Source organism: Ancylobacter sp. (assembly GCF_965279025.1).
Taxonomy (GTDB): Bacteria; Pseudomonadota; Alphaproteobacteria; order Rhizobiales; family Xanthobacteraceae; genus Ancylobacter.
Window position 1 is genome coordinate 4648212 of sequence record NZ_OZ257132.1, and the last position, 56500, is coordinate 4704711.

General features: G+C 68.7%; 53 protein-coding genes (2 of these 53 only partly in view). 37 read left to right on the plus strand and 16 right to left on the minus strand.

Annotated elements, in window-relative coordinates; translation table 11 throughout:
- The 5 genes from pth to ACQY76_RS21680 form a co-directional block, all read left to right on the plus strand.
- Positions 1 to 173, plus strand: partial view of an aminoacyl-tRNA hydrolase gene (gene pth / locus ACQY76_RS21660; protein ID WP_428030744.1) — the 3' portion only. Its footprint begins 442 nt before the window's first position; 173 of the gene's 615 nt are visible here — the last part of the coding sequence; its start codon lies off the left edge, out of view; its stop codon occupies positions 171 to 173.
- Between the two features lie 88 nt (positions 174 to 261).
- Positions 262 to 1359, plus strand: coding sequence for a redox-regulated ATPase YchF (gene ychF, locus ACQY76_RS21665; RefSeq protein ID WP_428030745.1), 1098 nt, complete (start codon positions 262 to 264; stop codon positions 1357 to 1359).
- Positions 1360 to 1591: 232 nt separating this feature from the next.
- Positions 1592 to 2095 carry an N-acetyltransferase family protein gene (locus tag ACQY76_RS21670; protein WP_428030746.1) on the plus strand — a complete coding sequence of 168 codons (504 nt, stop codon included), beginning with the start codon at positions 1592 to 1594 and terminating at the stop codon, positions 2093 to 2095.
- A gap of 125 nt (positions 2096 to 2220) precedes the next feature.
- Entirely contained in the window at positions 2221 to 2679 is a 459-nt protein-coding gene (locus ACQY76_RS21675; RefSeq protein WP_428030747.1) for a MaoC family dehydratase, read from the plus strand.
- Between the two features lie 8 nt (positions 2680 to 2687).
- Entirely contained in the window at positions 2688 to 3164 is a 477-nt protein-coding gene (locus ACQY76_RS21680) for a MaoC/PaaZ C-terminal domain-containing protein (protein ID WP_428030748.1), read from the plus strand.
- Between the two features lie 15 nt (positions 3165 to 3179).
- Here ACQY76_RS21680 and ACQY76_RS21685 read toward each other — a convergent pair whose 3' ends face one another.
- The 5 genes from ACQY76_RS21685 to ACQY76_RS21705 form a co-directional block, all read right to left on the minus strand.
- On the minus strand, positions 3180 to 5798 hold the full coding sequence (locus tag ACQY76_RS21685; RefSeq protein ID WP_428030749.1) for a sugar porter family MFS transporter: 2619 nt from the start codon (positions 5796 to 5798) through the stop codon (positions 3180 to 3182).
- A 52-nt stretch (positions 5799 to 5850) separates the two neighbouring features.
- Positions 5851 to 7941, minus strand: a complete 2091-nt coding sequence (locus ACQY76_RS21690; protein ID WP_428030750.1) for an HAD-IIB family hydrolase — start codon at positions 7939 to 7941, stop codon at positions 5851 to 5853.
- Positions 7942 to 8023: 82 nt separating this feature from the next.
- Positions 8024 to 9661: a GMC oxidoreductase gene (locus ACQY76_RS21695; protein ID WP_428030751.1), complete on the minus strand. Its 1638-nt coding sequence runs from the start codon at positions 9659 to 9661 to the stop codon at positions 8024 to 8026.
- Entirely contained in the window at positions 9654 to 9956 is a 303-nt protein-coding gene (locus ACQY76_RS21700; protein ID WP_428030752.1) for a hypothetical protein, read from the minus strand. Before ACQY76_RS21700 ends, ACQY76_RS21695 begins: the two co-directional genes overlap by 8 nt.
- On the minus strand, positions 9953 to 11260 hold the full coding sequence (locus ACQY76_RS21705; RefSeq protein WP_428030753.1) for a DegT/DnrJ/EryC1/StrS family aminotransferase: 1308 nt from the start codon (positions 11258 to 11260) through the stop codon (positions 9953 to 9955). Before ACQY76_RS21705 ends, ACQY76_RS21700 begins: the two co-directional genes overlap by 4 nt.
- Positions 11261 to 11526: 266 nt before the next feature.
- On the opposite strand from ACQY76_RS21705, the gene ACQY76_RS21710 reads away from it, so the two are divergent.
- Complete coding sequence (locus ACQY76_RS21710) at positions 11527 to 12531, plus strand: helix-turn-helix domain-containing protein (RefSeq protein WP_428030754.1); 1005 nt, start codon at positions 11527 to 11529, stop codon at positions 12529 to 12531.
- A gap of 115 nt (positions 12532 to 12646) precedes the next feature.
- Here the strand turns inward: ACQY76_RS21710 and ACQY76_RS21715 are convergent, their stop codons facing one another.
- From ACQY76_RS21715 to petA, 3 genes are read right to left on the minus strand one after another with little or no spacing between them, the layout of a single operon-like run.
- Positions 12647 to 13513 carry a cytochrome c1 gene (locus ACQY76_RS21715; RefSeq protein ID WP_428030755.1) on the minus strand — a complete coding sequence of 289 codons (867 nt, stop codon included), beginning with the start codon at positions 13511 to 13513 and terminating at the stop codon, positions 12647 to 12649.
- Between the two features lie 10 nt (positions 13514 to 13523).
- A complete protein-coding gene (locus tag ACQY76_RS21720) occupies positions 13524 to 14798 on the minus strand; it encodes a cytochrome b (RefSeq protein ID WP_428030756.1) in 1275 nt (424 codons plus the stop codon).
- Between the two features lie 24 nt (positions 14799 to 14822).
- Complete coding sequence (gene petA, locus ACQY76_RS21725; RefSeq protein ID WP_428030757.1) at positions 14823 to 15383, minus strand: ubiquinol-cytochrome c reductase iron-sulfur subunit; 561 nt, start codon at positions 15381 to 15383, stop codon at positions 14823 to 14825.
- A 284-nt stretch (positions 15384 to 15667) separates the two neighbouring features.
- On the opposite strand from petA, the gene ACQY76_RS21730 reads away from it, so the two are divergent.
- The 4 genes from ACQY76_RS21730 to greA all read left to right on the plus strand — a co-directional run bounded on the left by ACQY76_RS21730 (position 15668) and on the right by greA (position 17445).
- Positions 15668 to 16132 (plus strand): tRNA (cytidine(34)-2'-O)-methyltransferase, encoded by a 465-nt coding sequence (locus ACQY76_RS21730; RefSeq protein WP_428030758.1) that lies wholly within the window; start codon positions 15668 to 15670, stop codon positions 16130 to 16132.
- Positions 16133 to 16200: 68 nt separating this feature from the next.
- Positions 16201 to 16482: a type II toxin-antitoxin system RelE/ParE family toxin gene (locus tag ACQY76_RS21735; protein WP_428030759.1), complete on the plus strand. Its 282-nt coding sequence runs from the start codon at positions 16201 to 16203 to the stop codon at positions 16480 to 16482.
- 10 nt (positions 16483 to 16492) lie between these two features.
- Positions 16493 to 16786, plus strand: a complete 294-nt coding sequence (locus ACQY76_RS21740) for a HigA family addiction module antitoxin (RefSeq protein ID WP_428030760.1) — start codon at positions 16493 to 16495, stop codon at positions 16784 to 16786.
- Positions 16787 to 16941: 155 nt separating this feature from the next.
- Complete coding sequence (gene greA, locus ACQY76_RS21745; RefSeq protein ID WP_428030761.1) at positions 16942 to 17445, plus strand: transcription elongation factor GreA; 504 nt, start codon at positions 16942 to 16944, stop codon at positions 17443 to 17445.
- Positions 17446 to 17500: 55 nt separating this feature from the next.
- Here greA and ACQY76_RS21750 read toward each other — a convergent pair whose 3' ends face one another.
- A complete protein-coding gene (locus ACQY76_RS21750; protein ID WP_428030762.1) occupies positions 17501 to 19363 on the minus strand; it encodes an ABC transporter ATP-binding protein in 1863 nt (620 codons plus the stop codon).
- Between the two features lie 143 nt (positions 19364 to 19506).
- On the opposite strand from ACQY76_RS21750, the gene ACQY76_RS21755 reads away from it, so the two are divergent.
- The gene (locus ACQY76_RS21755) at positions 19507 to 20202 is read left to right on the plus strand and encodes a VIT1/CCC1 transporter family protein (RefSeq protein ID WP_428030763.1); all 696 of its coding nucleotides are present in this window, start codon (positions 19507 to 19509) and stop codon (positions 20200 to 20202) included.
- Positions 20203 to 20269: 67 nt separating this feature from the next.
- The gene (hemF, locus tag ACQY76_RS21760; protein WP_428030764.1) at positions 20270 to 21163 is read left to right on the plus strand and encodes an oxygen-dependent coproporphyrinogen oxidase; all 894 of its coding nucleotides are present in this window, start codon (positions 20270 to 20272) and stop codon (positions 21161 to 21163) included.
- A gap of 30 nt (positions 21164 to 21193) precedes the next feature.
- Here the strand turns inward: hemF and ACQY76_RS21765 are convergent, their stop codons facing one another.
- A complete protein-coding gene (locus tag ACQY76_RS21765; protein WP_428030765.1) occupies positions 21194 to 22405 on the minus strand; it encodes an ROK family transcriptional regulator in 1212 nt (403 codons plus the stop codon).
- Positions 22406 to 22524: 119 nt separating this feature from the next.
- Between ACQY76_RS21765 and ACQY76_RS21770 the strand changes: the two genes are divergently transcribed.
- Genes ACQY76_RS21770 through ACQY76_RS21790 form a run of 5 tightly spaced genes read left to right on the plus strand, consistent with a single transcriptional unit; the run spans position 22525 to position 28098 of the window.
- A complete protein-coding gene (locus ACQY76_RS21770) occupies positions 22525 to 23811 on the plus strand; it encodes an extracellular solute-binding protein (RefSeq protein WP_428030766.1) in 1287 nt (428 codons plus the stop codon).
- 11 nt (positions 23812 to 23822) lie between these two features.
- Entirely contained in the window at positions 23823 to 24731 is a 909-nt protein-coding gene (locus tag ACQY76_RS21775) for a carbohydrate ABC transporter permease (protein ID WP_428030767.1), read from the plus strand.
- A complete protein-coding gene (locus tag ACQY76_RS21780) occupies positions 24728 to 25576 on the plus strand; it encodes a carbohydrate ABC transporter permease (RefSeq protein WP_428030768.1) in 849 nt (282 codons plus the stop codon). The genes ACQY76_RS21775 and ACQY76_RS21780 overlap by 4 nt, the downstream gene beginning before the upstream one ends.
- Before the next feature lie 5 nt (positions 25577 to 25581).
- Positions 25582 to 26709 carry an ABC transporter ATP-binding protein gene (locus tag ACQY76_RS21785; protein WP_428030769.1) on the plus strand — a complete coding sequence of 376 codons (1128 nt, stop codon included), beginning with the start codon at positions 25582 to 25584 and terminating at the stop codon, positions 26707 to 26709.
- 3 nt (positions 26710 to 26712) lie between these two features.
- Positions 26713 to 28098 (plus strand): aminotransferase, encoded by a 1386-nt coding sequence (locus tag ACQY76_RS21790; protein ID WP_428030770.1) that lies wholly within the window; start codon positions 26713 to 26715, stop codon positions 28096 to 28098.
- A 66-nt stretch (positions 28099 to 28164) separates the two neighbouring features.
- Here the strand turns inward: ACQY76_RS21790 and ACQY76_RS21795 are convergent, their stop codons facing one another.
- Positions 28165 to 29004, minus strand: a complete 840-nt coding sequence (locus tag ACQY76_RS21795) for an alpha/beta hydrolase (protein WP_428030771.1) — start codon at positions 29002 to 29004, stop codon at positions 28165 to 28167.
- Positions 29005 to 29505: 501 nt separating this feature from the next.
- Between ACQY76_RS21795 and ACQY76_RS21800 the strand changes: the two genes are divergently transcribed.
- From ACQY76_RS21800 to ACQY76_RS21860, 13 genes are all read left to right on the plus strand, one after another.
- Positions 29506 to 30222 carry a GntR family transcriptional regulator gene (locus ACQY76_RS21800; protein WP_428030772.1) on the plus strand — a complete coding sequence of 239 codons (717 nt, stop codon included), beginning with the start codon at positions 29506 to 29508 and terminating at the stop codon, positions 30220 to 30222.
- Complete coding sequence (locus tag ACQY76_RS21805) at positions 30219 to 31778, plus strand: sugar ABC transporter ATP-binding protein (protein ID WP_428030773.1); 1560 nt, start codon at positions 30219 to 30221, stop codon at positions 31776 to 31778. The genes ACQY76_RS21800 and ACQY76_RS21805 overlap by 4 nt, the downstream gene beginning before the upstream one ends.
- A complete protein-coding gene (locus ACQY76_RS21810) occupies positions 31771 to 32763 on the plus strand; it encodes an ABC transporter permease (protein ID WP_428030774.1) in 993 nt (330 codons plus the stop codon). Before ACQY76_RS21805 ends, ACQY76_RS21810 begins: the two co-directional genes overlap by 8 nt.
- 81 nt (positions 32764 to 32844) lie before the next feature.
- A complete protein-coding gene (locus tag ACQY76_RS21815) occupies positions 32845 to 33795 on the plus strand; it encodes a substrate-binding domain-containing protein (protein ID WP_428030775.1) in 951 nt (316 codons plus the stop codon).
- Positions 33796 to 33862: 67 nt separating this feature from the next.
- Positions 33863 to 34483, plus strand: coding sequence for a DJ-1/PfpI family protein (locus ACQY76_RS21820; protein WP_428030776.1), 621 nt, complete (start codon positions 33863 to 33865; stop codon positions 34481 to 34483).
- Positions 34484 to 34810: 327 nt separating this feature from the next.
- A complete protein-coding gene (locus ACQY76_RS21825; RefSeq protein WP_428030777.1) occupies positions 34811 to 36253 on the plus strand; it encodes an aldehyde dehydrogenase family protein in 1443 nt (480 codons plus the stop codon).
- Positions 36254 to 36371: 118 nt separating this feature from the next.
- Positions 36372 to 37376: a TRAP transporter substrate-binding protein gene (locus ACQY76_RS21830; protein ID WP_428030778.1), complete on the plus strand. Its 1005-nt coding sequence runs from the start codon at positions 36372 to 36374 to the stop codon at positions 37374 to 37376.
- A gap of 4 nt (positions 37377 to 37380) precedes the next feature.
- Positions 37381 to 37962 (plus strand): TRAP transporter small permease, encoded by a 582-nt coding sequence (locus tag ACQY76_RS21835; RefSeq protein WP_428030779.1) that lies wholly within the window; start codon positions 37381 to 37383, stop codon positions 37960 to 37962.
- Positions 37953 to 39236, plus strand: a complete 1284-nt coding sequence (locus ACQY76_RS21840; protein WP_428030780.1) for a TRAP transporter large permease — start codon at positions 37953 to 37955, stop codon at positions 39234 to 39236. Before ACQY76_RS21835 ends, ACQY76_RS21840 begins: the two co-directional genes overlap by 10 nt.
- Before the next feature lie 13 nt (positions 39237 to 39249).
- Positions 39250 to 40389 carry a zinc-binding dehydrogenase gene (locus ACQY76_RS21845; RefSeq protein WP_428030781.1) on the plus strand — a complete coding sequence of 380 codons (1140 nt, stop codon included), beginning with the start codon at positions 39250 to 39252 and terminating at the stop codon, positions 40387 to 40389.
- Between the two features lie 11 nt (positions 40390 to 40400).
- The gene (locus tag ACQY76_RS21850; RefSeq protein ID WP_428030782.1) at positions 40401 to 41606 is read left to right on the plus strand and encodes a CaiB/BaiF CoA transferase family protein; all 1206 of its coding nucleotides are present in this window, start codon (positions 40401 to 40403) and stop codon (positions 41604 to 41606) included.
- Positions 41603 to 42517, plus strand: coding sequence for an HpcH/HpaI aldolase/citrate lyase family protein (locus tag ACQY76_RS21855; protein ID WP_428030783.1), 915 nt, complete (start codon positions 41603 to 41605; stop codon positions 42515 to 42517). The genes ACQY76_RS21850 and ACQY76_RS21855 overlap by 4 nt, the downstream gene beginning before the upstream one ends.
- 7 nt (positions 42518 to 42524) lie before the next feature.
- Positions 42525 to 43484, plus strand: coding sequence for a LysR family transcriptional regulator (locus tag ACQY76_RS21860; RefSeq protein WP_428030784.1), 960 nt, complete (start codon positions 42525 to 42527; stop codon positions 43482 to 43484).
- 15 nt (positions 43485 to 43499) lie between these two features.
- On the opposite strand, the gene ACQY76_RS21865 is transcribed toward ACQY76_RS21860, so the two are convergent.
- Genes ACQY76_RS21865 through ACQY76_RS21880 form a run of 4 tightly spaced genes read right to left on the minus strand, consistent with a single transcriptional unit; the run spans position 43500 to position 46241 of the window.
- A complete protein-coding gene (locus tag ACQY76_RS21865; RefSeq protein WP_428030785.1) occupies positions 43500 to 44711 on the minus strand; it encodes a CCA tRNA nucleotidyltransferase in 1212 nt (403 codons plus the stop codon).
- The gene (locus tag ACQY76_RS21870) at positions 44708 to 44968 is read right to left on the minus strand and encodes a DUF6111 family protein (protein WP_428030786.1); all 261 of its coding nucleotides are present in this window, start codon (positions 44966 to 44968) and stop codon (positions 44708 to 44710) included. Before ACQY76_RS21870 ends, ACQY76_RS21865 begins: the two co-directional genes overlap by 4 nt.
- The gene (locus ACQY76_RS21875) at positions 44968 to 45645 is read right to left on the minus strand and encodes a CoA pyrophosphatase (RefSeq protein WP_428030787.1); all 678 of its coding nucleotides are present in this window, start codon (positions 45643 to 45645) and stop codon (positions 44968 to 44970) included. Before ACQY76_RS21875 ends, ACQY76_RS21870 begins: the two co-directional genes overlap by 1 nt.
- A complete protein-coding gene (locus ACQY76_RS21880; protein WP_428030788.1) occupies positions 45645 to 46241 on the minus strand; it encodes a DUF1285 domain-containing protein in 597 nt (198 codons plus the stop codon). The genes ACQY76_RS21875 and ACQY76_RS21880 overlap by 1 nt, the downstream gene beginning before the upstream one ends.
- Positions 46242 to 46489: 248 nt before the next feature.
- Here ACQY76_RS21880 and ACQY76_RS21885 point away from each other — a divergent pair, with 248 nt between their 5' ends.
- The 5 genes from ACQY76_RS21885 to ACQY76_RS21905 all read left to right on the plus strand — a co-directional run bounded on the left by ACQY76_RS21885 (position 46490) and on the right by ACQY76_RS21905 (position 54809).
- On the plus strand, positions 46490 to 47500 hold the full coding sequence (locus ACQY76_RS21885; RefSeq protein ID WP_428030789.1) for an AAA family ATPase: 1011 nt from the start codon (positions 46490 to 46492) through the stop codon (positions 47498 to 47500).
- Positions 47501 to 47583: 83 nt separating this feature from the next.
- The gene (locus tag ACQY76_RS21890) at positions 47584 to 48534 is read left to right on the plus strand and encodes a DUF58 domain-containing protein (protein ID WP_428030790.1); all 951 of its coding nucleotides are present in this window, start codon (positions 47584 to 47586) and stop codon (positions 48532 to 48534) included.
- Positions 48531 to 51452 carry a DUF4159 domain-containing protein gene (locus tag ACQY76_RS21895; protein WP_428030791.1) on the plus strand — a complete coding sequence of 974 codons (2922 nt, stop codon included), beginning with the start codon at positions 48531 to 48533 and terminating at the stop codon, positions 51450 to 51452. The genes ACQY76_RS21890 and ACQY76_RS21895 overlap by 4 nt, the downstream gene beginning before the upstream one ends.
- A gap of 154 nt (positions 51453 to 51606) precedes the next feature.
- Positions 51607 to 53679: a hypothetical protein gene (locus ACQY76_RS21900; protein WP_428030792.1), complete on the plus strand. Its 2073-nt coding sequence runs from the start codon at positions 51607 to 51609 to the stop codon at positions 53677 to 53679.
- Positions 53680 to 53810: 131 nt separating this feature from the next.
- Positions 53811 to 54809 carry an alpha/beta fold hydrolase gene (locus ACQY76_RS21905; RefSeq protein WP_428030793.1) on the plus strand — a complete coding sequence of 333 codons (999 nt, stop codon included), beginning with the start codon at positions 53811 to 53813 and terminating at the stop codon, positions 54807 to 54809.
- Between the two features lie 67 nt (positions 54810 to 54876).
- Here ACQY76_RS21905 and ACQY76_RS21910 read toward each other — a convergent pair whose 3' ends face one another.
- A complete protein-coding gene (locus ACQY76_RS21910; protein ID WP_428030794.1) occupies positions 54877 to 55422 on the minus strand; it encodes a GNAT family N-acetyltransferase in 546 nt (181 codons plus the stop codon).
- A gap of 269 nt (positions 55423 to 55691) precedes the next feature.
- On the opposite strand from ACQY76_RS21910, the gene ACQY76_RS21915 reads away from it, so the two are divergent.
- Positions 55692 to 56222: a GNAT family N-acetyltransferase gene (locus ACQY76_RS21915; RefSeq protein ID WP_428030795.1), complete on the plus strand. Its 531-nt coding sequence runs from the start codon at positions 55692 to 55694 to the stop codon at positions 56220 to 56222.
- Between the two features lie 165 nt (positions 56223 to 56387).
- On the plus strand, positions 56388 to 56500 hold the start of the coding sequence (locus ACQY76_RS21920) for a glutathione S-transferase family protein (protein WP_428030796.1). 856 nt of this gene lie beyond the right edge of the window; only the first 113 of its 969 coding nucleotides appear in the window; the start codon lies at positions 56388 to 56390; its stop codon lies beyond the right edge, outside the window.

Sequence of the window (56500 nt, forward strand, 5' to 3'; positions counted from 1 at the left end):
ACTTCCCCAAAGCCGAGCGCGACTGGGTTGACGCGGTCTGCGAGGGCTGCGCCGAGCTTGCCGGCCTTCTCGCCACCTACCGGCTCGACGAATTCCAGAACCGGCTGCATCTCTTCCTTGAGGCGCGCGGCTTCAACGTGCCGGAGAAGGTCACCGGCAAGAAACCCGGCTGAACTTCCCGGCTGCAGCCCCTCACTTGCACTCGCCCGCCATCTTGCCTAACCACGGCGGCAACCGTTCCTCTCGACCGAGCATCGCACCATGGGCTTCAAATGCGGCATTGTCGGCCTGCCCAACGTCGGCAAGTCGACCCTCTTCAATGCGCTGACGCAGACAGCGGCGGCGCAGGCGGCCAATTACCCGTTCTGCACCATCGAGCCCAATGTGGGCGACGTGGCGGTGCCTGATCCGCGGCTGGAGACGCTGGCCAAGATCGCCGGCTCGCAGCAGATCATTCCCACCCGCCTCACCTTCGTCGACATCGCCGGGCTGGTGCGCGGCGCCTCCAAGGGCGAGGGCCTCGGCAACCAGTTCCTCGCCAATATCCGCGAATGCGACGCCATCGCCCATGTGGTGCGCTGCTTCGAGGATTCCGACGTCACACATGTCGAGGGCAAGCTGGCGCCGGTCTCCGACATCGAGACCATCGAGACCGAGCTGATGCTGGCCGACCTCGACAGCCTTGAGAAGCGCGCCGGCGCCCTGGAAAAGAAGGCCAAGGGCGGCGACAAGGAAGCCAAGGAGTTGCTCGACCTGATGAATCGCGCCCTTGTCCTTCTGCGCGAGGGCAAGCCGGCGCGGCTCGTCGAGGTGAAGGCGGACGAGGAAAAGGCCTTCCGCATGCTCGGCCTGCTCTCCTCCAAGCCGGTGCTCTATGTCTGCAATGTCGAGGAAGCCTCGGCCAAGAACGGCAACGCACTCTCCGCCGAAGTCTTCGCCCGCGCGGCCGAGGAAGGCGCCAAGGCGGTCGTCGTCTCGGCCAAGATCGAGAGCGAGATCGCCGTACTGCCGGCGGACGAGCAGAAGGACTATCTCGAGGCCATCGACCTTGAGGAACCCGGCCTCAACCGCATCATCCGCACCGGCTACGAGCTGTTGAAGCTGGTCACCTATTTCACCGTCGGCCCCAAGGAAGCCCGCGCCTGGACCATCACCGCGGGCACCAAGGCACCGGGCGCGGCGGGGGTGATCCACTCGGATTTCGAGAAGGGCTTCATCCGCTCCGAGACCATCGCCTATGATGACTACGTCAAGGGCAATGGCGAAGCCGGCGCGCGCGACGCCGGGCGTCTGCGGCTGGAAGGCAAGGAATATGTCGTCGCCGATGGCGACGTGCTGCATTTCCGCTTCGCCAACTGAACCAGGGCGGCCAACTGCAGAAGACGCTGCAGGGGCTGCTGCTTCGCCAAGCTGCAACAACCGGCTGCGGGGTGCCGCTTGCCGACGGCCGGCTCGCCCGCCTGAAGGGCTCCGCGCGCGCCTCTCATGGGTCCGCGCGCGGGGAGCGAGGCTGCCCCTCGGCTTCCCGCCCCGGGCAGGTGCCTGTACCATGTCCTCTTCCTGCCCACCTTCGATTCCGTCTGGCCGCGACATGGACAACGAGAAGCTCTTCGAGCTGAGGCCGGCCCGCGCCGGCGACGGCGCCCGCCTGTTCGAGATCACGCGGCGCTCGGTCGCGGGCCTCGCCAAAGGCGCCTATTCGCCGGCACAGATCGACGGCTGGATGGGGGCCCGCACTCCCGCCTATTACGAGGAGCTCATCGCCCGGGGCGGAGTGGTCGTCGCCGAACGCGAGGGTGTCGTCGTCGGCTTCGTCGACGCCGAGCCCGGCGAGGTGACGCGCCTGTTCCTCCTGCCGGAGGCAGCGGGCGCGGGCCTGGGGGCACGGCTTCTGGACATCGGTATCGGCAGGGCCCGGTCGGGGCACGCCGGCCCGATCAAGGTCGAGGCCACCGTGAATGCCGAAGGCTTCTATCGGCGCCATGGGTTCCGCACCGTCGGGAAGGGTTACTTCTCCCACGGGATCGGCGGCGATCCCATCGAGATCGTGCATATGGAACTCGGCGTCGCGGCCGCCCCGCTGTCGCCCCCATGACCGTGCCGCCCACCCCTGACGACGCCGGCTCTTGACCTCGCGACCATCGTCCCGTGTGATCGCGTTCGGGAAAGACGGCGCCGCTGCGGTTCGCGGCGCGCCGCGCGGGGGGATGGCGCGCGCCGATGCTGTTCTGGGAGGATTTTCACGAGGGCCATGTGGCGACCTGCGGGCGCTATGTGGTGGGGCGCGAGGAGATCGTCGGCTTCGCCCGCGCGTATGATCCCCTGCCGATCCATCTCGACGATGCCGCCGCCGAGGCGACGCGGCTGGGCGGTCTTTCCGCCTCCGGCTGGCATTTGTGCTGTATCTTCATGCGCCTCGCCGCCGATGGCTTCCTCAACAACAGCGATTGCCTGGGGTCTCCCGGCCTCGACGAGGTGCGCTTCCTCAAGCCCGTCCACCCCGGCACGGTGCTGAGCCTGCGCCGCCGCGTGCTGGAGACCCGTTCCTCGAAGAGCCGCCCGGAGATGGGGCTGGTCAAGTTCCGCTTCGAACTTCTCGACGCCGCCGGCGAGGTGACGGCGGACCTTGTCGGCACCATCCTGTTCGGCCGCCGCAATCCCGGCTTCCGGCCCGCCTGAGAGGACCCATGCTGTTCTTCGAAGACATCGAGATCGGCACGCGCACGCGGCTCGGCTCCCACACCTTCACGGAAGGCGAGATGGTCGCCTTCGCGCGGTCCTGGGACCCACAGGCCTTTCACCTCGATCCGGCGGCGGGAGCACGCACCCATTTCGGCGGGCTGGTCGCCTCGGGCTGGCACGGCGTGGCGATCGCCGCCAAGCTGCGGGCGCAGGCCTGTGCCCGCCAGCACGAGGAACTGCGCCGGCTGGAACGCAAGGTGCCGCGCCTCGGCCCCTCCCCCGGCTTCAAGGATCTGCGCTGGCTGCGCCCGGTGCGGCCGGGCGACACGCTGACCTTTCTCAGCGAGGTGACGGCGAAGAAGCCGAGCGCCACCCGCCCGGAATGGGGCCTCGTCTTCACCCGGGAGACCGCCGCCGACCCGGCCGGCGCTCTCGCCCTCGAATTCACCAACTGCGTCTTCGTCGAGCGGCTGGAATCGTGAGTCCGGCGCGGCCTGTCATCTCTCGCGCCAGTAGCGGGCGATGTCTTCGAGGCTCATATTGCGGGTTTCCGGCATGTAGCGGAACAGGTAGGCCGCACCCAGAATGTTGATCACCGCATAGCTCAGAAAGGTGAGCCCGAGGCCGGCCGTGTCGATCACGAACGGAAAGGTCAGGGTGAAGACGAAGGCGAACAGGCTCCGCATGCCATGCGACAGGCTGGTGCCGGGGCCGCGTATGGCCTGCGGGAAGATTTCCGCCACCACGATCTCGCCCACCTGCCCGAGCGTCAGCGCGAAGACGGCGACGAACACCGCCAGCACCGCAACCATGCCCCAGGCGGCGGCGCCTCCCGGCTCTGTAGAGCTGCCGTGCAGGAGCGCCAGCAGCGCCAGGCAGCCGGCCATGGTCGCCAGCCCGCCCACCACCAGCGGCTTGCGGCCGACGCTGTCCACGATGCCGAGCGAGATTAGCGTTGCCACCAGGAACACCACGCTGAGGCCCAGCGTGGTGACGAAATTGACGGTGGTGTCCTCGAAGCCGATCTCGTTCAGCAGGGTCGGCGCGTAGAAAAGCACCATGTCCCAGCCGCAGAACACGATCAGGAACATCAGCGTGACGCCCAGCAGCACGATCGGCCGGTTGACGCGCGACGCCAGCTGCCGCCAGGAGCCGCCGCCTTCCTCCTGCGGCGCCGAGGCCATTTCGGCGAGGGCGTGGTCGATGTCGCGCTCGTCAAACTGGCGAAGCACCCGGCGGGCGGCAGCATGGCGTCCCTGCATCGCCAGCCAGCGCGGCGATTCCGGCAGGGGCAGCAGCAGCAGCCCGTAGATCGTGCTCGGCACGGCGATGAAGGCGAACATGTAGCGCCACCCCTCGGGCGACGCCTCGAACCATATGCCGACGCAATAGGCGAGGATCGCGCCGACGCCATAGGTCGCCGCCTCGAACGACAGCAGCCGGCCGCGAATGGCGCTCGGGGAAATCTCGGCGACGTAGATGCCGGTCGTCGGCGAGGCGATGCCGATCGCCAGGCCCACCGCCGCCCGCGCCATCAGCAGCCACACCAGCGAGGGGGCGAGCGCCGACAGGAACGCGCCGGCGACGAACAGCGCCGCCGTCGACATCAGCAGGTAGCGCCGCCCGAACCTGTCGGCCAATCCGCCGGCCAGGAACGAGCCGACGGTGAGGCCCAGCACCAGCGTGCTGACCACCGCGCCCTGCTCGAACGGGCCCAGCCCCCACTCCCTCGCCAGCAGGACGATGGCGGCGGCGGTGATGGCGAAGTTGAAGCCGTTGAGCAGCCCGCCGGTAGTGACCAGCGCCGTCACCGCATAATGCACGAACAGGCTGCCCCTCGCCCGCAGCACGGCGGCGGCGGCCACCGCCCGCGCGTCGATCTCGGCAAGGCTGAGGCCGTTGCATTCCGGGAAGATGCGCCGGAACAGGAAGAACCCCGAGATCGCGATGGCGGCATAGGCGGCGATGATGCCGGCCCGCGTCGGCTCGTCGGCGCGCAACAGGCTGATGGGCGAGGCCATGCCGTCGAAGAGCCAGTGCGAGGCCGCCACCAGGCCGATCGCCATGCCGCGCAGGCGGATGGGGCATATCTCCGCGGCCGTAAGCCACGGGATCGGCCCCAGCCCGATGGCGAAGGCCCCGACGAACAGGAAAATGCCGGCGGCCGCCATGGCGTGGCCGGGGCCCGGCTCGGCAATGCCCAGCGCCAGCCCCGACGCGGCAAGGGCGAGGCCGGCGGCCGAGCCGATGAAGCTGGCCAGCAGCAGCGGCCGGCGCCCGACGCGGTCGATCAGGAAGATGGCGCCGACCGTGGCCAGCACGTTGATGACGGCCAGCGGCAGCGCATCGCCCGCCAGCAACCCACCGCCCAGGCTGAAGTCGACGCCCTCCATGATCGACGGGGCGAAGTACAGCAGGGTGTTGATGCCGACGAACTGCTGGAAGAAGAACAGCGCGAAGCAGAGCAACAGCGCCTGCCGGCCCCGCGCCGCGAACGGGTTCGCATCGCGCGACTCCTCGCGGCCGGAGCGGGGGTGCTCGTGGGCATCCTGAAGCGCCAGCCAGAGCGGCGATTCCCGCAGCAGCAGCGCCGTCCCCGCCAGCAGGAGGCTGGGAACCGCGCCAAGGCCCAGCATGGTGCGCCAGCCATCCGGGACATCGTAGAACATCTCGTCGGCGAGATAGGCGAGCAGCACGCCCAGCGTGATCGCCAGCTGAAACGCCGTCACCAGCGCGCCGCGCGAGCGGGCGGGCGCGATCTCGGCGATGTAAGTGGGCGCCACCGCCGACATCGCGCCCACCGCCACTCCGACGATGACGCGGGCGACGAAGAGCAGCTGGATCGACGGCGCCACCGCACCGGCGAACGCCCCGAGCGTGAACAGCGCGGCGGTCGCCATGATGACGTCGCGCCGGCCGATGCGGTCGGACAGCCAGCCGCTGACGAGGGCGCCGAAAAGCGCGCCGGCAAGCGTGCCGCTGCTCACCAGCAGCAGAGCGGAGCGGTCGAGGCCCCATTCGCTGACCGCCTGCTGCAGGGCGCCGCCGGCGACCCCGGTCTCGTAGCCGAACAGCAGCGCGCCGAGCGAGGCGATGGCGACCGACAGATAGAGCATTGACACCTCGCCCTGGTGAAACGTGCGGTTGGACCCCGTGGCAGCCCCGCCGTCAGGCCACCGACAGCGCCTCCTCGCCATTCACGCCACGGAAATACGCCACCCCGTCGAGAATGCCGCGCGCATAGCGCCGGGGGGCGAAATGGCAGTGATCCAGCTCGGGCATGCCGCGCAGGCGATCGCAGAAATTGCCGACCACGATGGCGTTGGGCAGCAGGCGCAGCATCTCGACATCATTGCCCGAATCGCCGGCGACATAGACCTGCCGCGCCGCCAGCCCGAGGCGCTTGCGCACGAATTCGACGGCCGTTCCCTTCGAGGCCCTTGGCGGCAGGATATCGATATAGCGGCCATGGCTGCCCATCACCGTGCCCTGCAGCCCCGCCGCCATCAGGCGCTCGGCGATCTCGGCGGCGGCCTGCGGGTTGCCCGGGCTGAGATAGCTCAGCTTGAAGCGGCGCTGCTCCAGCGGCGATTGCGGCCTTATCTTCGGCAGGTCCTGCAGGGCCGCGAGAATGCCGGCGCGATCCCACCCCTCGTCTATCCACTCCGCCCATTCCCGGTCGGCCTGGTATTCCGGCCCGTTTTCCGCCCGGTAATAGATTTCGGAGCCGACGCTGGTGATCATGATGTCCGGCAGCGGCGCGTCTTCCTGCTCCAGCACCGACATGGCGCTGTGGAAGCTGCGGCCGCTGGCGATGGCGAAGAGCATGTCGGGCTCGCCCGCCAGCCATTCGCTGAACTCCGCCAGTGCGTCGCGCGAGCCGAGCAGCGTGTTGTCGATGTCGCTCACCAGAAGCTCGCGCGGCTGCCGCACCGCCATGCCGCTGCTGCCCACCACCGCCTCGGCGAGGCGCTGATAGCGCTTGGCGTGCGAGCGCCATTCGAACCGCCGCACCGCCCGCGCCCCGGCGGCGGCATAGGCATCCCACAGCGCGGGGTCCGCCAGAATCCGAATGGCCGCCTCGGCGATCTCGTCCGGGGAATTCGGATCGACCAGCTCGCCATTCTTGCAGATTTCGACGATGTCGTTCGGCCCGCCGCTATCCGTCGCGATGATGGGAATGCCGACCGCCGCCGCCTCCAGCAAGGTCAGGCCGAACGGCTCGTTCAGCGCCGGATTGATGAAGATGCCGCGCCTGTACTGCGCATAGGCATAGATGGCCGGCACGTCGGACGGCAGGTGCACCTTGGGGTAGGCGATCTTGCCGTAGAGGTCGTAGCGGTCGATCAGGTGCAGGATCTCGCTGAGGCTGTTGGAGATTTCCGGCTCCAGCTCGGAAATGTCGGACCGGTTTCCCGCGATCAGGACGAGGTTCGCCATCTCTTGCAGAACGGGGCTCTCGCCATACGCCTTGACCAGCATGGCGAGGTTCTTCTTCGCCACCGGCCGCGCGATGGCGATCAGCGCCGGTTTCTCGGGATGCGTCAAGAAGCGGTTGATCAGCCGGTCCACCTGAAGGCGCGGCGGCGCGCCCCGGAAGGCCGCCAGTTCCGCGCCGGGCGGCACGATGCGGATGCGCCCGGGATCGTAGTTCTTGTATTGGGAATACTGGAACTCGGCCTCGTCGCGGGAGCTGGCGATGATGAGGCAGGCATTCCCCATCGCCCGCTCCTCGATCTCGATGCGCCGCAGCAGCGACTCCATCGAATCCGGGTTTTCCAGCCCGGCGCTGTCGCGAAAGGCGTCCATCTTGATGCGCCCCAGCGAGTGGGCGACGAAGGTGTAGGGAATGCCGAGCTTCTCGCGAACGATGGCGGCCACCACGCCCGCATCGGCATAATGGGCGTGGATGATGTCCGGCGGGGCAGGCTGCTCGCGGATCCACTCGATCAGCGAGTCGGCATAGGCCGGCACCTCGCTCCAGAGTTCTTCCTTGGTCAGGTAGTCCGGATTGGGCGTGGCAAAGCGGATGATTTCCGTCTTTGCCGACACACGCTCGCGGGGCGCCGCATATTCGGGGCCGTGCTTGCTGTCGAAGGCCCGGGTCGCGATGGCGATACGGTCGAACTTGCCGATGCGCTCGGACGCCTCGACCATGCCCAGCAGATAGCGGATGTGGCCGCCGGTGTCGGCATTGATGCCGTACTGGACGTCGGAACCGCGCAGGCATCCCTGCAACGCGATATGCAAGGCGAACATCGGTCTCTCCTGTTCCCGGTCCAGCCGGCCTCTGCGTGTTGCCGAACCCGCCTTGCGGGAGCCCCCGCAACGCGCTGTCGTCTCAGGCGTTTGCGGTGGTTAGTTCCCCCGCGGCGGCACGGGCGGCCAGATGGCCGCCAAGCCGGTGCGCGAGGGTCATGATCGTCAGCGTCAGGTGCTTCTCGGGAAGCCGAGGGATGACACCGCCATCGCAGACATAGAGATTCTCGACGCCGTGGCAGCGAAGGTCCGCATCGACGACCCCTTGGCGCGGGTCTGCCGACATGCCGGTCGTCCCCGCATAATGAATGCCCGTGCCATTGTCCGAGCTGCCGCCATGGATGAGCGTGCCCGAGGCGCGGCCCAGCACGCGCCGGCCCCAGCGCTCCATGGCGTCCATCCGTGCCTGCGCGCGCGGCGAGGTGGTGTAGTCCACCACCACCTGCGGCACGCCGAACGCGTCGGCCTCGCCACAGGGCCGGACGCGGTTCGCGGGGTTCGGCTCGCCGCTGCAGAACATGCCGATGGTGAGGTAGCTGTGGAACATCATCCGCGCCAGCCGGCGCTTGACGAAGGGCGGGAACGCCTTGAGGCCGGCAAGGTAGTGCGGAATATCCGGCACCGAATGGCTGTTGTGGCAGAGGAAGGGGAAGGCCTCCCCCTCGGAGGTCTGCCCGCGCCCCACGATCAGCACCGGGTCGCCATAGCCGATGTCGTAATCACGCCGCCGGCCCCAGAGCTTCCAGAGCGAGGTGGACAGCACGGTCTTGGGGTTGTCCTGCAGCCGGCGCCCGACCTGGTCATGAGCGTTCGCCAGCCCCGCCGGCGCCGCCTCGGTTGCGGAATTGAACAGGATGCGCGGTGATTCCAGCGCGCCCGCCGCCAGCACCACGACCCCGGCCCGCAGCCGGTGCCGCTCGCCGCTTGCCGTATCGAGGAATTCGACGCCATCCACCCGCGCGCCATCCGACGACGCGATCAGCCGCGTCACCTTGGCATTGGGCCGAAGCGCATAATTAGGAAGGCCGGCAATCCGCGGCAGCAGCCGGGAGGGGAACTTGTAGACGGCATCCGTCGGGCAGCCGAAGGCGCACCCGCCCGTCGACTGGCAGGAGGACGCCGTTCCCGGCAGGGTGTTGATTGCCTTGCGGTTGGCGGTGACGTGCGACGTCGGCTCGCCGAGGCTGGCCACCGCCTTCGCCAGCAATTCGTCCACGGGCCGGAAGGGCTTGGGGGAAATGAACACGCCATCGGGCAGATCCGGCAGGTTCTCGGGCGTGCCGCACACCGTGACGAGGCGCTCGACCTCGGCATAGTGCCGGGCCAGATCGTCATAATGCAGCGGCCAGCCGTGCACATCGTCGGCCGAGAAGCGCACGCTCACGCCGTTCCAGAGATTTTGCAGGCCGCCCACCGCGAAGACCTGATAGGGCAGGAAGCCACCCGGCTGGCGCCGCGCCGACGCCTGCCCGGCCGACGCGAACAGCGCATTGCCGAAGAAGGCCTCATGCGGATCGGACGGCCAGCTCGTATGGGCGCGGATGCCGAAATCCCTGCGGCTGCCATAGGGATCGACGCTGCGGAAATAATCGGCCGGAAGCCGCGGGCCCTGCTCCAGCGAGATGACCTTCAGCCCCGCCATCGCCAGACGATAGGCGAGGATGCCGCCGGCCGCGCCGGTGCCCACCACGCACACATCCCATGTCTCGCCGTCAGCCATGGGCGCGCCCCAATGGCCATTCCCCGACCGAGGCGAGGAAACCCGGCGAAGCGAAGGCGACATATTCGAGGAACGAGAGAAGCAGCGCCTCGTCCGGACCGCGCTTCCCGAAGGAGAAGCGGGAAGTGCGTCCGCCGGCGGCGCTCAGGGCCAGCAGGGCTTCGCGGACCTGACGGTTGAGGAAGGCGACGCGGACCACCTCGTCTTCAATGGGCAGGAGGTAATCGCGATAGGCGCTCGACGCGATCATGGCGCGCAGCAGCGCATCCGCCTGTCGCTCCGGCGCATCGCTCACGACAGCACCAGATGCGCGACCTTGCGCAGCGCCACGATGATGTCGTCGACATCCGGCTCGGCGAGCGTCGACCCGATCGAGAGCACCACGCCACGCGCATGCAGGTCGTCGCAGAAAGGCAGCGCCCCTGCCCCATAAGCGTAGTCGGCGGCGAAGGCGTTGGCCGGGTGGCTCCAGGGGAAGCCGTCGCGGCTGTTGGAGGTGCGGCGGACGAGGCTGGGAATGTTCGAGTACCAGTGCAGGCCCCAGTCGCGCATCGACACGCAAAGCGCCCGGCCGTCGGGGCCGGCGATGCCCTCGGCATGGACCGCCGCCGCAAAGCGGCGCGCCGTGTCCTCATCCCGCAGCAGGGTGATGAGGAACGGCCCGGTGTCGCCCTCCGGACAGGGAATGCTGCGCAGGCCGAGGCCCGGAATGGTGGAGACCGCCTCGCGGATCCGCCATTTGGCGGTCCGCATGGCGGTGGCGATGCGCGGGAGCTTGCGCAGCTGCGCCAGGGCGAGGGCGCCGGCCAGTTCCGACATGCGCACGCCATAGCCCCAGAGCTGGCACGTCTCGTCGCCCGTATCGAGCCTGCCGCTCTCATTGCGCGCATAGCCCAGATCGTGCAGCGCAACGATCCGGCGATGCAGAGCGGGGTCTTCGCAGACCACCATCCCACCCTCGCCGGAGGTCATGTTCTTGTTGAGCTGGAAGCTGAACACGCCGATGGCGCCGAACCGCCCGACCGCCGTGCCGCCCGAGGAGGCACCTGCCGCCTGGGCGCAATCCTCGATCAACGGAATGCCGTGCCGCGCGCAGATGGCGGCGATCTCGCGGATACGCCCCGGCGCTCCGTTCATGTGGACCGCCAGCACGGCGCGGCTGCGCGGGCCGATCGCCCGCTCGATGCTGGCGGGATCGAGGCAGAACGTGTCGTCGACGTCGACAAGACGGGGAATCGCGCCCGAGCGCACCACCGCCGCGACGCAGCTCACCCAGAGATAGCCGGGAAGCAGCACCTCGTCGCCCGGCCCTATGCCCAGCGCCGACATGGCGATGGACAGGCCGGAGGTGGCCGACGCGACAGCGACGGCATGCCGATGCCCGAACACGGCGCACCATTCGCGCTCCAGCGTCTCGACCATGTGCTGCGAGTCTTCGCCGTAGAAGCGGAACGGGCTCCGCGCCGTGACGACACGGTCCACGAGCTCGCGCTCCTCGTCGCCGATCCAGTTCGCGCCGGGGAATTCGTAGGGCAGAGCGCGTGTCCGCACGGGAACGCCGCCATCAATGGCCAGCCGGTTCGAAAGCTCTTGTTTCATACGTGCCTGCGACCTGCCGTGCGTGCGACCTGCGCGCCTCCTTGGATGAGGCATCGTTGCCGCCCGCGACGTCAGGGCCGGCAACCCTCGCCAGATTATCGACGGCGGGCACACGGGCAATCGTTCAGGCGTTCCAAATCAGGGCGTTGCGTATCAGCCTTGGCGCCGCCCGCCCGGCCGGGCGCGCGCGGCCAGTGGACGGCAGCCGGGATTACCGCCATTCTGGCGGCCGACAGGCTTTGAGGGTCGTGAGAGGACCACTTTCGATGAGCGACCGCAGGGGCAAGGATTGCAGGGTGGCGGGGCCGCGGGAGGCCCAGGACGGCCTGTACCGCCTGAAGCGCCTGTCGACCGCCGACTTCGCCATCGGCGAGCGCTACGACGCCTGGCGCGAAGTCGCCTACAGCGTGGTCGAACTCGAAGCACGCCGGGCCGGCGATCCCGACCTGTTCGCCATCAAGCGCTCGGTGCGCGGCGAGATGGGGGTGTTCGCCAGCCAGGAGGGATCGGAGCACCGCACCGTGTTCTCGCGCGCGGCCAGCCTCAGCGGCGCCGGCGAGGCGGTGGTGATCTCGATGATGCCGACCGGCGGGCTGGGGCTGGAAAGCCCCGACGGCGCGCAGTGCCTCGCCCCGCAGGGCCGGCTGGCGGCCTATGATGCGACTCACCCCATGCGCTATCACTGGGGCGCCGGCCGCGAAATCTACCTCCTGCTGCCGCGCACCCGGGCGCTCGAAGCGCTGGGCGGCGACATCCCCGGCCTGTTCCTGCTGCTCGACACGATTCCCCTCGGCCTCATGGTCCGCGAGCAGATGGTGGCGCTGGACCGCCATGCCGAGCATCTCGAGCCCCGGGAGATGGCGGCCGCGCTCGACGCGCTGCACACGCTGGCGATGCTTCTGCTCCAGCATATCGGGCGCGATCTGAACGGGCGCGGCGAGGTCGACGAGAACGCGTTCTTCCTCGCCGCGAAGCGCTATATCCAGTCGAACTACAACATGGTCGACCTTTCGCCGGAAACCATCGCCCGCGCACTGGGCTGCTCGCGCGCGACGCTCTACCGGGCCTTCGCGCAGAACGACGTGACGATCATGGACACCGTCCGCGAGGTCCGGCTCGCCATGTCGCGCAAGCTGATCGAGACCGCGGCCGGGCGGAGCATCTCCGTCATCGCCTATGATTGCGGCTTCAAGGACTCGTCCTCGTTCGGAAAGCTGTTCCGCAGCCGGTTCGGCGCCTCGCCCAGCGAATGGCGCAGCCAGTTCAGCTGAGCCCGGCCGACGCCCGGCACGTGCGGCTTCCTCTCGCCGAACGACCGGCGCGCGCCATGAAAAAGGGCCCCGTCAGGGGCCCTTTTCGCGTCGGGATGCAGCAGGAAGGCGTGCCTCAGTGGCCGACGCTCTTCCACACCTTCTTCTTGGTGAAGTAGAGCAGGCCGGCGAAGATGATGAGGAAGATCATCACCTGGAAACCGATGCGCTTGCGCGCTTCGAGGTGCGGCTCGGCCACCCACATCATGAACGCCGTCACGTCGCGCGAATACTGGTCGAGCGTCTCGGGCGTGCCGTCCGTATAGGTTACCTGCCCGTCCGAGATCGGCTGCGGCATCTTGATGGCGTGGCCGGGGAAATACTCGTTGTAATGCGCGCCTTCCGGCAGGGTGAAACCCTCCGGCGGCTCCTTGTAGCCGACCAGCAGGGCGTGGATGTAGTCCGGCCCCTGCTCCTGATACTGGGTGAAGATGTCGATCAGGAAGCCGGGAAAGCCGACCTCATAGGTGCGCGCCTTGGCCAGTGTGGAGAAGTCCGGCGGATAGGCGCCGCCATTGGAGGCGCGCGCCGCCTGCTCATTGGGGAAGGGCGAGGGCCAGCGGTCGGAAAGCCGGCCGGGGCGGTCGAACATGTCGCCCGCATCGTTCGGCCCGTCCTGGATCTGGTAGCCCTCGGCCACGGCCTTGGCCTGCGCTTCGCTGAACTGCGGCCCGCCCGGCTGGGCGAGGTTGCGGAAGGCGAAGAGGTGGGCGGAGTGGCAGGAGGCGCAGACTTCCTTGAACACCTGGAAGCCGCGCTGCAGCTGGGCCCGGTCGAACTTGCCGAACGGGCCGGCGAAGCTCCACTCCTCGCGGTGCGGGTGGGGCGTGCCCTCGGCGGCGAGCGCCGGCGCGGCCAGGCCGAACGCCAGCGCGGCGATAGCGAGCGGGCGGAGAAGGCTGGAACGGAAGGACGTTGAACGGAAGGACATGGTGTTGCTCATGATGTTCCGCTCAACCCTTGGTCTGTGGCGCCGAGACGCCTGCCGAGGCCGGTGCCGCGCCCTTGTTCTTGCCCAGCACGGCCTCGGTGATGGAGGCCGGAACCGCCTTCGGCTTCTCGAAAAGGCCGAGCAGCGGAAGGATGATCAGGAAGTGGGCGAAGTAGTAGATCGTCAGGATGCGGCCGGCGATGACATAGCCGCCTTCCGCCGGCTTGGCGCCGAGCCAGCCGAGACCGATGCACACCGCCACCCAGATCCAGAAGAACTGCTTGAACAGCGGGCGGTAGACGCCCGAGCGCACCTTCGACGTGTCGAGCCACGGCACGAAGAACAGCACGATGATCGCGCCGAACATGGTCAGCACGCCGCCGAGCTTGTCCGGCACCGCGCGCAGCATCGCGTAGAACGGCAGGTAGTACCATTCGGGCACGATGTGGGCCGGCGTCACCAGCGGGTTGGCCGGGATGTAGTTGTCGGCGTGGCCCAGATAGTTCGGGATGTAGAACAGGAACCAGGCGAAGAAGATCAGGAAGCACACCATGCCGAACGCGTCCTTGATGGTCGCGTAGGGGGTGAAGGGCACGGTGTCCTTCGGGCTCTTCGGCTCGACGCCGGTCGGGTTGTTCTGGCCCACCACGTGCAGCGCCCAGACATGCAGGACGACGACGCCGGCGATCATGAACGGCAGCAGGTAGTGCAGCGAGAAGAAGCGGTTCAGCGTCGCGTTGTCGACCGAGAAGCCACCCCACAGCCATTCGACGATGGTCGGGCCGACCACCGGGAAGGCCGAGAACAGGTTGGTGATGACGGTGGCGCCCCAGAAGCTCATCTGGCCCCACGGCAGCACGTAGCCCATGAAGGCAGTGGCCATCATCAGCAGGTAGATGATGCAGCCGAGGATCCACAGCACCTCGCGCGGGGCCTTGTAGGACCCGTAATAGAGGCCGCGGAACATGTGGATGTACACCGCGATGAAGAACATCGAGGCGCCGTTCGAGTGGATGTAGCGGATCAGCCAGCCATAGCTGACATCGCGCATGATGTGCTCGACGGAATCGAACGCCAGCGTCACATGCGGCGTGTAGTGCATCACCAGCACCACGCCCGACACGATCTGGCAGGCCAGCATGAGCGACAGGATGCCGCCGAAGGTCCACCAGTAGTTCAGGTTGCGCGGCGTCGGATAGGCGACGAAGGAGGAATGGATCAGGCCGACCAGCGGAAGCCGGCTCTCGAACCACTTGAGCGCCGGGTGCTTCGGCTCGAACGTGGAGTGTCCGCTCATCTGTGAATATCCCTGAACGCCGGCTCAGCCGATGGAGATCTTCGTGTCGGACACGAACTGATAGGGCGGAATGTCGAGATTGGTCGGCGCCGGCCCGCGACGGACCCGGCCGGCCGAATCATATTCCGAGCCGTGGCAGGGGCAGAACCAGCCATCATACTCGCCGGCGTGGCCGATCGGCACGCAGCCGAGATGGGTGCAGATGCCGATGACCACCAGCCACTTCTCATGCCCCTCGCCGGCCCGGTTCTCGTCGGTCGCCGGGGCGTCCGGGGCGAGATTGGCATTGCGGGCGATCGGGTCGAGCAGCGCCGAGAGCTCGGTCGCCTTCGCCTTGGAGATATCCTCGGGCGTGCGGTTCCACACGAAGACCGGCTTGCCGCGCCACTTCACCGTGACCATCTGGCCCTCGGCGACCTGCGACAGGTCCACCTCCGTGGTGGAAAGCGCGAGGACCGACGCATCGGGCTGCAGCTGCGAGACGAAGGGCCACACGAGTGCGGCGGCACCGACCGCGCCCATGGCGCCTGTCGCGATGTAAAGGAAGTCGCGGCGCGTTGTCCCCGCCGTCTCGGTTGCTGCCACGATGGTTTCCTTTCCCCTCGAACCCGTGACCGCTGCCCCCGCCCCTCCCGTTCCGGCTCGTTGCCGAGCGCTCGCGCGAAACGGGCAGGCGTCCGCGTGGCACGCGGTCGACCCTACCTTCGAGTGCCTCTAATTGCATCCGAACCGTCCCTTGTCCAGATGAACGCAGTGCGGCAACCCGTCCTGCCCCCCGCCTTTCCACCCCTTGCGGAAGCCGTGGGGTCGCCGCGCGCCGCGCCCTCGGCTAGGCAGAGGAGCGGGGAACCACCGAAAGCAGGTCCGACATGACGCTGGCGCTCGCCCTTTATCAGCCGGACATCGCGCAGAACGCCGGCACGCTGGCGCGGATGAGCGCCTGCCTCGGCCTGCCGCTGCACATCATCGAACCCGCCGGGTTTCCGGTGGGCGATGCCGGCTTCCGGCGGGCGGGAATGGACTATCTCGACCGGGCGACGATTCTCCGCCACGCCAGCTTCGAAGCCTTCGAGGCGTGGCGCTTTGGCGAGGGACGGCGATTGATCCTGTGCAGCACGCGCGGCGCGGTCGCCTACACCGCCTTCGCCTTCGCGCCCGACGACGTGCTGTTGCTCGGCCGCGAGAGCGCCGGGGTGCCGGACACCGTCCACGCGGCGGCGCAGGCGCGAATCGCCATTCCCCTCGTCGAAGGCGCCCGCTCGCTCAACGTGGCGCTGGCCGGCGCAATGATTCTGGGCGAGGCGCTGCGGCAGACGGGGGGATGGCAGATCTAAAGGGTCGATTGCGAAGCGTATCATGTTGAGATACGCTGCCAGCATAGATTCACATCGCCGCCCGCACGATGATCGTCAGCTTCAAGGACAAGAGGACGGAGGCGGTGTGGAGCGGCCGCATCGGCAAGGGCTTTCCGGCCTATCTTGTACGGGTGGCGCAGCGCAGGCTGGCCATGCTCAACGCCGCCGTGACGCTGGCGGCGCTGCGCATGCCGCCGGCGAACCGGCTCGAAGCGCTGAAGGGCGATCGCTCGGGGCAGCACTCGATTCGTATCAATGACCAGTTCCGCATCTGCTTCCTATGGCGGGAGGGCAATGCGGCCGATGTCGAGATCACCGACTATCACTGAGGAGCGCGCGATGATCGGCCCCACTCCGCCCATCCATCCCGGGGAAATACTGCGCGAGGAGTTTCTCGTGCCGCTGCAGCTCAAGCCCTACGGTCTCGCGAAGGCGCTGCATGTGCCGCGCACGCGCGTCGAGCGCCTCGCGCGCGAGGAGGTGCCAGTGACGGCCGACACGGCCTTGCGGCTCGGCCGTTATTTCGGCACCGGCCCGGAATTCTGGATGAACCTGCAGACGGCCTTCGATCTGGCAAAGACGTTGGCGGCAAGGCCGGAGCTTGCAAACATCGCCCCGCGCGAGGCCGCCTGAGCCTCATTCCGCCGGGGAGACCTCACCCTTCCCTCATCGCCATTCTCCCCCGGCGAACGCCCCCCTCAGCGGCGGGCGGGCCGTAGCCCGCGCACACCTCGCGGTGTTAGCTGTGGGCATAGAGATCTGGAACGGCCTGACAGGAGCCCGGTAAATTGAGCGTGGCATTTGCAAAGGAAGAAAGTGCCGAGGCCGCATCGGAAACCATTCTGCCGGCGCGGCCGATCTCCGATCGACCGAATCTCGTCACCAAGGCAGGCCTGCAGATGCTGCAGGAGGCACTGGCAGGTGCTCAGCAGGCGCTGGCGGTCGCGAATGCTCTGGACGACGTCAATGAGCGGCGACGGCAGTCGGCGATTCCATTCCGCGACATCCACTATTATTCCCGGCGCGTCGAGACGGCGCGGGTCTCTCCGCCGCCCTCGTCAAACGACGTCGTGGCGTTCGGCCACACCATCAGCTTCGAGCGGGATGATGGCCGCGTGCAGACCTACCGCATCGTCGGCGAGGACGAGGCCAACCCATCACAGGCCAGCATTTCGCACGGCTCTCCCGTTGCCCTCGCCCTGCTGGGCAAAGCCGTCGGCGACATTGTCGAGCTGGGGCCGCGCCGTCTCGAAATCCTGTCCATTTCCTGGGCGGACGAGAGCGGCAGCTAGAATGCCCGGTTCACTCGCCCGCGGATGAAGGCGGAAAACCGGGCACGGCCCGTCCCTACTCCGCCGCCGCGTCCATCTCGTCCGTGTCGAGGAAGCCGCCGGACTGGCGATGCCAGAGGCGGGCGTAGAGGCCGCCCTTGGCCACCAGTTCCGCATGGGTGCCGCTCTCGACGATGCGCCCGTGCTCCATCACCACCAGCCGGTCCATGCGGGCGATGGTGGAGAGGCGATGGGCGATGGCGATCACCGTCTTGCCGGTCATCAGCTCGTCGAGATTGGCCTGGATCGCCGCCTCGACCTCCGAATCGAGCGCCGAGGTCGCCTCGTCGAGGATGAGGATCGGCGCGTCCTTCAGCAGCACGCGGGCAATGGCGATGCGCTGGCGCTGGCCGCCGGAGAGCTTCACACCGCGCTCGCCGACATGGGCGTCGAGCCCCACCCGCCCCTGCGGGTCGGACAGCGTGTCGATGAAGCCGTCCGTATGGGCGCGCCGCGCCGCCGTGCGGATGGCGTCCTCGCCCGCGTCTGGCCGGCCATAGGCGATGTTGTCGCGCACCGAGCGGTGCATCAGCGAGGTGTCCTGCGTCACCACGCCGATCTGCGCATGCAGCGAATCCTGCGTCACGCGCCGGACATCCTGCCCGTCGATCAGCACCCTGCCCGCTTCGGGATCGTAGAAGCGGAGCAGGAGGCTCATCAGCGTGGATTTGCCGGCGCCCGAGGGGCCGACCAGCCCGACACGCTCGCCGGGGCGGATGGTGAGCGCGAGGTCGTCGATGACGCCCGAGCCCTTACCATAGTGGAACGAGACATCCTCGAAGCGGATCTCACCGGCGCGCACGTCCAGCGCCGGGGCACGGGGTGCGTCCGCCACGTCGCGCGGGCGCGACAGCGTGGTGATCGCCTCCTGCACCGTGCCGACATTCTCGAACACGCCCGTCACCACCCACATGATCCAGCCGGACATGTTGGTGATGCGGATGGCGAGGCCGGTGGAAAGCGCGATGGCGCCGAGATTGATCGCCCCGACCGACCACAGCCACAGGCCGAGCCCGCCGACACCGCCGAGCATCAGGCTGTTCAGCACGCTCACCGTGAAGGCCATGCGGGTGATATGGCGCTGCTGGCGGCTGTTGTCGTCGATATTGCGGGCCAGCGCCGCGCGGACATAGCTGTCCTCGCGGTCGGAATGGGCGAACAGCTTGACGGTGAGGATGTTGGTGTAGCTGTCCACCACCCGCCCGGTGAGCGCCGAATTGCTCTCGGCGGTGCGCTTCGACAGGTGGCGGATCTTCGGCACGAACACCGCCAGCGCCAGCACGTAGAAGACGATCCATCCAACCATCGGCATGGCGAGGCGCCAGTCGGCCTCGGCGAAGAGCAGCACCGCGCTCACCGCATAGATGCCGGCATACCAGAGCGCGTCGATCACCTCGACCACCGAGCCGCGCACGGCGGGGCCGGCCTGCAGCACGCGGGTGGCGATGCGCCCGGCGAAGTCGTTGTTGAAGAAGCCGACGCTCTGGCGGATCACCCAGCGATAGGACTGCCAGCGGATCATCGGCCCGACCTTGGCGGTGATCGACTGGCGCACCAGCACGTCGTGCAGCAGATTGGCCAAGGGCCGCGCCACCACCACGACGAACGCCATCCACAGCAGCAGCCCGCCATGGTCGGAAAAGATCGTCTGCGGGCTGGAGGCCTGCACGAGATCGACGATCTGGCCGATATAGCGGAACAGCGAGACCTCGATGATCGCGACCAGGAAGGCGGCGGTGAGCGCCGCGACATAGACCCAGCCGGTCTGCCGCACGAAGTGCCAGTAGAACGCGAGAAGGCCCTCCGGCGGCCGCGCAACCGGCGCCGGGTGGAAGGGATCGACCAGCTTTTCGAACAGGGCAAAGATGCGCGTAAACATGGCCGCCTTCTGCGCCGCCGATGCGGCACCTTTGTGTCACCCGGCCGCGCGGAAACACGCTGCCTGTCAGCGCCCCGACGGCGGTATCATACGCGTGTAGCGGTCGCGGCCCAGTTTGCCGCGCCGTTCAGGAGAGACAGACCATGCGTTCGCGCCATGACGAGAACCACTATGTCGACCGCGCCGGCTGGCTGCGGGCCGCCGTGCTCGGCGCCAATGACGGCATCCTCTCCACCGCCAGCCTGATCGTCGGCGTTGCGGCGGCGAGCGCGGGGCGCGAGGCGGTGCTGCTGGCCGGCATCGCCGGACTGGTGGCGGGCGCCATGTCGATGGCGGCGGGCGAATATGTCTCGGTTTCCTCGCAATCCGACACCGAGCGGGCCGACCTCGCCCGCGAGACCGCCGAGCTGGCGGCCGACCCCGCCGGCGAGCAGGAGGAGTTGAAGCAGATTTATGTGGCGCGCGGCCTCGACCCCGCGCTGGCCAGCGAGGTCGCCCGGCAGCTCACGGCGAAGGACGCGCTGGAGGCGCATGCCCGCGACGAACTGGGCATGAACGAGATCACCGCCGCCCGGCCGGTGCAGGCGGCCCTGGCTTCCGCCGCCAGCTTTGCCGCCGGCGGGGCGTTGCCGCTGGCCACCGCTCTGCTGGCTCCGGCAGCGGGGCTGTCGATCACCGTCTCGGCGGCGGCGCTGGTCTTCCTCGCCATTCTCGGCGTTGCCGGCGCGAAGGCCGGCGGCGCGGACCCGGCCCGGGCGGCGCTGCGCGTTACCTTCTGGGGTGCGCTGGCCATGGCGGCAACGGCGGCGATCGGCGCGCTGTCCGGCACGATGGTGTAGCCCCGCCCTTCCGGCGCCGCCGCCAAGCGGCTAGAAGCGGCCTGCGTCCGTCCGCAGGAGAAGCCGCATGACCACCGAGAGCACCGCCGATATCGAGGGCCGCAAGACAGCCGCCCGGGGCTGGTTCGAGGAACTGCGCAACCGCATCTGCGACGCGTTCGAGACGCTGGAAGACGAGGCCCCGGACGCACTCTATCCCGGCACGCCCGGCCGCTTCGAGCGCACGCCCTGGGAGCGCACCGACCATTCCGGCGCGCCGGGTGGCGGCGGCGTCATGTCGATCCTGCGCGGCAGGCTGTTCGAGAAGGTGGGCGTCCATTGCTCCACCGTGCATGGCGAATTCGCCCCGGAATTCCGCAAGCAGATTCCCGGCGCCGAGGAAGACCCGCGCTTCCACGCCACCGGCATCTCGCTGATCGCCCATATGGCGAACCCGCACGTGCCGGCGGTGCACATGAACACCCGCTTCGTCGTCACCACCAAGGCGTGGTTCGGCGGCGGGGCGGACCTGACCCCGGTGCTGGATTCGCGGCGCAGGCAGGAAGACCCCGACACCATCGCCTTTCATGCCGCCCTGCGCGGCGCCTGCGAGGGGCGCCCGCACATTGACTATCCCCGCTACAAGCAATGGTGCGACGACTATTTCTACCTGCCGCACCGCAAGGAGATGCGCGGCGTCGGCGGCATCTTCTATGACTGGCTGGATTCGGGCGACTGGAACGCCGACTTCCATTTCACCAAGGCGGTCGGCCTCGCCTTCCTCGACGTCTACCCGCGCCTCGTACGCGCCAACATGGCCACGCCGTGGGACGAGGCGTCGCGCGAGGAACAGCTCATCCGCCGCGGCCGCTATGTCGAGTTCAACCTGCTCTATGACCGGGGCACGCTGTTCGGCCTGAAGACGGGGGGCAATGTGGATTCCATCCTCTCCTCCATGCCCCCGGTGGTGAAGTGGCCCTGAGCGTGCCGGCGCGCCTGGCGTAGCGCCGCCTCATTTCCCGCCAACATCGCCTGCCGCCGGCAGCTCGGCATTTCCGCTCAATTGGCGGTAGTGCGGATTGAGCATGGCCAGCACCGGCAGGGTCGCCGCCCCGCGCGCCACGGCGTCGGCGCCGAGATCGGCCTTCAGCAGGCGCGGCAGATCCCGCTGCGTGAGCGAGATGGAGATGTGCAGCGGCTCCACCTGCTCGATCAGCGCCTCGATCAGCCATTCCGGCGCATTGCCGCCGAACATGATGGTTTCGGGATCGAACAGGTTTTCCAGCGTGTTGATGCCGCTGCGCAACGGCTCGACCGCCTCCTCGATCCACGCCGCGACCAGCGGATGCCCGGCGGAGAACCGCTCGTCCAGCTCGCGGGGATCGGCGATCGCCACGCCGCGCTCGGCGAGGAAGCGGGTCAGCGAATCCACCGAGACATAGGTTTCCAGGCACCCCTTCTTGCCGCAAATGCAGGGATGCCCGCCGGGCACGGCGATGGTGTGGCCCAGTTCGCCGGCATTGCCATGGGCGCCGCCGAAGGTGGTGCCGTCGATCATGATGCCGGTGCCGAGGCCGGTGCCGACATAGAGATAGACGAAATTATTCAGCGGCCGCGCCGAAGCGCCGAAGCGCCATTCCGCCGTCACCGCGCACTGGCCGTCATTGGCGAGCGCCACCGAAAGGCCGGTCGCCCGGCGGAGCTCCTGTGTCAGCACCAGACCGTCCCAGCCCGGCAGGCGCGGCGGATTCATGCGGGGGACACGGAAGGGGCCGGGCGTGGCGAGCCCGATGCCGAGGAAGCGCTCCGTGTCGATCTTCGCCCGCGCCAGCAGGCCCTCGACGCTTCCGGCAAGGTCCTGCGCCACGACGGTGGCGTCGACGCTGTTCAGCGGGCGCACCTCGCGCAGCAGCACGTCGCCGCCGAGATTCATCACCACGGCGGTGGCGCGCCCATAATCGACGTGGAAGCCGATGGTGAAGCCGCCATCCGGATTGACCACGATCGGCTTGGGCGGCTTGCCGACGCGCCGCTCTTCGGATTTCTCCTCGCGCACGAAGCCGAGTTCCAGCAATTCGTCGACGAGATCGGACGTCGCCTGCTTGGAGAGCCCGGTATTGTCCGCGATGCCGGTGCGCGGCACCGGGCCGTTTATGCGGATGGCTTCGAACACGACCCACAGGTTGATGAGCTTCGCCTTGACCGCGTTCGTCGCCCGCAACATCCCCCGAAACCTCACGCTGGAATTAATAAGTCATACTGACGGATTAATTATTGACAGGGGTTGGGGCACCCCGCAATCTGGGCGCAAGGCGTAGATCAAAAGCCAGAAGGGGTCCACCGATGTCGAACCATCTGTCACGCAGAAGCGTACTGAAAGCGGCGGTCTCGGCCGGTGCGGTCGCCGCCTTTTCCGGCGGTTTTCCGCAGGGCGCGTCCGCCGAGGAAGCCTTGAGCGTCTTCGGGCCGCTGCCGCCCGACCCGGCTCCGCCGGGCGCCGCCAAATTCGCCGAAGCCGCGTTCGAGGCGTGGCGAAAGGCCAATGGCGCGAGCGTTTCCTACGACCTGCTCGCCTGGCCGCAACTGCATGACCGCATGGCCACCGCCTTCGCCTCCGGCTCGGCGCCGTGGGATGTCATGTATATGTGCGGCTGGGTCCCGGAGTTCGCCTCCTTCCTCACGCCGTTCGCCGACAACCTGCCCAAGGCGCTGGTCGACGACCTGCCGAAGTCCAGCTTCGAGACCGTGACCTGGGACGGCAAGCGCTACGGCGCCGTCTTCACGCTGTCGCTGCTCACCCTGTTCTACAATAAGGAGCACCTCGCCAGCATCGGCTTCACCGAGGCGCCGAAGAACTGGGACGAGTTCAAGCGTGCCACCAAGGAACTGACCCGCGATGGCCGCTACGGCTACGTCGCCAATTATGGCGACCCCGCCGGCATCGGCGGCACCGCAAGCTACTGGATGGCCTTCCTCCAGCAGGCCGGCGGCAAGATGTATGGCGAGGACGGCCTGCCGGTCTTCAAGAGCGATGCCGGCGTCGACGCGCTGCAGATGATGATGGACCTCATGGCGGCCGGCACCGACCCCGGCTCGATCTCCTATGCCAGCATCAACGACTCCACCAACGTGCTGCTCTCCGGCCGCGCCTCCATGATGATGAACTGGCCCTTCATGTGGAACGCCGGGCAGGACCCCGCCCAGTCGCAGATCGTCGGCAAGCTCGCCAGCGCCATCCTCCCGGCCGGCCCGGCCGGCAGCGCCTCGATCGACGGCACCGACGCCTGGACCATCAGCAAGACCACCAAGAACCCGGCGCTGGCCAGCAAGCTGGTCGAGTTCTATCTCGACGCCGATGTGCAGAAGCGTCAGGCGCTGGATACCGGCTGGCTGCCGATCCGCCTCTCGGTGCTGGCCGACCCCGAGGTGCAGGCCAAGCTGCCCAACGCCGCCGTGGTGTTGGAGCAGGCGAAGCATCCCTTTAACAGCTTCGTCACGCCGGACTTCAACCAGGTGACGCAGGCGGTCGGCACCGAGGTGCAGAAGGCGCTTCAGGGGCAGAAGACGGCGGCCCAGGCCATCGCCGATGCGCAGGACCTCGTCACATCCATCGTGAAGCGCCGCGGCTAGCGATCCCCGCCATGGCTTCCCCAGCGACCTTCGAGCAGCGCCGGCGATCCGTCGGCCTGCTCCTCGTGGCCCCGGCGCTGGTGGTGCTGGCGGCGATCCTCGGCTACCCGATCATCGAATCGATGATCCTGGCGCTGCAGAAGGTGCAGCTCAGCGCCGGCACCCTGCAGCGCAGCTTCATCGGGCTGGGCAATTTCGAGCGGCTTGTGGCGGATGAAACCTTCCGCCGGGCGGCGATCAACACGCTGTATTTCTCGGTGGCGGAAGTGGTGCTGGTGGTGCTGCTGGGGCTCGGTATCGCCGTGCTGCTCAACCATCCCCTCGGCCGCTGGGGGCTCTTCCGCATCCTGCTGGTGGTGCCATGGGCGATCGCGCCGGTGGCCAATGCAGTGCTGTGGAAGTGGATCCTCAACGCCAATTACGGCGTGCTGAACGGCCTGCTGAAATCGCTGGGCATCATCGACAGCTACCAGGTCTGGCTGGGCACGCCGATATTCGCGCTGAACTTCCTGCTGCTGGTGGATGTCTGGAAATCGGTGCCGTTCATCGCGCTGCTGTTCCTCGCCGGGCTGCAGCGCGTGCCGTCCATCCTCTACCGCGCCGCTTATATGGACGGGGCCAGCCGGTTCCAGGCGTTCCTCCACATCACGCTTCCCTCCATGCGGAGCGCCATCGCCATCGCCGTGGTGCTGCAGACCATCTGGTCGCTGCGCATCTTCGATCTGGTCTTCGTGCTGACGCGCGGCGGGCCGGCCGATGCCACCGTGCTGCTGAACTTCCTCGCCTATCGCGTCACCTTCAATTTTCTCGATATCGGCTACGGCGCCGCCATCGCCAACCTCATCTTCATCGCCACCCTGCTGCTGGCGATCCTCTACATCAGGCTGATGCGGCCGGCCGGCCCGGGAGAGGCGCGATGAGCTATACGCGCTACCGCCAGGGCGGGCCCGGCATGAAGCTCGCCACCGTCGCCGGGCTGGTGCTGTTCGTCACCTGGTCCGCCGCGCCGATCGTCTGGCTCATCCTGTCGAGCCTGCTGGAGCAGAAGGCGCTGATCGCCCAGCCGCCGAGCCTCGCATTCCAGCATTTCACGCTCGCCAATTTCTGGACCGTGCTGGCCTCGGCGGCGGCGCTGTGGCGCGGCATCCTGAATTCGCTGATCGTGGCGCTGTTCTCCACCGCCGTGGCGCTGGCGCTCGGGGCGCCGGCCGCCTATGCGCTGGCGCGGCTCGCGGTGCCGCGCTCGGACGCCATCGCCTTCCTGATCCTCGCCACCCAGATGCTGCCGAGCATCGCCATCGCCATTCCGCTGTTTCTCGTCATCAGCCGCCTCGGCCTGATCGACAACCTGTTCTCGCTCGGCGTCGTCTATCTCTCGTTCAACCTGCCGATCGTGATCTGGATCCTGCGCGGCTTCTTCCTCGGCATACCGGTCGGGCTGGAGCGCGCGGCGGCCATCGACGGGGCGGGCGTGATGCGCACCTTCTGGCACATCGTGCTGCCGATCTCGGTGCCGCCGCTGGGGGCCGCCGCCGTCTTCGCCTTCGTCGAGGCGTGGAACGAGTTCTTCTTCGCGCTGATCCTCACCCGCCAGTCGGCGCAGACCGTGCCGCTGGTGATCGCCTCCTTCGCCGGCCAGTACCAGACCGTGTTCGGCCAGATGATGGCGGCGGCGATCATCAGCGTCGCCCCGGTCATCGCGCTGGCGATCATCTTCCGCGACCAGATCGTCCGCGGCTTCGCCGACGGGATGATGAAAGGATGACACCGGTGCCGCAGAGTTCCACGCCGGCAATCGAGCTGCGCCACGTCTCCAAATCATTCGGCGCCGTGCAGGTGTGCCGGGATGTCGAGCTGAGCATCGCCCAGGGCGAGTTCGTCACGCTGCTCGGCCCCTCCGGCTGCGGCAAGACCACAACCCTCAACATGGTCGCGGGGTTGGAGGATTGCAGCAGCGGCGACATCCTCATCGGCGGGCGGCGCGTCAACACGCTGTCGCCGGTCGAGCGCGACGTCGCCATGGTGTTCCAGAACTACGCGCTCTATCCGCATATGAGCGTGGCCGACAATATCGGCTTCACCCTGCGCATGCGCGGCACCCCGCGCGAGGAAATAAAGCGACGCGTCGGGGCGGTCGCCGCAGCGCTGGAAATCTCGCATGTGCTGGCGCGGCTGCCGGCGCAGCTTTCCGGCGGCCAGCAGCAGCGCGTCGCCATCGGCCGGGCGCTGGTGCGCGAGCCCCGCATCTTCCTGTTCGACGAGCCGTTCTCCAACCTCGATGCCGCCCTGCGCATGAAGATGCGCGCCGAGGTCAAGCAGCTGCATCAGCGGCTCGGCGTCACCTCGCTGTTCGTCACCCACGACCAGGAAGAGGCGATGTCGATCTCCGACCGTATTGCGGTGATGAACCGCGGGCGGGTGGAGCAGTTCGGCACGCCGGAGGAAATCTACGCCCGGCCGGCCACGCGCTATGTCGCCTCCTTCATCGGCAATCCGCAGGTCGAGCTGATGCCGGGCGTCATCGAGGCACGGGACGGCGCGCCGGCGGTGCGGCTCGGCGCCCAGTTCGCGGTCGCCCTGCCGGCGGGCGAGGCGTTCCAGCCCGGCCGAAAGGTGGAGATCGCCATCCGGCCCGAGCATGTGCGCCTCGCAGCCGAGGGCCTTCCCGCCACCGTCCGCCTCGTCCAGCCCGTGGGCGCCGCGACCCATGTGGTGCTGGACTGCGATGGCGGTTCCCTCACGGCCACCCTGCCCGGCTTCGGCCGCCTGCAACCCGGCGAACGCGTCTACGCCAACATCTCGCCGAACGATCTGCTGGTCTTTGACGCGGAGACCGGCCTGCGCCTTCCGGCCCATGCACCGGCGCAGCCCAATGCCAAGACGCAACCTGAAAGGTGACCTATGAACAAGCCCGTTCTGCCGAATTCCGTGGAGGCACGGGACATCGCCTTCCACCTCCATTCGCAGACCAACCCGCAGCTCATTGAGGAGCGCGGCCCGACGGTCATCACGCGCGGCGAGGGCGTGCGCATCCACGACAATGCCGGCAAGGTCTATATCGACGCGATGGCGGGCCTGTGGTGCGCCTCGCTCGGCTTCAGCAATGAGCGGCTGGCCGCGGCGGCAACCAGGCAATATGCCCAGCTCGGCTTCTACCACACCTTCTTCAACCGGACGATGGAAGGAGCCGCCACGCTCGCCGAGAAGCTCGTCGGCCTCACCGGCATCAAGGACGGCAAGGCCTATTTCGCCACCTCCGGCTCGGAGGCGAACGAGACCATGGTCAAGCTCGCCTGGGTCTATCACACGGTGCGCGGCAAGCCGACCAAGCGCAAGGTGATCGCCCGCGACCGCGCCTTCCACGGCTCCACCATCGCCGCCGCCTCGATGTGCGGGCTGGGCTTCATGCACCGCGAGTTCGGCCTGCCGCTGCCCGGCTTCCTGCACACGCTGTGCCCCTACCCCTATCGCGGCATGCTGGAAGGCGAGGACGAGGCTGCCTTCGTCACCCGGCTGGTCGACGAGCTGGAGAAGCTGATCCTGCGCGAGGGGCCGGATTCGATCGCCGCCTTCATCGCCGAGCCGATCAATGCCGGCGGCGGCATCATCGTGCCGCCCAGGGACTATTTCGCCCGCGTCCAGCAGGTGCTGAAGAAGTACGACATCCTGTTCCTGGACGACGAGATCGTCTGCGGCTTCGGCCGCACCGGCAACTGGTTCGGCAAGGAAACGGTCGGCGCCAGCCCAGACATGATGTCGCTCGCCAAGGGCCTGTCCTCCTCCTATTTCCCGATCTCCGCCGTCGTGGTGGCGCCGGCGATCTATGAGGCGGTGAAGGAGTTCAACAAGGCCGGCGGCAATTTCGGCCACGGCTTCACCAATTCCGGGCATCCGGTGGGCGTCGCGGTGGCGCTGGAAGCCATCAGTATCTACGAGGAAATGAACCTCATCGAGCATGTGCGGAAGATGGGCGCGCGCTTGCGCGGCCATTTCGAGCGCATCGGCGCGGCCTCTCCCATCGTCGGCGAGGTGCGTGGCGCGGGCCTGATGCTCGGCATCGAACTCGTGGCCGATAAGGCGAGCCGCGCGCCGCTCGACCCGCATCTGCAGGCCGGCATGCAGTTCGACGCCATCGCCTGGGAAAACGGCATGGTGGCGCGCTGCATGGGCGACGTGCTGGGCTTCTCGCCGCCGCTGATCGTCGAGGAAGCCGATGTCGACGAGATCGCCGAACGCTGCGAAACCAGCCTCAAGCAGTTGGAAGCCCGCCTCGGCTTTGCCCGCTGAGGCGCGGGTCTCCGGCCCGCCCGCTCCGCACGAGGACGCGCACGCAGCGGGCCGGCCACGGCTGCATCATCCGGCCGCCCGCCCGCCGCCCCGGCGCGCGGTGACGCAGGCCGCGAGTTGTCCGGCGGCGTGTGTGCCGGGTGTCCCGAGGTCGCCGACGAGGCTCATATGGTCGGCCCCGGGCACGACGCCCTGCCGCACCCGCAGGCCGCCGCCCGCGAGATGGGCGGCGAACGCGGTCGCCTGCGTGTGGAACGGCGCCGTCTCGGCCTCCCCCACCAGTAGGTGCACGTCCGGCCCCGCCGAGTAGCCGAGCCCGACCGGGCTGAAATCGCGCACCTCGGTGTCGGTGAGGCCGATGAGCGGTTTCAGGAACGAGTCCTGCAGCGGCGCGAGATCGTAGATGCCGCTGATCAGCAGCGCCCCTGAAACACGTCCCGCCGGCTGGCTGGCATTGAACAGCAGCGCCCCCAGTTGCGCGCCGGCGGAATGGCCGCTGATGGTCAGCCGCGCCGGGTCGCCGCCATGCGCGCCGATAGTCGCCACCAGCCAGTCGCGGGCGCGGCGCACCTGAGCCACGACCGTCTCCAGCCGTACCACCGGCATCAGCGCATAATCGACAATCGCGGCGATGGCCCCGGCCCGCGTCACCGTCTCGGCGACGAAGGAGAAATCCTCCTTGGCGAACATCCGCCAGTAGCCGCCATGGATGAACATGTGGACGGCGCCCGTTGCCCTATCCGGCGGCGGGAAGAACAGGTCGAGCCTCTCCCCGGCGGATGGGCCATAGGCGATGTCGGCCCGCATCGGCAGCCGGGACCGCGTCACCGCGCTGCGCGCTGCATAGTCAGACACGTAGCGGTCGAAATCCGGGACGACGTCGCGGGTTCGGAAGGGATCGACCATGATGGCGTATCTTCACTTTCGGGCAGAGCCGCGAGATCGGGTGCGCCGGTCTGTTTCGGCGGGAGGCAAAGGACGCAAGGCTCGGGCGCAAGGCCCGGACGCAAGGCTGGGACGCAAGGCTCGGACGGTGGGCCTTACGGCAGCGCCCCGCCTTCCGGCAAGGTCTCGCCTTCGGGCAAGGTCTCGCGGCCGGCACTGTCGAGCCCGTCGCGACCGGCGGCGAGAAGCCCGGTCATTTCCGCCGGCCCGACCGGGCGCGGATGATCCTGACCCGGCGCCCGCCCCCGCACGTGCCTCGCGCCGTCGCACATCGCTCGCTTCCGCCGAGGAAAGTGTCCTGCGGCACCCGAACCGTTGCAAACTGGCTCAAGATGATCCTCCCTCGTTTCTGGTATAATGTATTACGTATGACGCTTTCGACTATATAAAATCGTATAGGATATCGTATTGAGTGGTGCAGAGGATCGTGCTAGCTGTTGATCGCTGTCAAGGGGCAACGAAATGCGCAGTACGAGACCTCACGCTACTTCCCGTTACCTGCCTGAGGATGGCGAGTTGGCGCCGGCGGTGCATCGCGCCGCCAGTCTTGCCGAGGAAGTCTATGACGCGATCTTCGCGCGGCTGATGGCCCTCAAGATTCCGCCCGGCGCCCGCATCACCGTCGATAATCTGGTGCGCGAGCTGGCGGTGTCGCAGACCCCGATCCGCGAGGCGCTGGGTCGGCTTGAGGGCGAGGGCCTCGTGGTCAAGACGCATCTGGTGGGCTACAGCGCCGCGCCGCAGATCACCCGCGCCCGCTTCGAGGAACTCTACGATCTGCGCCTGCTGCTGGAGCCGGAGATGGCAGGTCGCGCCGCGGCATCAATGACCGACGAGGCGCTCAAGGCGCTGACCGGCGCCGCCGGCGTCAATCTGCGCGGCGGCGGGGCGGATGAGCGCGCGCGCTATCCGCAATTCGCCCGGCAGGACGCCATCTTCCACGACATGATCCTGCAGGTCGGGGGCAACGGTCTGGTTCGCGAGACCCTGACCCACCAGCACACCCATTTTCACATCTTCCGCCTGATGTTCCACGCCCTCGTGACCGAGGAGGCACTGGACGAGCACGAGGCCATGCTGACGGCGTTCGCTGCCCGCGACGTGGAGGCGGCGCGGGTGGCGATGCGGGTGCATCTCGAGCGCTCCTATGCGCGCCTGCTTCCGGCGTTCTACGCATGACCGCCGCCCTCGCCTCCCGCACCGGCGGCGCCGTGGCGCCAGTGCTGCGCGCCGAGCGCCTCGCCAAGGAATTCGGCGGCGTCACCGTGCTGTCCGACGCCTCGCTCGACATCCGCGCGGGCGAGATCCACGCCATCATCGGCGAGAATGGGGCGGGAAAATCGACGCTGATGCGCCTGCTCTCCGGCTATCTGAAGCCGAGCGAGGGCGGCTTGCTGATGGATGGCCAACGCGTCGTCTTCGACAGGCCGGCCGACGCGCAGGCGGCCGGCATCGCGCTGGTGCACCAGGAAATCCTGCTCGCCGAAGCGCTGACCGTCACCGAGAACATCTTCATCGGCCGCGAGATCGCCCGCTTCGGCCGGATCGACGAGCGCGCCATGCGCGAGCAGGCGGCAGCCCAGCTTGCCGCCATCGGCTGCAACGTTTCGCCGCGCGCCCGGGTAAGCGACCTGTCCATTGCCAACCGGCAATTGGTGCAGATCGCCAAGGCGCTGCTCGGCAGCCACCGCGTGGTGATCTTCGACGAACCGACCGCCGTGCTGACGCACGAGGAAGTCGACCCGCTGCTCGACATCATCCTCGAGCTGAAGCAGCGCGGCGTTGCCATTCTCTATATCAGCCACCGGCTCGACGAGGTGGAGCGGCTGGCCGACCGGGTCACCGTGCTGCGCGACGGGCGCATGGTCGGCACCTATGACGCCGAGGGACTAAACCCGCACCGCATGGCCAGCCTGATGGTCGGCCGGGAGTTCGCCAGCCTCTACCCGCCGCGCCTGGAGCGGCAGCTGTCCGAACCGGCGCTGGAGATCGAGCACGCCCATGTGCCCGGCTTCGTGCGGGACGTGTCCCTCACCTTGCGCAAGGGCGAGATACTCGGCCTTGCCGGCATGATCGGCGCCGGGCGCACCGAATTGTTCGAGGGGCTGATCGGCCTGCGGGCGGCGAGCTTCGGCGCGGTGCGGCTGCACGGCCGCCCGGTGCATTTCGGCTCGCCGGCACAGGCGGCCACGGCGGGGCTCGGCTATCTCACCGAGGACCGCAAGGGCAAGGGGCTGCTGCTCGGCGAGCGCCTGGCGCCCAACCTCACCCTGGCGGCGCTGGACCGGGTGCATCCCTTCGCCGGGCTCGACCTTGCCGGGGAAGCCCGCACGCTCGACCAGGCGGTGCGCAGCTACGACATCCGCCTGCGCAGCGCCGATGCCAAGGCTGGCCAGCTCTCCGGCGGCAACCAGCAGAAGCTGCTGCTCGCCAAGGTGATGCTGAACGACCCCTCGGTGATCGTCATCGACGAGCCGACGCGCGGCATCGACATCGCCAATAAGAGCCAGATCTACGCCTTCATCCAGTCGCTGGTCCGGGAGGGGCGGTCCTGCATCGTCATCTCCTCGGAAATGCAGGAACTGATCGGGCTGTGCGACCGCATCCTGGTGATGCGCGCGGGCCGGATCAATGGAGAGCTCACCGGCGACGCCATGTCGGAGAGCAATGTCGCACTTTACGCCACCAGCAGCGTGGCGAGTGAAAAAACCTTGGAGGAAACCGCACATGGCTGACGTCGCCGCCGCGCCGCCGCGCGCTTCGCAGGGCTGGTCCATCGGCTGGGGCGATGCCGGCCCCTTCCTGGCGCTCATCGCCCTGGTGGCGATCGGCTTCCTGATCAATCCGGATTTCCTGTCGGCCAACAACATCGCCAATGTCGTCACCCGCAGCGCCTTCATCGCCATCATCGCGATCGGCGCGACCTTCGTCATCTCATCGGGCGGGCTCGACCTGTCGGTGGGCTCGATGGCGGCCTTCATCACCGGCGTGATGATCCTGTTCATGAACTGGGTGGCGCCGAGCGTCGGCACGGCCGCGATCCCGCTCGGCATGGCGGTGGCGCTGGTCACCGGCATCGCCTGCGGGTTGCTGAACGGCACCATCGTCACGCTCGGGCGCATCGAGCCCTTCATCGCCACGCTCGGCACCATGGGCATCTTCCGCGCGCTGATCACCTACATGACCGATGGCGGCACGGTGGCGATCGACCGCAGCCTGCGCGACGCCTATCGCCCGGTCTATTTCGGCGACGTGCTGGGCGTGCCGATCCCGATCCTGGTCTCGCTCGCGGTGGCGCTGGTCGCCGCCTATGTCCTCTACCGCACGCGCTTCGGACGGCGCTGCGTGGCGGTGGGCGCCAATGAGGATGTCGCGCGCTATTCCGGCATCTCGGTCACCCGCGTGCGCACCCTTGCCTACGTCATCCAGGGCGCCTGCGTCGCCATCGCCGCCATCTGCTACGTGCCCCGGCTGGGCGCGGCGACGCCGACCACCGGGCTGCTGTGGGAGCTGCAGGTGATCACCGCCGTGGTGATCGGCGGCACCGCCCTGCGCGGCGGGCGCGGCCGGGTCTGGGGCACGGTGGCGGGCGCGGTGATCCTCGAATTCATCGCCAACCTCATGGTCCTTTCCGACTTCGTCTCCGAATACCTCGTCGCTGCGGTGCAGGGCGTCATCATCATCATCGCCATGCTGATCCAGAGGATGTCGAAGAGGTAGCCGGAAGAAGAACCGGCGCGCGCGAGGCAGTCGCGACACGCCGTGCCTCAATCAAGACTGCCGCACCTAGTGGAGGAATACATGTTCAGGAATGCTCTGATTGCCGCTGGCGTGACGGCATCGCTTCTCGCCGCCGGCAGCGCCTCGGCGGCCGACAAGAAGACGATCGCCGTCTCCATTCCCGCCGCCGACCATGGCTGGACCGCCGGCGTGGTCTATCACGCCAATGCCGCCGCCAAGGAGATCAACAAGGCCTTCCCCAATATCGAGGTGATCGTGAAGACCTCGCCCTCGGCCAGCGCCCAGGTCAGCGCCATCGAGGACATGTCGGCGACCCGCAAGATGGACGCGCTGGTGATCCTGCCGCACAGTTCCGAGGAACTGACGACGCCGGTCAAGACGATCAAGGAGAAGGGCACGTTCATCACCGTGGTGGATCGCGGGCTGAACGACCCCAGCATCCAGGACCTCTATGTCGCCGGCGACAACATCGCGGTCGGCTTCAACACCGCCAAGTTCCTCGTCGAGAAGCTCGGCGGCAAGGGTAACCTCGTGGTGCTGCGCGGCATCCCGACGGTGATCGACGACGAGCGCATCAAGGGCTTCCAGGACGGGATCAAGGGCTCCGACCTCAAGATCCTCGACATCCAGTACGCCAACTGGAACAGCGACGAAGCCTTCAAGCTGATGCAGGACTACCTCGCAAAATACCCGCAGATCGACGCGGTGTGGGCGAATGACGACGACATGCTGCTCGGCGTTCTGGAAGCGATCAAGCAGTCCGGCCGCAAGGAGATCAAGTTCGCGCTCGGCGGCAACGGCATGAAGGAAATCATCGAGAAGGTGAAGGCCGGCGACGCCGTCACGCCGGTCGAGACCCCCTACCCGCCGTCCATGATCAAGACCGCGATCTATCTCACGGCGGCGCATTTCGCCGGCCACGCGCCGGTGCGCGGCTCGCTCAAGCTCGATGCGCCGCTGATCACCAAGGACAATGCCGAGGAATATTACTTCCCCGACTCGCCGTTCTGATCGCCACACCTTCGGCCGGGCCCGCACCCGCGCGTCCGGCCACCCATCACCAGCGGAGATACTCACCATGCCGGGCAAGAAAATCCTGATGCTGACGGGCGAATTCACCGAGGAATACGAGATCTTCGTGTTCCAGCAGGGAATGGAAGCCGTCGGCCACACCGTTCACGTCGTCTGCCCCGACAAGAAGGCCGGCGAGAAGATCCAGACCTCGCTGCACGATTTCGAGGGCCACCAGACCTATATCGAGCGCTACGGCCACCTCGCCGACATCAACAAGACCTTCTCCGAGGTGAAGCTCGACGAATATGACGCGGTGTACTGCGCCGGCGGGCGCGGGCCGGAATATATCCGCACCGACAAGCGCATCCAGGCGATGGTCCGGCACTTCCACGAGACCGGCAAGCCGATCTTCACCATCTGCCACGGCGCGCAGATCCTCATGGCGGTGGACGGGGTGCTGACCGGCAAGCGCGTGGGCGCCCTCGGCGCCTGCGAGCCGGAAGTGCGCCTCGCCGGCGGCATCTATGTCGACCTCTCGCCCACCGAGGCGCTGGTCGACGGCAACATGGTCTCGGCCAAGGGCTGGACGGCGCTCGCCGCCTTCATGCGCGAATGCCTGAAGGTGCTGGGCACCGAGATCCGCCACTCCGAGACCATGCCCGCCGCGACCACCCGCGCCGCGTGACTTTGGCCGACCCCGGACGCCCGCATGGCGCCCGGGGTACGGCGACGGCGATCCTCGCGCTTGAGCCTTGCTGTTCGAGCCTTGTCGCTCAAGCTGTGCCGCTCAGTCCTTGCCGCTCAAGCTGTGCCGCTCAGTCCTTGCCGCTCAAGCTATGCCGCCTCAGAACCCGCCTTCCGTTCCGGAGGGCGGGTTTTTTTCGCGTGGGTCAGCCCTCCGAGCCTGCGTTAGGCACAGCCTAACGCGCCTTACGAGTTTTCGCCGTTGTCTAACGTGCGGCGAGGGTGAAGCATCGCGCCAACCTAAAAAACAAGATTTGGGAGACTACGCATGGGTCGGGACCAGCTCTTCATCGATGGTCGGTGGGTGGAGTCCGCGTCGGGAAAATTCCTGCCGGTCGTCAACCCGAGCACGGGCGAAACCATCGGCCGGATCGCCGCCGGCGGCGCCGCCGACATTGATCGCGCCGTGACGGCCGCCCGCCACGCCTTCGAGACGGTGTGGAGTTCGATGGCGGCGATGGAGCGCGGGCGGCTGCTCAGCAAGCTCGGCCTGCTGATTCTGGATCGCCTGGAGGAACTCGCCCAGCTCGAGGCCGCCGACACCGGCAAGCCGATGAAGCTGGCGCGCAACGACATCCGCGTGACCGCCCGCTATTTCGAATATTATGGCGGCGCCGCCGACAAGATCCACGGCGACACCATCCCCTTCCTGCCGGGTTATCAGGTCATGGTGCTGCGCGAGCCGCGCGGGGTCACCGGCCACATCATTCCGTGGAACTACCCCGCCTCGATGTTCGGCCGCACCCTCGGCGCGGCGCTGGCGGCGGGCAACACCTCGATCCTCAAGCCGGCGGAAGAAGCCTCGCTCTCCTGCCTGCGCTTCACCGAGCTGGCCGAGGAGGTAGGCTTTCCCGCCGGCGTCATCAATGTGGTCACCGGTCTCGGCGAGGAGGCCGGGGCGGCGCTGTCGAGCCATCCGGGCATCGACTTCCTGTCCTTCACCGGCTCGCCGGAAGTCGGCACGCTGGTGCAGATGGCGGCCGCGAAGAACCATGTGCCCTGCGTGCTGGAGCTAGGCGGCAAGTCCCCGCAGATCGTCTTCGCCGATGCCGACCAGGAAAAGGCCTGCGAGGTCATCATCGGCGCCATCGTGCAGAATGCCGGCCAGACCTGCTCGGCCGGCTCGCGGGTGCTGATCGAGCGCTCGATCTACGAGCCCTTCATGCAGAAGCTGGCGCAGCGCATGGCCGCCGTCCGCGTGGGCTTTCCCGAGCAGGATTTCGAATGCGGCCCGGTCATCAACCAGGTGCAGCGCGATCGCGTCATGGCCTTCCTCGACCGCGCCGCGACCGACAAGGTCGAGGTAGTGGCGCAGGGCAAGATCCATCCCGAGGCGTCGAAGGGCGGCTATTTCGTGCCCCCGACCCTGTTCGGGCTGGTGCCGCGCGAACATGAGCTGGCGCGCGAGGAAGTGTTCGGCCCGGTACTCGCCGCGCTGCCCTTCGACGACGAGGACGACGTGCTGCGCATCGCCAACGGCACCGATTACGGGCTGATCGCCGGCGTGTGGACCCGCGATGGCGGGCGCCAGATGCGCATGGCCAAGGGCATCCGCGCCGGCCAGATCTACATCAACGGCTATGGCGCCGGCGGCGGCGTGGAGCTGCCCTTCGGCGGCTTCCGCAAGAGCGGGCACGGCCGCGAGAAGGGCTTCGAGGCGCTGAAGGAATACACCGTCGCCAAGACGGTGGTCATCGACCACTCAAGCTGACGACCCGCGTCGCGGGGCCATGCACGCTGACGAGACGCCGGTGGTCATAGACCACTCAAGCTGACGCAAAGTCGGCACCGACAACAACAAAAACAAATTCATCTCTAGGGAGAAAACCATGAAGAACCTCATCGTGGCTGCCTTGGCAGCCGTGACGCTCGCGGCATTGCCGCAGGCCGCGTCCGCCGACAAGGCCCGCCTCGGCCACGTCTTCGCCCAGGGCAATGCGGCGGACGAGGCGAGCCAGACCTTCGCCCGGCTGGTCAAGGAGCGCACCGACGGCAAGATCGACATCACCGTCTTCCCCAACAGCCAGCTCGGCGGCGACGAGGCGCTCGGGCGCGATCTCAGCCGTGGCGCGGTCGAGTTCGCCTTCCTGAACATCGGCTCGCTGACCGGCCTCGATCCGCTGCTCGACATCCATTACCTGCCCTACATCGCCACCGACTACGCGCAGGTCGACAAGATCTTCTACAACCCGGAAGGCATCCTGCAGCGCACGCTCAACGGCGCGCTGGCCAAGCACAACATGGTCGCGCTCGCCTATTTCGAGCTGGATTTCCGCGCGGTGACCAACTCCAGCCGCCCGGTGAACAATGCTGCAGACCTCAAGGGCATGAAGCTGCGCGTGCCGGGCTCGGCCTCCATCCGCTCCTTCTTCGAGGCGGCGGGCGCCCAGACCGTGACCATGCCGATGCCGAACCTGTTCGTGGCGCTCCAGCAGGGCACCGTGGACGGCCAGGATAACGGCGCCAGCATCACCTATAATTCCCGGCTGTTCGAAGCCCAGAAGTACATGACGCTGACCAACCATGTGTACGCCATGGGCGCGATCACGGTGAGCAAGCGCTTCTGGGACGGGCTGGACGAGGCCCAGCGCAAGATCGTGGCGCAGGCCGCGCAGGAAGCCGCGCGCGAGGGCATCGCCCGCAACCGCGCCGCCACCAGCGCCTTCCTCGACAAGATCAAGGCCGGCGGCGTCACCGTCATCACCCCGACGCCGGAAGCGATGGCGGAATTCGCCAAGGTCGGGCAGATCGGCTGGGAGAAGCTGACGCCGATCTACGGCGCGGAGCGCATCGCCGAGCTGAAGAAGGAAATCGCCGCGGCCAGGGGCGAGTGAGGCCATGGCCCGCGACGGGACGGCCGCCATGCGCGGCCCCGAGCCGGCGTCCGCCGACGCCCCGCTGCCGCGCCACCCGATCCTCGACGCGCTGATGCGCGTCGAGGTGGGGCTCGCCCGGATGGAGAACGCCGTCGTCATTACGGCGATGGTGGTCGCCATCCTGGCGGTGGCGGCGTCGGTGGTGATCCGCACCTTCGACCTGCCGATCGACGACACCGGCGAGTGGGCGATGGTGGCGATGTCGCCGCTCACCTTCATCGGCGCGGCGCTGTGCAGCCATCTGCACAAGCACCTGACCGCCGACATCGTAGAGATGCTGCCGCCCGGGCCCCTGCACCGGTGCCTCGACGCGGTCGCCGCCGTTCTGTGCCTGGTGTTCGGCCTGTTCTTCATCGCCCTGGCCTGGGACCTGTTCGATTATGCCCGGACCTCCGGCGAAACGCTGATCGATCTAGGCACCCCCATCGCCATTCCCGCCGGCTTCATGCTCGCCGGCGCCGCCCTGATGACCTTCCACGCCGTGCTCGACGTCTGGCGCGCGCTGGTGGGACGCGAGCCGGGAGGGTTCAACCCGTGGCACTGACCTTCGGCCTCATGGCCCTGTTCCTGGTGCTCGGCGCCCCGCTCGCCGTCACCTTCGGGCTCGTCATCTTCCTGCAGATGGGCGCCTATGGGCTGTCCATCGCCGGGCTCAGCAACATTCCCTATGAGGAGATATCGAGCTACCCGCTGGTGGCGATCCCGCTGTTCATGCTGACCGGCGAGCTGATGAACCGCAGCGGCATGGCGGCCGAGCTGATCGCCCTGGCCGATCTCGTCTTCCGCCGTGTTCGCGCCGCCTTCGGCTACATCACGGTCGCGGCCTCGGCGATGATGGGCGCCATTACCGGCTCCTCGGTCGCCACCGTCGCGGCGGTGGGCGGCATCGTCTCGCCGGAGATGATCAAGCGCGGCTATCCCAAGGGCTATGTCGCCTCGCTTACCGCCTCCGCCGGGCTGCTCGGCGTGCTGGTGCCGCCTTCCATCCCGCTCATCCTCTACGGCGCGACGGTGGGCGTGTCGATCTCCCAGCTCTTCATCGCCACCATGGTTCCGGCGGTGCTGATGGGCGCGCTGTTCCTCGTGGTGCACAACCGGCTGTCCCGCAAGGTTCTGCGCAACGGCGTCGAGGGCCGTCCCGAGGGCGACGGCGTGCTCCATCCCCGCAAATCGACGGCGCGCGTCGTGTTCGACGCGACCTCGGCGCTGCTGCTGCCGGTGGTCATCCTCGGCGGCATCTATGGGGGCATCATGACCCCGACCGAGGCGGCGGCCGTCGGCTGCCTCTACGCCATCGGCGTGTCGGTGGGGCGCCGCCTGATCAGCCGCGAGGGCTTCACCCGCTCCTTCCGCGCGGCGGCGATCACCGGCTCGGGCATCCTCGTCATCATCGCCATGACCGGCATCTTCAACCGCGCCATGGTGCTGAACCAGGTGCCGCAGGACATCGCCATTTGGGTCGCGACCTATATCGAGAGCCCGATCGCCTTCCTGCTGATGGTCAATGTGGTGCTGCTGCTGGTCGGCACCTTCATGGAGACCAACGCCTCCATCCTGCTCATGGGCCCCCTGCTGGCCCCGGCGGCGGAGCGCTTCGGCATCGATCCCGTACATTTCGGCATCGTACTCGCCACCAATCTGGAAATAGGCCTGCTCACCCCGCCGATGGCCGCCAACCTCTATGTCGCCGCCCGCGCCGCCAATGCCCGGCTGGCCGACATGATGCCCTATCTCGGGTGGTTCTTCGGCGCGGCCCTGCTGGGCCAGGCGATCATCACCTTCGTCCCGTTCGCCACGCTGTGGTTCCGCTACCTCTAGCCTTGTGTGACTCATGCCCCTGTCTGGTGACACCCGCGACATCGCCACGCTGCCCGGATTCTCCCGCGCCGCAGTGGTCCGCCGCTTCGGCGAGCCGGTGAAGATCGAATGCGTTCCCGTCCCTCCGGCTCCGGAACCGGGCGCGCTGATCGTGCGCACCACCGCCTGCTCGATCTGCGGCACCGATGTGCATCTCTCGCGCGGCAATCTCTCGCTCGCCGTCAACCTGCCGATCATCCTCGGCCATGAGATGGTGGGGCGCGTGGTCGCCATCGGCGACGGCGCCGAGCGCGACAGCGTCGGGCAGAAGCTCGCGATCGGCGACCGCATCCTGTGGACCCACACCGCCTGCGGCACCTGCTTCTTCTGCACCGTCGCCCGCCAGCCGACCCTGTGCGAGAATCGCCGCGCCTATATGTACGAGAACATCGAGAAGCCGCCCTATCTGCTCGGCGGCTTCTCCGAATATGGCTATGTCCTGCCGCAGTCGGGCCGGGTGAAGGTGCCGGACAATCTCGACGACGGCGTCGCCAGCCTGTGCAGCTGCGCCTTCCGCTCGGTGATGAACGCCTTCGACAATCTCGGCCCCATCGACCCGTCCGAGCATGTCGCGATCCAGGGCGCCGGACCGCTCGGCATATTGGCGGCGGCCGTCGCCCGGGTGATGGGGGCGCGCAGCGTCAGCGTCATCGGCGCGCCGGAAGCCCGCCTCGCCCTCGCAAGGGACTTCGGCGCCACCCACACCTTCACCATCGAGGGCACCACCCATGAGGAGCGGGTGGCGGGGCTGCGCGAGATCACCGACGGGCGCGGGCCGGACATCGTGATGGAGTTTACCGGCTTTCCCGACGCTTTCGGCCAGGGGCTGGACATCGTCCGCAAGGGCGGGCGCTACCTCACCGTCGGCCAGCTCGGCACCGGCACCACCACTTTCAGCCCTTCCACCATCGTCAAGAAGAACATCCGGGTGCTCGGCTCCTTCTCGGGCGACGTGAAGTCCTACTGGAAGGCCCTGCAATTCGCCTCGGCGCATATCGACCACATCCCCTTCGGCAAGATGATCACCGGCCGCTACACGCTGGACGACGTGAACATCGCGCTCGACCGCATGCACCGGCTTGAAGAGATCAAGCCGCTCATCGTGATGGAATGAGGGAGCGGGCGATGGGCGAGACGCATCACTTCACCCCCGACCAGCGCGGCCCGCTCCACGGCGTGCGCATCGTCGACATGTCGCGGCTGGTCGCCGGCAACATGACCACCCACGTCCTCGCCGACTATGGCGCGGACGTCATCAAGATCGAGCGGCCCGGCAAGGGCGACGATTTGCGCAACTGGCGCGTCGACGGCGTCGAGGTGTTCTGGAAGGTCTATGCCCGCAACAAGCGCAGCATGGCTCTGGACATCCACGAGCCCGAAAGCCGCGAGGTGCTGCTGCGCCTGATCGACAGCGCGCAGGTGCTGGTGGAGAATTTCGTGCCCGGCACGCTGGAGCGCTGGGGCATGGGCCCCGAGGCGCTGCATGCGCGCAATCCGGGCCTCGTCATCCTGCGCGTTTCCGGCTGGGGGCAGACCGGGCCGTGGCGCCTGCGGCCGGGCTTCGGCACGCTGGTGGAAGCGATGTCGGGCTGGGCCTTCATGAACGGCCATGCCGACAAGCCGCCCACTTTGCCGCCGCTGGCGCTGGCCGACATGATCGCCGGTCTCTACGGCTCCGCCGCCATCCTCGCCGCGCTGCGCTCGGTCGAGCAGGGCGGCGGCAAGGGGCAGGTGATCGACCTGTCGCTGTTCGAGCCGATCCACGCCATGATCGGCGCCGAGGCGGCGCAGATCCGGCTGACCGGGGCGCCGACGCCGCGCGCCGGCAACCAGTCCTCCCACACCGCGCCGCGCAACGTCTATGAATGCGCCGACGGCGCCTATGTCGCCATGTCCGGCTCGATGCAGTCCATGGCCGAGCGCATCTTCGAGACCATCGGCCGGCCGGAGCTGAAGACCGACCCGCGCTTCGTCGACAACGCCGCCCGCGTTGCCAATCGCGACGCGCTCGACGCCATCATCGCCGCCTTCATCGTCACGCGCACGCAGGCGGACAACCTTGCTCTGTTCGAGGCCGCCGGCGTCACGGTGGGGCCGGTCTGCTCGGTCGCCGACCTGCTGGAGCACCCCTATGTGCTGGGCCGCGAGGCCATCGTCGAGGTCGAGGACCGCGATCTCGGCTCGGTGCCGATGCACAACATCATCCCCCGCTTTTCCGCCACGCCGGGCGCCTTCCGCCGCCCGGCACCCGATATTGGCGAGCACACGGACGAAATCCGGCGCGAGCTAGGTTTCGGTGCGCGCCCCAAGGCTGTCGAGGTCTCCTCATGAACACCCCCGCCCCCGCCTGGCGCTCCATGCTGTTCATTCCGGTGCTGAATGAGCGCTTCCTCGCCCGCGCTGCCGAGCGCGGCGCCGACGCCATCCAGCTCGACCTCGAAGACGCGATTCCCCCGAGCCAGAAGGAGGAGGCCCGCCGTGCCGTGCCGGCCGCCGCCGCCCGCCTCGCCGCCCAGGGGCTGGACGTCGTCGTGCGCATCAACCGGCCGTGGCGGCAGGCGCTGGCCGATATCGAGGCCTCGGTCGGGCCGGATGTGTGCTGCCTGACCCTGCCCAAGGTGCCGGATGCCTCGCATGTGCGCGCCCTCGCCGAGATCCTCGACGAGCTGGAGCGCGAGCGGGGACTGGCTGTGGGCCATACGCGTTTGGTGGTGATGATCGAGACGGCGGAAGGGCTCATCAACATGGCCGCCATCGCTGCCGCCCATCCCCGCGTCGCCGGGCTGATCGTCGGCGCCGAGGACCTCGCTCTGTCGCTCGGCGCCGCGCCCACCTATGACACGCTCTACATCCACAACGCGCAGGCGGTGGTCGCCGCGCGCGCGGCCGGCATCCACCCCATCGGCTTCGTCGGCACGGTGGCGGACTATGCCGACACCGAAAAATTCCGGCGCACCATCACCCAGGCGCGGGAGATGGGCTTCACCGGCGGCTTCTGCATCCACCCCAGCCAGGTGCCGATCATGAACGAGGTGTTCGCCCCCTCGGCGGCGGAAGTGGAATGGGCCACGGGCGCGCTGGAGGCATTCGACGCAGCGCTCGCCAAGGGGCTCGGCGCGGTGACCTATCGCGGCGCCATGCTCGACCTGCCGGTCGCCGACCGCGCACGCGCCATCCTTGCCCGCCGCGACGCGGTGGCGCACATGAGGGCGAACAGGGCGGAGGTCGCCCTGCAAGCCTGACGGTGCCATGGACCTTCGCGATCTCCGGGTCTTCGTGACCATCGCCGAAACCGGCTCGCTTGCGGCGGCCGGCAAGGTGCTGCACATGAGCTCGCCGTCGCTGAGCGCGCGGCTGAAGGACCTTGAGGACGAACTCGCCACCGTGCTGTTCGAGCGCTGGGCGCGCGGGCTGATCCTTACCGAGCAGGGCCGCGAGTTCCAGACCCACGCCTATGCCATCCTCAAGCAGGCCGAGGATGCCAAGGCCAGCATGCTGAGCCGCGACAAGCCGCCCATCGGCACGGTGCGCTTCGGCGTGCCCGGATCGCTGGTCGGCCTGCTCACCGTGCGGCTGATCGAATCCTGCCTCGAACGCCTGCCGCAGGTCCGCCTGCGGGTGGTCGAGAGCATGTCGGGCTACATCTCCAACTGGCTGCGCGAGGGCACGCTGGACGCGGCCATCGTGTTCGGCGGCGGCGCGGCCAACGATCGCAGCGTCTCCTTGCAGGCGATCGCCGAGGAAGACCTCTATGTCGGCACCTATGATCTGCCGTCGGTCGCGCCCTATCTGACGGACAGGGGCGAGATCCGCATGCGCGACGTCCGGCATCTGCGCCTCGTCATGCCGGGGCCGGAACATGGCCTGCGCCTGCTGGTGGAGGCGACCGCGCGTCGGCATTCCGTGCCGCTGAACGTGACGATGGAGGTGGACGCCTCCTCGCAGATCTTCACCCTCATCCGGCGCGGCCACGGCGCCACCATCTGCTCGCTGGCGGCCCGCCATCCCGGCGCCATGGCCAGCTCGGCCGGCGATGCCACGCTGCACACCTTCCGCGTGGTGGAGCCCGGCTTCCGGCGCACGGTTTATCTTGCCACGCCGCTCAACCGTCCCTCGTCGCGGGCGACGCTGGCCGTGGCCCAGCTGGCGGTGGAAACGCTGCTGGCCTCGGCGGCTTCCGACGAGTGGAAAGCCCGCCGGCTGACGTGAGGCCGGGCGCCCGGCCTACTCCGCCGCCGCCGCGATGACCGCCTCCAGCGCGTCGCCCCCCATCGGGAAGCCCGCCTCGATCCACGCCTCCTCGGCACGCTTCAGCGCGGCACCGAGCGCCGGGCCGGGGGCGAGGCCGCGGGCGATGAAATCCGCTGCCTTCAGCGGAAAATGCGGAATCGGCGCGTCTGCCGCCAGCGCCGCCAGCGCGCGCCAGCCTTCCGTGTCAGGCGGTGCGCCGGAGCGGGCGAAAGCGATGAGTGCGCGGTCCTGAAACGCCTCGCGCCCCATGCGGTAGAGAAACGCCCTCTGGCCCTTCTCGCACATGCCGGGCGTCGGTGCGGGGCCGGCGAGCGCGAGGAGCCGCAACGCCTCGGCATTGGAGAGCCGCAGCCCCTCGCGCAGCGCCTCCCCGTCGGCCTCCTCCCGCACGGCGAGCGCGCCGAGCCGGCGCACCGCGTCCGGCGCCAGGCCGAGCGCCGCCTCGATGTCGGCCAGCCGGGCCAGGGTGGCGACGTCGCCCTCCCGCCCGAGCACCGGCGCCAGCAGGCCGGCTTCCGCCATCTGCGCCAGCGTTTCAGCGGCGCGCGGCGCGACCAGCAGCTTCATCAGTTCCGCCCGCACCCGCTCGCGCGAGAGCTGTGCCAGCCCCTCGCGGTTGCGGATCGCGGCCGCCAGCGCGGCGGCGTCGAGCGGCCCCTGCCCGACCACGGCGTGGAAGCGGAAGAGACGCAATATGCGCAGATAATCCTCGCGGATGCGGGTGTCGGCATCGCCGATGAAGCGCACGCGGCCCGCCCTGGCATCGGCCTCGCCGCCGACGAGGTCCACCAGTTCGCCGGATCGGGTGAGATAGAGCGCGTTCATGGTGAAGTCGCGCCGCTGCGCGTCATGCGCCCAGTCGCGGCCGAAGACGACGCGGGCGCGGCGCCCGTCGGTCTCCACATCCTCGCGCAGCGTCGTCACCTCATAGGGCTCGCCCTGCGCGACCACCGTTACCGTGCCATGCTCGATGCCGGTGGGCACCGGCTTCAGCCCGGCGGCCTTGGCGCGGCGGGTCACCTCCTCGGGCAAGGCGGTGGTGGCGATGTCGATATCGGAGCGCTTGCCGCGTCCGGTCAGCCAGTCGCGCACCGCGCCGCCGACGATGCGCGCCTCCTCCCCGTCACCGTCAAGCGCGTCGAGCACCCGGGCCAGACCCGGCCGGCCGTCGAGCAGCGGATTCATTCCAGGTGCCCCGGCACCAGCACGCCGTTTTCCCAGGTCGGCGGCACATAGCGGCCGGTGGTCGGCCCACGGGTCGAGGATTCGAGAAAGAGGAGGCTGAGCGCCACCAGCAGCACGGCAACGATCGAGCAGCCGATCAACGCCCGCAGCGTCCATCCGGAGAGCCACGAATCCACCTTCCGGCCGTAGCGCAGGTAAAGCGCGAAGGCGACGAAGGGCAGCAGGAACAGGGCGAACTGGGCGATCATGCGGGCCATCAGGCGTAGATCCTCTCATAGAGGCTGCGCAATATGCCGGCGGTGATGCCCCAGATGCGTCGCTTCTCATAGGTCATGGCGTGAAAGGTGCGCATCATGCCGAGCCATTCGCGGCTCTCGCGCTGGTGGTTGCCGGGGCGCATCAGGAAATCCAGCGGCACCTCGAACGCCTCGTCCACCTCGCCGGGATTGAGCGTCAGGCCGAAATCCGGCTGCACCAGCCCGACCACGGGAACGATGCGGTAGCCGGTGCGAGAGAGATAGGCGTCGAGATAGCCGAGCGGCGTCACCAGGCGCGGCGCCAGCCCCACCTCCTCCTGCGCCTCGCGCAGCGCCGCGCCGAGCGGGCCGTCATCCTGCGGGTCGATCTTGCCGCCGGGAAAGGCTATCTGCGCCGCATGGCTGGAGAGGTGCGCGGAACGCAGCGTCAGCAGCACGGTCGGCCGTTCGCGGGCGACGATCGGCACCAGCACCGCCGCCCCACGCGCCGGCAGCGCGTCGACAAGGGCGCGGAATTCCGGCGTCAGCTCATGGTCGCCGCGCACCGGGTCGCCATGCAGGTCCGGCACCGCAAGCAGGCGCGTGCGGGCACGGGCGAGAAAATCATCGAGGTCGAACGGCGCCTCGGCGGCGGCGGCTGGCAACTCGGGCAACAGGTTCACGGACACACCGTTCATCAATCCTCTTTCACGCTCTCGGCCGGCGCGAGGGCGAAGAACGCCCCGCCGGAGGCGACGCCGAACACGGGCCGCCCTTCTACCACGCGTGCCTCCGCCCGTTCGGCGAGATCGAGGAAGACGGCGCGCGTCAGCCGCGCCCAAAGGCCGCGACGCACATATAGATAGGGTCTCGGCTCGCCATCCGCCCGCGTCTCGATGCGCAGCGGATGCTCGCCGTCGCAGGCGACGAGGTCGTCGAGATTGGTGCGGAACACCAGGCGGGGCTCCCCCTCGCCCGGCTCCACCGCCGGCTCAACCGCCATGTCGACGGCGAGGAACGGCGCGTCCTCCACCGTGATGCCTAGCTTCTCGGCCGGCGTCACCAGCACATGGCGCTCGCCCTCGCGCCTCAGCACCGAGGCGAAGAGGCGCACCAGCCCCGGGCGCGGGATCGGCCGGCCCTCATGGTGCCACACGCCGTGGCGGTCGATCACGATGTCGATTTCGCCACAATCGGGCGGATTCCAGCGCTCCACGGGCGGCAGGGCGCGCACCTCCCCGTTACCCACCGACCGCATCAATTCGTCAAACCGGCCGGAAGATGCTGAATTCATGGGCATATCCTTGTCACACAAGCGCAATCGCGCAGTCGTGATCCCCCGCCCGATAGTCGACGCGGTTGCAGGATAGCGTAAGGTTGGCGCTTCGAAAGCCCTGGCCGCCACACGGATCCGGCACTGACGGTTCCGGACAGGTGCATTGCAAAGCTCGTGTTGCAATGCACAATAGCTGGCAGGGCTGGGCATGGATGGTCTCGCCGTGGGTTCGCCCGCTCCGGGATTTGGGATTGCAGGAGAACGGCATGACGTCCGCCACCGGCGAGAATTTCGAATCCCTCGACGACATGATCATCCGCTCGGCGGAATCCACGGCCGCCAATGTGCGGGCCGCGCGCGCCGGCATCGGCGCGGTCATCTTCGGCCAGGAGGCCGTGGTCGAGCGCACGCTCATTACCCTGCTGTCCGGCGGCCACGGCCTGCTGGTGGGCGTGCCGGGCCTCGCCAAGACCAAGCTGGTGGAGACGCTCGGCACCGTGCTCGGCCTCGACGCCCGGCGCGTGCAGTTCACGCCCGACCTCATGCCCTCCGACATTCTCGGCGCCGAGGTGCTGGAGGAAAGCGCCGGCGGACGGCGCTCCTTCCGCTTCATCCCCGGCCCGGTCTTCGCCCAGTTGCTGATGGCGGACGAGATCAACCGCGCCTCGCCGCGCACCCAGTCGGCGCTGCTGCAATCGATGCAGGAAGGCCATGTGACCGTGGCCGGCGTGCGCCATGACCTGCCCAAGCCCTTCCACGTGCTGGCGACGCAGAACCCGCTGGAGCAGGAGGGCACCTATCCCCTGCCCGAGGCGCAGCTCGACCGCTTCCTCATGGAAATCGACGTCGATTATCCCGACCGCGATTCGGAGCGGAAGATCCTGTTCGACACCACCAGCGCGGAAGAGACCAAGCCGCGCGCGGTAATGAATGCGGAAGAGCTCGCCGCCGCGCAGCGCCTGGTGCGCCGCCTTCCCGTGGGCGAGTCGGTGGTCGAGGCCATCCTCACCCTCGTCCGCTCGGCGCGTCCGGGGTCCGAGGCCGGCGACCTCTCCAAGTTCATCTCCTGGGGCCCCGGCCCTCGCGCCTCGCAATCGCTGATGCTGGCGGTGCGTGCCCGCGCGCTGCTCGACGGGCGCTACGCCCCCTCGATCGACGATGTGGTGGCGCTGGCCGAGCCGATCCTCAAGCACCGCATGGCGCTCACCTTCGCCGCCCGCGCCGATGGCGAGACCGTGCCGGGCGTCATCGCCAAGCTGGCCAAGCGTATCGGCTGAGGCTGTTGAGTTTCGGTGCATGGCGGATGGATTGCATTGCCTGCGGCACCTGCCGCGTGAACGAGTGATGAGGGCCTGATCGGGTGGAATTCGACGCCGATACCGCCGTACGAAGCGCCGCGCAGGACGCCGCCGGTCTCGTGGCGGCCATGCCCCGGCTGGTGCTGGAGGCGCGCCGCATCGCGGCAAGCGTCTATCACGGCCTGCATGGGCGCCGCCGCGCCGGCACCGGCGAGAATTTCTGGCAGTACCGCCGCTTCAACGATGGCGAGCCCTCGAACCGCGTCGACTGGCGCCGCTCGGCCCGCGACGACCATCTGTATGTGCGCGAGCGGGAATGGGAAGCCGCCCACACGGTGTGGATCTGGCCGGACCTGTCCGCTTCCATGGTCTTCGCCTCGCCTTTGGTGTGGGAGACCAAGCGCGACCGCGCCCTCATTCTCGCCTTCGCCCTGGCGGAACTGCTGGTGCGCGGCGGCGAGCGGGTCGGCATTCCCGGGGTGATGACCCCATCTGCCTCGCGCCGCATCGTCGAGAAGATGGCGGAATCGCTGGTCCACGCCGCCAGCCTGCCGCAGAGCCTGCCGCCGGCCTTTTCCCCCTCGCCGCTGGCGGAAGTGGTGCTGCTTGGCGATCTGTGGAGCCCGACGCGCGAGGTCGTCGCCAGCCTCGCCGGGGTCGCCGCCTCCGGCGCGCACGGCCACGTCGTGCAGGTCTGCGATCCGGCGGAAGAGACCTTCCCCTATTCCGGCCGCGTCGAGTTCCGCGAGCCCGAGAGCGGCGCCACCCTCACCATCGGCCGGGCCGAGACGGTGCGGGGCGAATATGTCGCCCGCGTCTCCGCCCATCGCGAGGCCATCCGCCGCGAGGCGGAGCGGCGCAGCTGGAGCTTCCTCGTCCACCGCACCGACCGGCCGGCCAGCGAAGTTCTGCTGGCGCTGCATGCCCGCATGAGCGGCGGCCACGGCGCCGTGCCGCCGCGCGAGGGCGCGGCCGATGCCCTTTCCTCCGACCAGACGGGGCACGCCGCATGACCGGTCTGTTCGGGCTGCCCCTCGCCTTCGCCACGCCGCTGCTGCTGACCGCGCTCGCCGCCCTGCCGCTGCTGTGGTTCCTGCTGCGCCTGGTGCCGCCGCGCCCGCGCCGCATCGCCTTCGCGCCGATGCGGCTTCTGCTCGACATTCCGCCGAAGGAAGAGACCCCGGCCCGCACGCCCTGGTGGCTCACCGTGCTGCGCCTGCTGCTCGCCGCCATCATCATCTTCGCCGCAGCGGGGCCAATCTGGAATCCGCCCGTCGCCGGCCCCGCCTCTTCCGGCCCGGTGGTGCTGCTGATCGATTCCGGCTGGCCGGCCGCCGCCGGCTGGGCCGCCCGCCGCGCCAGCGCCGAAGGCGTGGTGGCGGATGCCGATCTCGACGGGCGCGGCGTCATTCTCATCCCCACCGGCGAGCCGCCGCTGGAGCCGCGCGTGATGGCCCCGAACGAGGCGCGCGAGCGCCTGCGCACCCTCGCCCCCGTGCCGTTCGTGCCGGAGCGCGCCGGCGCGCTCGCCAGCCTCGCCAAGGCGCTCGCCGCCGCCCCGCAGGCGAGCGTGATCTATCTCTCCGACGGCGTCGCCCTCGACGGCGCCACGACCGCCCCGGCGGACCTTCTCGCCACGGTGGGCGACCGGCCGCTCACCACGCTGGCCGAAGGCGTGTCCGAGCCGCTGGCACTGGCCTCCGCCGACAACGCCGTCGATGCGCTCACCGTGAAGGTGCTGCGCGCCGACCGCCAGACCTCGCCCCGCGCGGGCACGGTGCGGGCCTTCGACATGCGCGGGCTGGCCCTCGGCGAGACGCCCTTCGCCTTCGAGCCCGGCGCTACCGAGACCGAGGCGCGCTTCGACCTGCCGGTGGAGATCCGCAACGAGGTCGCCCGCCTCGACATTCGCGACGAGGCCTCGGCCGGCGCGGTGCAACTGCTCGACAAGCGCTGGCGCCGCCGCGCGGTGGGCGTCGTCTCCGGCGTCGCCGCCGACCAGCGCCAGCCGCTGCTCGCGCCCTCCTATTACCTGACGCGGGCGCTCGCCCCCTTCGCCGACATCCGCTCCGCCGAGGGCGCCTCGACCCCCGAGGCGGTGGACCGCTTCATCGACGCCAAGCTGCCGGTCATCATCCTCTCCGATGTCGGCACCCTGCCGCCGGAGACGCAGTCCCGCCTGGCCCGCTGGGTCGAGGGCGGCGGCGTGCTCGTCCGCTTCGCCGGCCCGCGCCTTGCCAATGGCACCGACAACCTCGTGCCGGTGACGCTGCGGCGCGGCGGGCGCGTGCTCGGCGGCTCACTGTCCTGGGAGCAGCCGCAGTCGCTCGGCGGCTTCTCCGCCGAAGGGCCCTTCCGCGACGTGCCGGTGCCGAACGACATCACGGTGCAGCGCCAGGTGCTGGCCGAGCCGGACGGCCTGCTCGCCGCCCGCACCTGGGCGACGCTGTCGGACGGCACGCCGCTGGTCACCGGCGAGCGGCGCGGCGCCGGCACGCTGGTGCTGTTCCATGTCACCGCCGACACCTCGTGGTCGAACCTGCCGCTGTCCGGCGCCTTCGTCGAGATGCTGCGCCGCGTGGTGTCGCTTGGCGGTTCCACCGCCAGCGAGGCATCGGCCGACAGCACCGGGGCGCCGGTGCTGAACGGCGAGACCCTTGCCCCCACCCGCCTGCTCGACGGCTTCGGCGCCTTCCGCCCGACCATGCCGACCGCCAAGGCCATCCCGGTCGGCTATCGCGACCGCGCCAGCGCCGATCACCCGCCGGGCTTCTACGGCCCGCCGGACGGGCTGGTGGCGGTGAACGCGCTGCTGCCGCGCGACCGGCTGGTGGCGCTCGACCTCACCGGCCTCGGCCGGCTGGAGCCGTATCGCGACAGCACGCCGCGCGATCTGCGCGCGCCCCTGCTGGTGGCGCTGCTCGCTTTGCTGCTGGTCGATGCGATGATCGTGTTCCTGCTCGCCGGCGGCTTTTCCCGCCTCACCGCGCGGCGCGCCGCCGGCGGCGCGGCCGCCCTGCTCCTGATGCTCTGCCTCGCCGTCGCGCAACCCGGCAGCGCGCAAGCCCAGTCCGCGCCTGCCCAGTCCGCGCAAGCCCAGTCAACTCCTGCCCAGTCAGCGCCTGCCCCGCCCACCGCCACGGCCCCCGCGCCGGAAAAGCCGATGACGCAGGGCGAGATCGACTTCGCCACCCAGGCGACCAGTTCGACCCGCCTCGCCTATGTCGTCACCGGCGATGCCGACACCGACGCCATCAGCCGCGCCGGCTTGAAGGGCCTCACCGAATTCCTCGGCCAGCGCACGGCGCTGGAGGCGGGCGAGCCGATGGGCGTGGACGTCGCGCGCGACGAACTCTCCTTCTTCCCGCTGCTCTACTGGCCGATCGTCCCCGGCACCGACCGCCCGAGCCCGGAGACGCTGGCCCGCATCGACGGCTTCATGAAGCAGGGCGGCACCGTCATCTTCGACACGCGCGACGCCGAAACCACCCTGCCCGGCTCAACCGGCGCCGGCTCGCCGGCCAATGAGACGCTGCGCGCCATCCTGTCGGGCCTCGATATACCCGAGCTGGAGCCGGTGCCGCGCGACCACGTGCTCACCAAGGCGTTCTACCTGCTGCGCGACTTCCCCGGCCGCTTCACCGGCGGCACCACCTGGGTGGAAGCGCTGCCGGCCGCCGACGAGGCCGACGAACGCCCGGCCCGCGCCGGTGACGGCGTCTCGCCCGTGGTCATCACCTCCAACGACCTCGCCGGCGCCTGGGCGGTGGACGATCTCGGCCAGCCGATGCTGCCGGTTTCCGATGGCGGCCCGCGCCAGCGCGAACTCGCCTACCGCGCCGGGGCCAACCTCGTCATGTATGTGCTGACCGGCAACTACAAGGCCGACCAGGTCCACGTGCCGGCACTGCTCGAAAGGCTGGGACAGTGAGGCAGGCTTCCGTTTTCCAGGACGCCGTCATGCTTAGGAAGGCCGTCATGCCTGGCTCTGGGCCGGGCATCCACGCCTTTGGTCGAGCCGGCCGGGACAAGACGTGGATGGCCGGGCCAAGCCCGGCCATGACGGGCACAAGGGCTAAACCCTCATGAATTTCGGCCTCGCCTTCGATCCGCTGATCCCGCTGCCCTGGCTGATCGCCGCCGCCGTGCTGGCCGGCGCCGTGGCGCTGCTGGTCATCGTCTCGCGCACCCGCGGCTCGCTGCTGCGGGCGCTGGCGATTGCGCTCGCCGTGCTGGCGCTCGCCAACCCCTCGCTGACGCGGGAGGAACGCGAGCCGCTCTCCACCGTCGTTGCCGTCGTCGTCGACCAGAGCGCCAGCCAGGATTTCGGCGACCGCACGCAGATGACGCAGGCGGCGCGTGCCGAGCTGGAAACCCGCCTGGCCCGGCTGAAGGAGCAGGGCGCCGAGATACGCTTCATCGATGCCGGCGGCGGTGCCGGCGAGGTGGACGGCACCCGCCTGTTCACCGCGCTTTCCGCCGGCCTCGCCGATGTGCCCCCCGAACGCGTGGCCGGTGCCATTTTCCTCACCGACGGGCGGGTGCATGACATCCCCGCCACCATCGCCGCGCTCGGCTTCCGCGCGCCGGTGCATGCCATCATTTCCGGGCAGGAAGGCGAGCGCGACCGCCGCGTGGCGCTCACCTCCACCCCGCGCTTCGGCATTGTCGGGCAGAACCAGACCATCGGCTACCGCGTCGAGGACGAGGGCGCCCCCGCCGGCGCGCGCGTTGCCGTGACCGTGCGCCGGGACGGCGAGGTGGTGGCGCGCCCCATCGTTACCGCCGGCCAGCCGGCCGAGGTGGATGTCGAGATCGCCCATGCCGGCGCCAACATCGTCGAGATCGAGGCTGCCGGGTTGGAGGGCGAGCTGACCGCCGTGAACAACCGCGCGGCGGTTTCCATTGACGGGGTGCGCGACAAGCTGCGCGTGCTGCTGGTGTCCGGCGAGCCGCATGTGGGCGAGCGCACCTGGCGCAACCTGTTGAAATCCGACGCCAATGTCGATCTGGTCCACTTCACCATCCTGCGCCCGCCGGAGAAACAGGACGGCACGCCGATCAACGAGCTGTCGCTCATCGCCTTCCCCACGCGCGAGCTGTTCCAGCAGAAGATCAAGGATTTCGACCTGATCATCTTCGACCGCTACGCCCAGCAGGGCGTGCTGCCGATGATCTATTTCGACAATATCGTGCGCTATGTGGAGGAAGGCGGCGCGCTGCTGGTCGCCGCCGGCACCGACTATATCTCCGAGGGATCGGTCTATTACACCCCGCTCGATTCCATCCTGCCCGCCGGCCCGACCGGGCAGATGACCGAGATGGCCTACCGCCCGCAGCTGACGCAGGCCGGGCAGCGCCACCCTGTCACCCGCGCGCTGCCCGGCTCGGAGAGCCAGCCGCCGGCCTGGTCGCGCTTTTTCCGCCTGGTGGACACCGACGGCGCGCGCGGCACCAGCGTGATGGACGGGCCGAACGGCAAGCCCGTCGTGCTGCTCGACCGCGTCGGCGAGGGGCGCGTGGCGCTGCTGCTGTCCGATCATTTCTGGCTGTGGGCGCGCGGCTATGACGGCGGCGGGCCGCATATCGACCTGCTGCGCCGGCTGTCGCACTGGCTGATGAAGGAGCCGGACCTCGAGGAGGAACGCCTCAAGATGGTCGCCCATGGCGGCGACATCGTCGTGGAACGCCAGACCATGGGCGACACCGCCCCGCCGGTGACGATCACCACCCCCACCGGCACAAACCGCAACCTCACCCTCGCCTCCGTCGCACCCGGGCTGTTCCGCGCCACCTTCCCGGCCGACATGCTCGGCCTGTGGCGGGCGAGCGACGGCACGCACACGGCTCTCGTCAATATCGGCCCGCTCAACCCGCGCGAATTCGCCGAGGTGACCTCCACGACGCAGACGCTGCGCCCCACCATCGAGGCCACCGGCGGCGGCGTCTGGCGCATGGCGGACCTTGCCGGCGGCGTGCCGCGCGTCGTCGCGGTGCGCTCGGGCGATCGCTTCGCCGGCGAGGACTGGATGGGCCTCGCCTTGCGCGACGTGTCCGTCGTGCGCGGCCTCGGCCTGTTTCCGCTGTTCGCCGGCCTGTCGGGCCTGCTCATCCTGCTCGCCGGCGTAGCGGCGGCCTGGGCGCGCGAGGGGCGGTGAGCGACCCGGCGGGGAGGACAAATCGTCCCTCTCCCGGCCTTGTGACCGCCGCACCCGCCCCGGCGCCCTAGTCTCAGAGGCATGCGTCGCGCCCTCGCGCGGCGCGCCCCCGAGACATGGAGCCCACACTGGTGAATGCCGTCCGCTTCTGCCTGTCCGCCGCCCTCGTCGGCCTGAGCACCCTCGCCCTTGCCGACACCCGTCCCACCTATGGGCCGCAGCTGGAGGGCTTCGCCTATCCCCATGAGCAGAAGCGGTTCGATTTCACCTCGCAGGGCAAGCCGCTCAGCATGGCCTATATGGACGTGGCGCCGACAGGCGAGCCGAACGGGCGCACCGTGGTGCTGCTGCACGGCAAGAATTTCTGCGGCGCGACCTGGGAAGCGACCATCAAGGCGCTGGCCGGTTCCGGCTACCGGGTGGTGGCGCCGGACCAGATCGGCTTCTGCGCCTCGACCAAGCCGGAGGGCTATCAGTTCAGCCTGAACCAGCTGGCCGACAACACCCACAAGCTGCTCGCCGCGCTCGGCATCGAGAAGGCGATGATCATGGGCCATTCCATGGGCGGCATGCTGGCGGCGCGCTATGCGCTCTCCTTCCCGCAGGCGACGGAGACGCTGGTGCTGGTCAACCCCATCGGGCTGGAGGACTGGCAGGCCAAGGGCGTGCCCTACGCCACCATCGACACGCTCTACCAGGGCGAGCTGAAGACCAGCTTCGACAGCATCAAGAACTACCAGCTGACGTTCTATTACAACGGCCAGTGGAAGCCGGAATATGACCGCTGGGTCGCCATGTCCGCCGGCCTTGCCGGTGGTCCGGGTAAGGAAATCGTCGCCTGGAACCAGGCGCAGACCTCGGACATGATCTTCACCCAGCCGGTGGTCCACGAGTTGGGCAACATCGCGGTGCCGACCCTGCTGTTCGTCGGCACCAACGACAAGACCGCCCCCGGCGCCAACCGCGCCTCGAAGGAGGTCGCGCAGTCGCTCGGCAATTATGCGGAGCTCGGCAAGCAGGCCGCCAAGGCCATTCCCGGCGCCCGGCTCATCGCGTTCGACGGGCTGGGCCACTCGCCCCAGGTCGAGGCGCCGGAGGAGTTCCACCGGGCGCTGCTGGAAGCGCTCTGAGGCACGTGCCGAGAGGCATCGGCCGAAGCACTGGCCGGCCCGGCGGCTGACGACCGGCCGCCCTGCGCTACGCGCTTTCCTGCAGCGGCAGGCCGGCGGCGGGGTGCTTGCGCACGGGCCCGCGCACCTCGTCCAGCGGCGTGGCGTCGAGCGGGCAGACGAGCACCCGCGCCGGGTCCACCGGGCCCGGCAGGGTGATCTGCGCCGGCGGCACCCGCCGGAAGCCCATGCGCCCGTAATAGGGCTCGTCGCCCACCAGCAGCACCAGCCGCGCCGCGCCTTCCCCAGCGAGCGTCGCCTTCGCCGCCTCCAGCGCCCGCTCCACCAGCCGCCGGCCGATGCCGTGCGAGCGGAAGGGCGGCTCGACGGTGAGCGGGCCGAGCAGCAGGGCGGGCAGCGCGCCGATGGTGATCGGCGTCAGCCGCACCGAGCCGACCAGCATGGTGCCGATATAGGCGGTGAAGGACAGGTCGCGCCGGTGCGGGTTGTTCTCGCGCAGCCGATACGCCGTGCGGGCATAGCGGCCGGGGCCGAAGGTGCGCGCCACCAGCCGCTCGATGGCGGCGTCGTCGGCAGGATTTTCAGGCAGCAGGGAGATGGAAAGCTCGGTCATCGGGATTCTCGGCGCTCAGGATCGGCAATCGTGCCGCGCCTGGCGACCGTGCTTCACGGCCGCCGGCAGACAGGGACGGAAAGGCACGCGCGCGCAAAAGCGCGGCGGGCTCGCTCGTCTCGTCGTCGCTGGGCCGGCATCCGGAACATCGGGCTATCCTCGACAGGAGGGGCCCGATAGCACGGGCGGCGCGCGAGGTCGAGCATTGCCTTGCCCGACAGCGTGCGCCTTGCCGGCCGGTGGCCGCGTCGACTAGGCTCGCCGCCACCATGCAGGCCTCCGACATCCGCCCCCTCGCCGCCGACCCCGCCACCATCGACGCCCTCGCCAGCCTGCTGGTGGAGACGGTCGGCAGCGGCGGCTCCGTCGGCTTCATGCACCCCGTGGCACCCGACAAGGCCCGCGCCTTCGCCCGCGCCACGCTGGAGGCCGCTGCCAGGGGCGAGCGGATCGTGCTCGGCGCCTATGTCGAAGGCGTACTCGCCAGCACGGTGACGCTGCTGCTCGCCTTGCCGGAAAACCAGCCGCATCGGGCCGAGATCGCCAAGATGATGACCCTCCCCGCCTTTCGCGGCCGTGGCCTGGCCCGCGCACTGCTGATCGAGGCCGAGCGGCTGGCGCGGGCAGAGGGCCGCACGCTGCTGGTGCTCGACACGGCGGAACAGGAAGGCGCCGCCGGGCTCTACGAGAAGCAGGGCTTCCAGCGCGCGGGCGCCCTTCCCGATTACGCATTGAAGCCGCATGGCGGGCTCACCGCCACCCTGCTGTACTGGAAGCGGCTCGGCCCGGCTGAGGACTGAGCGCTGAGCGCTGAGCGCTGAGGGCTGAGGGCTGAGCGCTGAGGACTGGGCTTCGGCTTCGGCTTCGACGGCATCTTCGCAAGAGCGCCCCGTCCTTCCTGCAAGCGGAAAGGCTGGCTTCCCGGCGGCGGCGCCCTAGTGTCTAGCCCGAAACAGGAGAGGCACATGGGACTGCTGGTCGAAGGCAAGTGGGTGGACAAATGGTACGACACCAAGAGCACGGGCGGGCGCTTCGAGCGCACCGTGACCCGCTTCCGCAACTGGATCACCGCTGACGG

Bases quoted from the DNA above. Each gene is read 5' to 3' on its own strand.
- ychF (WP_428030745.1), top strand. From the start codon at position 262: ATGGGCTTCAAATGCGGCATTGTCGGCCTGCCCAACGTCGGCAAGTCG.
- ACQY76_RS21670 (WP_428030746.1), top strand. From the start codon at position 1,592: ATGGACAACGAGAAGCTCTTCGAGCTGAGGCCGGCCCGCGCCGGCGAC.
- ACQY76_RS21675 (WP_428030747.1), top strand. From the start codon at position 2,221: ATGCTGTTCTGGGAGGATTTTCACGAGGGCCATGTGGCGACCTGCGGG.
- ACQY76_RS21680 (WP_428030748.1), top strand. From the start codon at position 2,688: ATGCTGTTCTTCGAAGACATCGAGATCGGCACGCGCACGCGGCTCGGC.
- ACQY76_RS21685 (WP_428030749.1), bottom strand. From the start codon at position 5,798: ATGCTCTATCTGTCGGTCGCCATCGCCTCGCTCGGCGCGCTGCTGTTC.
- ACQY76_RS21690 (WP_428030750.1), bottom strand. From the start codon at position 7,941: ATGTTCGCCTTGCATATCGCGTTGCAGGGATGCCTGCGCGGTTCCGAC.
- ACQY76_RS21695 (WP_428030751.1), bottom strand. From the start codon at position 9,661: ATGGCTGACGGCGAGACATGGGATGTGTGCGTGGTGGGCACCGGCGCG.
- ACQY76_RS21705 (WP_428030753.1), bottom strand. From the start codon at position 11,260: ATGAAACAAGAGCTTTCGAACCGGCTGGCCATTGATGGCGGCGTTCCC.
- ACQY76_RS21710 (WP_428030754.1), top strand. From the start codon at position 11,527: ATGAGCGACCGCAGGGGCAAGGATTGCAGGGTGGCGGGGCCGCGGGAG.
- ACQY76_RS21715 (WP_428030755.1), bottom strand. From the start codon at position 13,513: ATGAGCAACACCATGTCCTTCCGTTCAACGTCCTTCCGTTCCAGCCTT.
- ACQY76_RS21720 (WP_428030756.1), bottom strand. From the start codon at position 14,798: ATGAGCGGACACTCCACGTTCGAGCCGAAGCACCCGGCGCTCAAGTGG.
- ACQY76_RS21730 (WP_428030758.1), top strand. From the start codon at position 15,668: ATGACGCTGGCGCTCGCCCTTTATCAGCCGGACATCGCGCAGAACGCC.
- ACQY76_RS21735 (WP_428030759.1), top strand. From the start codon at position 16,201: ATGATCGTCAGCTTCAAGGACAAGAGGACGGAGGCGGTGTGGAGCGGC.
- ACQY76_RS21740 (WP_428030760.1), top strand. From the start codon at position 16,493: ATGATCGGCCCCACTCCGCCCATCCATCCCGGGGAAATACTGCGCGAG.
- ACQY76_RS21750 (WP_428030762.1), bottom strand. From the start codon at position 19,363: ATGTTTACGCGCATCTTTGCCCTGTTCGAAAAGCTGGTCGATCCCTTC.
- ACQY76_RS21755 (WP_428030763.1), top strand. From the start codon at position 19,507: ATGCGTTCGCGCCATGACGAGAACCACTATGTCGACCGCGCCGGCTGG.
- hemF (WP_428030764.1), top strand. From the start codon at position 20,270: ATGACCACCGAGAGCACCGCCGATATCGAGGGCCGCAAGACAGCCGCC.
- ACQY76_RS21765 (WP_428030765.1), bottom strand. From the start codon at position 22,405: ATGTTGCGGGCGACGAACGCGGTCAAGGCGAAGCTCATCAACCTGTGG.
- ACQY76_RS21770 (WP_428030766.1), top strand. From the start codon at position 22,525: ATGTCGAACCATCTGTCACGCAGAAGCGTACTGAAAGCGGCGGTCTCG.
- ACQY76_RS21775 (WP_428030767.1), top strand. From the start codon at position 23,823: ATGGCTTCCCCAGCGACCTTCGAGCAGCGCCGGCGATCCGTCGGCCTG.
- ACQY76_RS21780 (WP_428030768.1), top strand. From the start codon at position 24,728: ATGAGCTATACGCGCTACCGCCAGGGCGGGCCCGGCATGAAGCTCGCC.
- ACQY76_RS21790 (WP_428030770.1), top strand. From the start codon at position 26,713: ATGAACAAGCCCGTTCTGCCGAATTCCGTGGAGGCACGGGACATCGCC.
- ACQY76_RS21795 (WP_428030771.1), bottom strand. From the start codon at position 29,004: ATGGTCGATCCCTTCCGAACCCGCGACGTCGTCCCGGATTTCGACCGC.
- ACQY76_RS21800 (WP_428030772.1), top strand. From the start codon at position 29,506: ATGCGCAGTACGAGACCTCACGCTACTTCCCGTTACCTGCCTGAGGAT.
- ACQY76_RS21805 (WP_428030773.1), top strand. From the start codon at position 30,219: ATGACCGCCGCCCTCGCCTCCCGCACCGGCGGCGCCGTGGCGCCAGTG.
- ACQY76_RS21810 (WP_428030774.1), top strand. From the start codon at position 31,771: ATGGCTGACGTCGCCGCCGCGCCGCCGCGCGCTTCGCAGGGCTGGTCC.
- ACQY76_RS21815 (WP_428030775.1), top strand. From the start codon at position 32,845: ATGTTCAGGAATGCTCTGATTGCCGCTGGCGTGACGGCATCGCTTCTC.
- ACQY76_RS21820 (WP_428030776.1), top strand. From the start codon at position 33,863: ATGCCGGGCAAGAAAATCCTGATGCTGACGGGCGAATTCACCGAGGAA.
- ACQY76_RS21825 (WP_428030777.1), top strand. From the start codon at position 34,811: ATGGGTCGGGACCAGCTCTTCATCGATGGTCGGTGGGTGGAGTCCGCG.
- ACQY76_RS21830 (WP_428030778.1), top strand. From the start codon at position 36,372: ATGAAGAACCTCATCGTGGCTGCCTTGGCAGCCGTGACGCTCGCGGCA.
- ACQY76_RS21835 (WP_428030779.1), top strand. From the start codon at position 37,381: ATGGCCCGCGACGGGACGGCCGCCATGCGCGGCCCCGAGCCGGCGTCC.
- ACQY76_RS21845 (WP_428030781.1), top strand. From the start codon at position 39,250: ATGCCCCTGTCTGGTGACACCCGCGACATCGCCACGCTGCCCGGATTC.
- ACQY76_RS21850 (WP_428030782.1), top strand. From the start codon at position 40,401: ATGGGCGAGACGCATCACTTCACCCCCGACCAGCGCGGCCCGCTCCAC.
- ACQY76_RS21855 (WP_428030783.1), top strand. From the start codon at position 41,603: ATGAACACCCCCGCCCCCGCCTGGCGCTCCATGCTGTTCATTCCGGTG.
- ACQY76_RS21860 (WP_428030784.1), top strand. From the start codon at position 42,525: ATGGACCTTCGCGATCTCCGGGTCTTCGTGACCATCGCCGAAACCGGC.
- ACQY76_RS21865 (WP_428030785.1), bottom strand. From the start codon at position 44,711: ATGAATCCGCTGCTCGACGGCCGGCCGGGTCTGGCCCGGGTGCTCGAC.
- ACQY76_RS21870 (WP_428030786.1), bottom strand. From the start codon at position 44,968: ATGGCCCGCATGATCGCCCAGTTCGCCCTGTTCCTGCTGCCCTTCGTC.
- ACQY76_RS21875 (WP_428030787.1), bottom strand. From the start codon at position 45,645: ATGAACGGTGTGTCCGTGAACCTGTTGCCCGAGTTGCCAGCCGCCGCC.
- ACQY76_RS21880 (WP_428030788.1), bottom strand. From the start codon at position 46,241: ATGAATTCAGCATCTTCCGGCCGGTTTGACGAATTGATGCGGTCGGTG.
- ACQY76_RS21885 (WP_428030789.1), top strand. From the start codon at position 46,490: ATGACGTCCGCCACCGGCGAGAATTTCGAATCCCTCGACGACATGATC.
- ACQY76_RS21895 (WP_428030791.1), top strand. From the start codon at position 48,531: ATGACCGGTCTGTTCGGGCTGCCCCTCGCCTTCGCCACGCCGCTGCTG.
- ACQY76_RS21900 (WP_428030792.1), top strand. From the start codon at position 51,607: ATGAATTTCGGCCTCGCCTTCGATCCGCTGATCCCGCTGCCCTGGCTG.
- ACQY76_RS21910 (WP_428030794.1), bottom strand. From the start codon at position 55,422: ATGACCGAGCTTTCCATCTCCCTGCTGCCTGAAAATCCTGCCGACGAC.
- ACQY76_RS21915 (WP_428030795.1), top strand. From the start codon at position 55,692: ATGCAGGCCTCCGACATCCGCCCCCTCGCCGCCGACCCCGCCACCATC.